53 protein-coding genes are annotated in these 57671 nt (G+C 67.0%); 28 read left to right on the forward strand and 25 right to left on the reverse strand.

The window, feature by feature from the left end; genetic code table 11:
• A partial coding sequence (locus JWN03_RS33910) for an MFS transporter (RefSeq protein ID WP_297623607.1) occupies positions 1 to 259 on the reverse strand: 259 nt, incomplete at its 3' end.
• Positions 260 to 389: 130 nt separating this feature from the next.
• On the opposite strand from JWN03_RS33910, the gene JWN03_RS33915 reads away from it, so the two are divergent.
• The 3 genes from JWN03_RS33915 (at position 390) to JWN03_RS33925 (ending at position 3091) form a co-directional block, all read left to right on the forward strand.
• Entirely contained in the window at positions 390 to 902 is a 513-nt protein-coding gene (locus JWN03_RS33915; protein WP_297623610.1) for a MarR family winged helix-turn-helix transcriptional regulator, read from the forward strand.
• A gap of 72 nt (positions 903 to 974) precedes the next feature.
• Entirely contained in the window at positions 975 to 1847 is an 873-nt protein-coding gene (locus tag JWN03_RS33920; protein ID WP_297623613.1) for a haloalkane dehalogenase, read from the forward strand.
• Positions 1848 to 2077: 230 nt separating this feature from the next.
• Positions 2078 to 3091, forward strand: a complete 1014-nt coding sequence (locus JWN03_RS33925; RefSeq protein WP_297623616.1) for an RNA polymerase sigma factor — start codon at positions 2078 to 2080, stop codon at positions 3089 to 3091.
• 260 nt (positions 3092 to 3351) lie between these two features.
• Here the strand turns inward: JWN03_RS33925 and JWN03_RS33930 are convergent, their stop codons facing one another.
• Entirely contained in the window at positions 3352 to 4248 is an 897-nt protein-coding gene (locus JWN03_RS33930) for an LLM class flavin-dependent oxidoreductase (protein ID WP_297623619.1), read from the reverse strand.
• A gap of 122 nt (positions 4249 to 4370) precedes the next feature.
• On the reverse strand, positions 4371 to 4856 hold the full coding sequence (locus JWN03_RS33935; protein WP_297623622.1) for a hypothetical protein: 486 nt from the start codon (positions 4854 to 4856) through the stop codon (positions 4371 to 4373).
• Positions 4857 to 4999: 143 nt separating this feature from the next.
• Here JWN03_RS33935 and JWN03_RS33940 point away from each other — a divergent pair, with 143 nt between their 5' ends.
• The 6 genes from JWN03_RS33940 to JWN03_RS33965 all read left to right on the forward strand — a co-directional run bounded on the left by JWN03_RS33940 (position 5000) and on the right by JWN03_RS33965 (position 11744).
• The gene (locus JWN03_RS33940; protein ID WP_297623715.1) at positions 5000 to 5716 is read left to right on the forward strand and encodes a DUF1707 SHOCT-like domain-containing protein; all 717 of its coding nucleotides are present in this window, start codon (positions 5000 to 5002) and stop codon (positions 5714 to 5716) included.
• Positions 5717 to 5947: 231 nt separating this feature from the next.
• Complete coding sequence (dnaK, locus tag JWN03_RS33945; RefSeq protein ID WP_297623624.1) at positions 5948 to 7786, forward strand: molecular chaperone DnaK; 1839 nt, start codon at positions 5948 to 5950, stop codon at positions 7784 to 7786.
• Positions 7783 to 8391: a nucleotide exchange factor GrpE gene (gene grpE, locus JWN03_RS33950; protein WP_297623627.1), complete on the forward strand. Its 609-nt coding sequence runs from the start codon at positions 7783 to 7785 to the stop codon at positions 8389 to 8391. Before dnaK ends, grpE begins: the two co-directional genes overlap by 4 nt.
• Before the next feature lie 84 nt (positions 8392 to 8475).
• Positions 8476 to 9657 (forward strand): molecular chaperone DnaJ, encoded by a 1182-nt coding sequence (gene dnaJ, locus JWN03_RS33955; RefSeq protein WP_297623630.1) that lies wholly within the window; start codon positions 8476 to 8478, stop codon positions 9655 to 9657.
• Positions 9657 to 10049, forward strand: coding sequence for a heat shock protein transcriptional repressor HspR (locus JWN03_RS33960; RefSeq protein WP_297623632.1), 393 nt, complete (start codon positions 9657 to 9659; stop codon positions 10047 to 10049). Before dnaJ ends, JWN03_RS33960 begins: the two co-directional genes overlap by 1 nt.
• A gap of 525 nt (positions 10050 to 10574) precedes the next feature.
• Positions 10575 to 11744, forward strand: coding sequence for a globin domain-containing protein (locus JWN03_RS33965; RefSeq protein ID WP_297623635.1), 1170 nt, complete (start codon positions 10575 to 10577; stop codon positions 11742 to 11744).
• A gap of 61 nt (positions 11745 to 11805) precedes the next feature.
• Here the strand turns inward: JWN03_RS33965 and JWN03_RS33970 are convergent, their stop codons facing one another.
• From JWN03_RS33970 to JWN03_RS33980, 3 genes are all read right to left on the reverse strand, one after another.
• A complete protein-coding gene (locus JWN03_RS33970; protein ID WP_297623638.1) occupies positions 11806 to 12591 on the reverse strand; it encodes an FAD-binding oxidoreductase in 786 nt (261 codons plus the stop codon).
• Positions 12592 to 12661: 70 nt separating this feature from the next.
• On the reverse strand, positions 12662 to 13822 hold the full coding sequence (locus JWN03_RS33975) for an FAD-binding oxidoreductase (RefSeq protein WP_297623641.1): 1161 nt from the start codon (positions 13820 to 13822) through the stop codon (positions 12662 to 12664).
• A 155-nt stretch (positions 13823 to 13977) separates the two neighbouring features.
• On the reverse strand, positions 13978 to 14955 hold the full coding sequence (locus JWN03_RS33980; protein WP_297623644.1) for an NADP-dependent oxidoreductase: 978 nt from the start codon (positions 14953 to 14955) through the stop codon (positions 13978 to 13980).
• Positions 14956 to 15218: 263 nt separating this feature from the next.
• Here JWN03_RS33980 and clpB point away from each other — a divergent pair, with 263 nt between their 5' ends.
• From clpB to JWN03_RS34015, 7 genes are all read left to right on the forward strand, one after another.
• The gene (gene clpB / locus JWN03_RS33985; protein WP_297623718.1) at positions 15219 to 17774 is read left to right on the forward strand and encodes an ATP-dependent chaperone ClpB; all 2556 of its coding nucleotides are present in this window, start codon (positions 15219 to 15221) and stop codon (positions 17772 to 17774) included.
• Positions 17775 to 18075: 301 nt separating this feature from the next.
• Entirely contained in the window at positions 18076 to 18945 is an 870-nt protein-coding gene (locus JWN03_RS33990) for a DUF5666 domain-containing protein (RefSeq protein WP_297623647.1), read from the forward strand.
• A gap of 59 nt (positions 18946 to 19004) precedes the next feature.
• Positions 19005 to 20120: a hypothetical protein gene (locus tag JWN03_RS45620; protein WP_366914510.1), complete on the forward strand. Its 1116-nt coding sequence runs from the start codon at positions 19005 to 19007 to the stop codon at positions 20118 to 20120.
• 190 nt (positions 20121 to 20310) lie between these two features.
• The gene (locus JWN03_RS34000) at positions 20311 to 21111 is read left to right on the forward strand and encodes an SDR family NAD(P)-dependent oxidoreductase (protein ID WP_297623650.1); all 801 of its coding nucleotides are present in this window, start codon (positions 20311 to 20313) and stop codon (positions 21109 to 21111) included.
• Positions 21112 to 21119: 8 nt separating this feature from the next.
• The gene (gene pyrE, locus JWN03_RS34005) at positions 21120 to 21665 is read left to right on the forward strand and encodes an orotate phosphoribosyltransferase (RefSeq protein ID WP_297623653.1); all 546 of its coding nucleotides are present in this window, start codon (positions 21120 to 21122) and stop codon (positions 21663 to 21665) included.
• 86 nt (positions 21666 to 21751) lie between these two features.
• Entirely contained in the window at positions 21752 to 22810 is a 1059-nt protein-coding gene (locus tag JWN03_RS34010) for a beta-ketoacyl-ACP synthase III (protein WP_297623656.1), read from the forward strand.
• A 14-nt stretch (positions 22811 to 22824) separates the two neighbouring features.
• Positions 22825 to 23511, forward strand: a complete 687-nt coding sequence (locus tag JWN03_RS34015) for a lysoplasmalogenase (protein ID WP_297623658.1) — start codon at positions 22825 to 22827, stop codon at positions 23509 to 23511.
• Between the two features lie 175 nt (positions 23512 to 23686).
• Here the strand turns inward: JWN03_RS34015 and JWN03_RS34020 are convergent, their stop codons facing one another.
• The 6 genes from JWN03_RS34020 to JWN03_RS34045 all read right to left on the reverse strand — a co-directional run bounded on the left by JWN03_RS34020 (position 23687) and on the right by JWN03_RS34045 (position 29648).
• Positions 23687 to 24808 (reverse strand): phosphotransferase enzyme family protein, encoded by a 1122-nt coding sequence (locus tag JWN03_RS34020; RefSeq protein ID WP_297623661.1) that lies wholly within the window; start codon positions 24806 to 24808, stop codon positions 23687 to 23689.
• The gene (locus tag JWN03_RS34025) at positions 24795 to 26150 is read right to left on the reverse strand and encodes a purine-cytosine permease family protein (RefSeq protein WP_297623662.1); all 1356 of its coding nucleotides are present in this window, start codon (positions 26148 to 26150) and stop codon (positions 24795 to 24797) included. Before JWN03_RS34025 ends, JWN03_RS34020 begins: the two co-directional genes overlap by 14 nt.
• A gap of 179 nt (positions 26151 to 26329) precedes the next feature.
• Positions 26330 to 26776 (reverse strand): hypothetical protein, encoded by a 447-nt coding sequence (locus JWN03_RS34030; RefSeq protein ID WP_297623663.1) that lies wholly within the window; start codon positions 26774 to 26776, stop codon positions 26330 to 26332.
• A 75-nt stretch (positions 26777 to 26851) separates the two neighbouring features.
• Complete coding sequence (locus JWN03_RS34035) at positions 26852 to 27430, reverse strand: Uma2 family endonuclease (protein ID WP_297623664.1); 579 nt, start codon at positions 27428 to 27430, stop codon at positions 26852 to 26854.
• Between the two features lie 79 nt (positions 27431 to 27509).
• The gene (locus JWN03_RS34040; RefSeq protein ID WP_297623665.1) at positions 27510 to 28184 is read right to left on the reverse strand and encodes a response regulator transcription factor; all 675 of its coding nucleotides are present in this window, start codon (positions 28182 to 28184) and stop codon (positions 27510 to 27512) included.
• 72 nt (positions 28185 to 28256) lie between these two features.
• Positions 28257 to 29648, reverse strand: a complete 1392-nt coding sequence (locus tag JWN03_RS34045) for a sensor histidine kinase (RefSeq protein ID WP_297623666.1) — start codon at positions 29646 to 29648, stop codon at positions 28257 to 28259.
• A 142-nt stretch (positions 29649 to 29790) separates the two neighbouring features.
• On the opposite strand from JWN03_RS34045, the gene JWN03_RS34050 reads away from it, so the two are divergent.
• The 3 genes from JWN03_RS34050 to JWN03_RS34060 are packed head-to-tail and all read left to right on the forward strand — an operon-like array spanning position 29791 to position 32018.
• Positions 29791 to 30114, forward strand: a complete 324-nt coding sequence (locus JWN03_RS34050) for a DUF4190 domain-containing protein (RefSeq protein ID WP_297623667.1) — start codon at positions 29791 to 29793, stop codon at positions 30112 to 30114.
• Positions 30115 to 30134: 20 nt separating this feature from the next.
• Positions 30135 to 30830 carry a TrmH family RNA methyltransferase gene (locus JWN03_RS34055; protein ID WP_297623668.1) on the forward strand — a complete coding sequence of 232 codons (696 nt, stop codon included), beginning with the start codon at positions 30135 to 30137 and terminating at the stop codon, positions 30828 to 30830.
• Positions 30831 to 30875: 45 nt separating this feature from the next.
• The gene (locus JWN03_RS34060) at positions 30876 to 32018 is read left to right on the forward strand and encodes a glycoside hydrolase family 76 protein (protein ID WP_297623669.1); all 1143 of its coding nucleotides are present in this window, start codon (positions 30876 to 30878) and stop codon (positions 32016 to 32018) included.
• Positions 32019 to 32066: 48 nt separating this feature from the next.
• Here JWN03_RS34060 and JWN03_RS34065 read toward each other — a convergent pair whose 3' ends face one another.
• Complete coding sequence (locus JWN03_RS34065) at positions 32067 to 32750, reverse strand: DedA family protein (RefSeq protein WP_297623721.1); 684 nt, start codon at positions 32748 to 32750, stop codon at positions 32067 to 32069.
• Between the two features lie 34 nt (positions 32751 to 32784).
• Positions 32785 to 33474 (reverse strand): DedA family protein, encoded by a 690-nt coding sequence (locus JWN03_RS34070; RefSeq protein WP_297623724.1) that lies wholly within the window; start codon positions 33472 to 33474, stop codon positions 32785 to 32787.
• 174 nt (positions 33475 to 33648) lie between these two features.
• Between JWN03_RS34070 and fbaA the strand changes: the two genes are divergently transcribed.
• The gene (gene fbaA / locus JWN03_RS34075; protein ID WP_297623670.1) at positions 33649 to 34686 is read left to right on the forward strand and encodes a class II fructose-bisphosphate aldolase; all 1038 of its coding nucleotides are present in this window, start codon (positions 33649 to 33651) and stop codon (positions 34684 to 34686) included.
• Between the two features lie 120 nt (positions 34687 to 34806).
• Positions 34807 to 35925, forward strand: coding sequence for a BTAD domain-containing putative transcriptional regulator (locus tag JWN03_RS34080; protein ID WP_297623671.1), 1119 nt, complete (start codon positions 34807 to 34809; stop codon positions 35923 to 35925).
• A 65-nt stretch (positions 35926 to 35990) separates the two neighbouring features.
• Here JWN03_RS34080 and JWN03_RS34085 read toward each other — a convergent pair whose 3' ends face one another.
• Positions 35991 to 36269 (reverse strand): hypothetical protein, encoded by a 279-nt coding sequence (locus JWN03_RS34085; protein ID WP_297623673.1) that lies wholly within the window; start codon positions 36267 to 36269, stop codon positions 35991 to 35993.
• Between the two features lie 177 nt (positions 36270 to 36446).
• Between JWN03_RS34085 and JWN03_RS34090 the strand changes: the two genes are divergently transcribed.
• Entirely contained in the window at positions 36447 to 37913 is a 1467-nt protein-coding gene (locus tag JWN03_RS34090) for a DUF4185 domain-containing protein (protein ID WP_297623675.1), read from the forward strand.
• Between the two features lie 155 nt (positions 37914 to 38068).
• Here JWN03_RS34090 and JWN03_RS34095 read toward each other — a convergent pair whose 3' ends face one another.
• A complete protein-coding gene (locus tag JWN03_RS34095) occupies positions 38069 to 39142 on the reverse strand; it encodes a fused (3R)-hydroxyacyl-ACP dehydratase subunits HadA/HadB (RefSeq protein WP_297623677.1) in 1074 nt (357 codons plus the stop codon).
• Positions 39143 to 39386: 244 nt separating this feature from the next.
• Complete coding sequence (locus JWN03_RS34100) at positions 39387 to 41945, reverse strand: Rv0361 family membrane protein (protein WP_297623680.1); 2559 nt, start codon at positions 41943 to 41945, stop codon at positions 39387 to 39389.
• Between the two features lie 81 nt (positions 41946 to 42026).
• On the opposite strand from JWN03_RS34100, the gene JWN03_RS34105 reads away from it, so the two are divergent.
• The gene (locus tag JWN03_RS34105; RefSeq protein WP_297623682.1) at positions 42027 to 42461 is read left to right on the forward strand and encodes a DUF3151 domain-containing protein; all 435 of its coding nucleotides are present in this window, start codon (positions 42027 to 42029) and stop codon (positions 42459 to 42461) included.
• Between the two features lie 61 nt (positions 42462 to 42522).
• Positions 42523 to 43617 (forward strand): FUSC family protein, encoded by a 1095-nt coding sequence (locus JWN03_RS34110; protein WP_297623727.1) that lies wholly within the window; start codon positions 42523 to 42525, stop codon positions 43615 to 43617.
• 3 nt (positions 43618 to 43620) lie between these two features.
• Here JWN03_RS34110 and JWN03_RS34115 read toward each other — a convergent pair whose 3' ends face one another.
• Both JWN03_RS34115 and JWN03_RS34120 read right to left on the reverse strand, forming a co-directional pair.
• Positions 43621 to 44403 carry a site-2 protease family protein gene (locus tag JWN03_RS34115; protein WP_297623684.1) on the reverse strand — a complete coding sequence of 261 codons (783 nt, stop codon included), beginning with the start codon at positions 44401 to 44403 and terminating at the stop codon, positions 43621 to 43623.
• A gap of 52 nt (positions 44404 to 44455) precedes the next feature.
• Positions 44456 to 45115 carry a hypothetical protein gene (locus tag JWN03_RS34120; RefSeq protein WP_297623686.1) on the reverse strand — a complete coding sequence of 220 codons (660 nt, stop codon included), beginning with the start codon at positions 45113 to 45115 and terminating at the stop codon, positions 44456 to 44458.
• Positions 45116 to 45478: 363 nt separating this feature from the next.
• Between JWN03_RS34120 and JWN03_RS34125 the strand changes: the two genes are divergently transcribed.
• Positions 45479 to 46768, forward strand: coding sequence for an adenylosuccinate synthase (locus tag JWN03_RS34125; protein ID WP_297623688.1), 1290 nt, complete (start codon positions 45479 to 45481; stop codon positions 46766 to 46768).
• A 370-nt stretch (positions 46769 to 47138) separates the two neighbouring features.
• Here the strand turns inward: JWN03_RS34125 and yczR are convergent, their stop codons facing one another.
• Entirely contained in the window at positions 47139 to 48638 is a 1500-nt protein-coding gene (gene yczR, locus JWN03_RS34130; protein WP_297623690.1) for a MocR-like transcription factor YczR, read from the reverse strand.
• 61 nt (positions 48639 to 48699) lie between these two features.
• Between yczR and JWN03_RS34135 the strand changes: the two genes are divergently transcribed.
• Positions 48700 to 49002, forward strand: coding sequence for a hypothetical protein (locus JWN03_RS34135; protein WP_297623692.1), 303 nt, complete (start codon positions 48700 to 48702; stop codon positions 49000 to 49002).
• A gap of 53 nt (positions 49003 to 49055) precedes the next feature.
• Complete coding sequence (locus JWN03_RS34140; protein ID WP_297623694.1) at positions 49056 to 49616, forward strand: methylated-DNA--[protein]-cysteine S-methyltransferase; 561 nt, start codon at positions 49056 to 49058, stop codon at positions 49614 to 49616.
• Positions 49617 to 49873: 257 nt separating this feature from the next.
• Here JWN03_RS34140 and JWN03_RS34145 read toward each other — a convergent pair whose 3' ends face one another.
• The 4 genes from JWN03_RS34145 to JWN03_RS34160 all read right to left on the reverse strand — a co-directional run bounded on the left by JWN03_RS34145 (position 49874) and on the right by JWN03_RS34160 (position 56086).
• Positions 49874 to 50908, reverse strand: a complete 1035-nt coding sequence (locus JWN03_RS34145; RefSeq protein WP_297623696.1) for a hypothetical protein — start codon at positions 50906 to 50908, stop codon at positions 49874 to 49876.
• 613 nt (positions 50909 to 51521) lie between these two features.
• Entirely contained in the window at positions 51522 to 52388 is an 867-nt protein-coding gene (locus tag JWN03_RS34150; protein WP_297623698.1) for a hypothetical protein, read from the reverse strand.
• A gap of 186 nt (positions 52389 to 52574) precedes the next feature.
• Positions 52575 to 55199 (reverse strand): helix-turn-helix transcriptional regulator, encoded by a 2625-nt coding sequence (locus JWN03_RS34155; RefSeq protein WP_297623701.1) that lies wholly within the window; start codon positions 55197 to 55199, stop codon positions 52575 to 52577.
• A 65-nt stretch (positions 55200 to 55264) separates the two neighbouring features.
• The gene (locus JWN03_RS34160; RefSeq protein WP_297623704.1) at positions 55265 to 56086 is read right to left on the reverse strand and encodes a helix-turn-helix transcriptional regulator; all 822 of its coding nucleotides are present in this window, start codon (positions 56084 to 56086) and stop codon (positions 55265 to 55267) included.
• Positions 56087 to 56187: 101 nt separating this feature from the next.
• Between JWN03_RS34160 and JWN03_RS34165 the strand changes: the two genes are divergently transcribed.
• The gene (locus tag JWN03_RS34165; RefSeq protein WP_297623707.1) at positions 56188 to 56730 is read left to right on the forward strand and encodes a YceI family protein; all 543 of its coding nucleotides are present in this window, start codon (positions 56188 to 56190) and stop codon (positions 56728 to 56730) included.
• A 110-nt stretch (positions 56731 to 56840) separates the two neighbouring features.
• On the opposite strand, the gene JWN03_RS34170 is transcribed toward JWN03_RS34165, so the two are convergent.
• Positions 56841 to 57503 (reverse strand): hypothetical protein, encoded by a 663-nt coding sequence (locus tag JWN03_RS34170; protein ID WP_297623710.1) that lies wholly within the window; start codon positions 57501 to 57503, stop codon positions 56841 to 56843.
• Positions 57504 to 57671: the final 168 nt, after the last annotated feature.

Raw genomic sequence — 57671 nt, forward strand, 5'->3', positions numbered from 1 at the left:
CGACCAGGAATACGCGCTTGCGGCCGAAGATGTCGCCGAGTCGGCCGCCGGTGATGAGCACTGCCGCGAAGGACAGCACATAGGCGGCGATGATCCATTCGATATCCGAATACGCGGCGCCCAGATCTTTCTGGATGCTCGGTACCGCGACATTCACGATGGTCACGTCGAGCAGGTCCATGAACCCGGCGGCCAGGACGACGGCGAAGGCGATCCACCGGCGTGGATCGAGTGTTGTGGGGATGGTGTCGGATTCCACGGCGAGCTCTCTTCGATTCGGTGGGGCGATTTCGATTCGGTGGGGTGCTGCGACCTCTCAAACTATGCACCTCAGGTGATTATCACGCAAGATGGCAATCATGATTGGTGCTCGCATGTAGAATTTCGATGTGACCGAAGCCGACCCGCGCCCCGTGCTGCTCGCCGATTCCATCCCCTTCGTGCTGTCGCAATTGGGTACGCAGGCCACCTTCCGGTTCACCGATCTGCTCACCCCGCTCGGCATCAAACCGCAGCAGTTCGGCATGCTGCGCATCCTCGAGGCCGCCGGTGGGCGCTCCCAGCAGCAGTTGTCCGAGGCGCTCGGCATCCACCGGAATGTGATGGTCGGACTGGTCGACGATCTGGAGAAGCGTGGGTTCGTCGAGCGCCGCAAACACCCGACCGACCGGCGCGCGCACGCCGTGTATCTGCTGCCCGCCGGTTACGAAATGCTCACGCGGGCAGCGGGAATCGCCGCCGCCCTGGATGCGGAAATCACCTCGGCGCTCGATGCCGGCGAGCGGGAGACACTGCTCGCACTGCTGCAGAAGACGGCTGCCGGAAGCGGGCTGCTGCCCGGGATTCATCCGGGATTCACCACCGATCGGGCCGCTGGTTCCGGATGTGACACGGGTCACTGACTCGGGCGGTCACAGCGGGGTGCCGCCGGTGTCCAACCAGGTGAAGGCAATTCACTCGAAAGGACAGCCCTCATGACCCGCATCGATGTACTCGACTCGTTCCTCAACTACAGCGACACCGGCACCGGTGACATCCCGGTGGTGTTCCTGCACGGCAACCCGACCTCGTCGTACATCTGGCGCAATGTGATCCCGTATGTCAGCGGCGAAACCCGGGTGCTGGCACCGGATCTCATCGGGATGGGCGCCTCCGGTAAGCCCGACAGCGACTACCGGTTCGTTGATCACGCCCGCTACCTCGACGCCTGGTTCGAGGCGCTCGGGCTGGAGCAGGTGATCATCGTCGGCCACGACTGGGGTGGTGCGCTCGGAATGGACTGGGCGGCAAGCCATCCCGGCCGAGTGCGCGGCATCGCCGTGGTGGAGACCTTCCTGCGTCCCATGCGCTGGTCGGAAATGCCGCCGCAGGGCGCGGAACTCTTCCGCCGCTTCCGCTCCCCGGAAGGGGAGGAGATGGTCCTGGAACGCAATATGTTCATCGAGTTCAACCTGCCCGCCTCCACCCACAACCTCACCCCGGAAGCCCTGGACACCTACCGCGCGCCCTACCCGACCCCGCAATCCCGCAAGCCGATGCTGGTGTGGCCGCGCGAATTCCCGCTCGACGGCGAACCCGCCGACGTGGTCGCGATCATCGAGAACTACGACCGCTGGATGGCCTCCACCCCGGAGGTGCCCAAGCTGGTCATGGCCGTCGAGAACGGCGTCGGCCTCGGTTCCCCGGAAACGATGGACTGGGCGGCGGCCACCTTCGCCGCCGCCGAGATCACGAATATCGGCCCCGCCGGGCACCACTGCCCGGAAGACCAGCCCGACGCCATCGGTGCCGCGGTCGCGGAATGGATTCAGCGCCACGCATTGACGGCGGCCCCAGCCATCGCCTGAACGCTGGTGACGAGAGGTTCGGAGTCGATCGCGGGTGCACTACACGCCGCGCTCTGCGATCGGCCCTGCCTCGCCCTACTGATCCCAGGACAGGCGGACTGCCCACTGGTCGTATCGCGCACCGCACAGCCCTGTCGAACCGCCTTGCGCCACGCCGCATCCGCGCCCAAGCTGGCGATATGGAGACCGAAGCCAGCGGCAGATCTTCCGCGGACACGCCTGAATCCCGAGTGGGAAACACCACGCGCGGCGTCGCACCGGACATCATGACGGAGGTCGAGGGGAGCTCCGGTGCAGCGGTCGACGGCCATGATTTCGGGGGCACGGCGGAGGTGGAGTCCGGGCCGGATGCGGCCGAGCGGGAGTTGGTGGCGCGGGCGGTCGGCGGAGATCGGGCGGCGATCTCCGAAGTGGTTCGGCTGCTGCAGGATCCGATCTACCGGCTGGCGCTGCGCATGGTGTGGCGGCCCGCCGATGCGGAGGATGCCAGCCAGGAGATCCTGCTGCGGGTGGTCGGCAAGCTCGGCACCTGGCGGGGTGAGGCCAAACTGCTCACCTGGGCGTACCGGATCGGGGTCAACTATCTGCTCAACCTGAAACGCCGGACGCCGCAGGAGCAGCAGCAGTTGAGCCTCGACGAATTCAGCGAAGGCTTGAAAGACGGTCTGGCCGAACAGGATTACCGCGGCCCCGAATCGAGTCTGCTCACCCACGAGGTGCGGCTCAATTGCAGCCAGGCCATGCTGCAATGCCTGGTCCGCGACGAACGCATCGCCTTCGTACTCTCCGAGATCTTCGAACTCAGCTCCGCCGAGGCGGCATGGATCTCCGGCACCACCGCCCCCGCTTACCGAAAGCGCCTGGAGCGAGCCAAGAAACGACTGGGCAACTTCCTCACCTCGACCTGCGGACTGGCGAATCCGCAGGCCTTCTGCCGCTGCTCACGCCGCGTAGAAAAGGCCGTCGACCTCGGCCGCATCACCCCACCCCGCCCCACCTTCGCCGCACATCCCCTCACCCCGGGCGGCCGAACCGTAGACAGCGCCGCCCGGCAACTGGCGCGCCCCCGCGCCGCAACACCGCCGACCGCCGGCCGCGCCGCCCAGGAAGTAGAACGCCAGATGGCGCAACTGCACGCCGCCGCCGCCATACTCGGCGCCCACCCGGATTACGCAGCCCCCCAAGCCAAAATGGACGCCATCACCACCATCCTCACCTCCGGCCGCTTCCCCCTCCTGGACTGACAATCCCCCTCGGTACCGGCCCCCTTAGTCCCCGGACCGCAACCGCACAGCCGTTATCCGAACCGCACACCCCTTAGTCCCCGGACCGCAACCGCGCAGCTGTTATCCGAACCGCACACCCCTTATATCCGTTGTGCCGCTGAGAAAAGATCTGTGCGATCGGACGGGCCTTGTGCGATCGGACGGGCTTTGTGCGGTCGGACTGGACCTGTGCGGTCGGGTGGGACCTGTGCGGTCCGGGCATCGCGGGGGAGTTCGGGTTAGGTCTGTGCGGTGAGTAGTTCGCGGGCTGCGGGGACTACTCGGCGGGCGAAGCGGTGGACCTGGTCCACGTCGAAGCCGGGGGGCCAGTAGATGAAGGTGTCGAAGCGGGCGTTCTTGTGCAGGGCGGCAATGATTTCCGCCCACTCCCGGGCGGAGCCTTGGATCGGGTCGTTGCCGCGGGGGCGGGGTTGGAGTTGCTGATCGCTGATGACGCCGGGGAGCGCCGCCATGCGGGTGATGGTTTGTGGATCGCGGTGTTCTGCGAGTGCGGCGGCGTCGATTCGGTCCTGCGCGGCCCGCCACCGCTCCCAGGGCAGCCAATTCGGAAGTGGCGCAACCCATCCGTCGGCAACCCGGCCCACCAGATCGAGGGCGTGCGGGCCCATGGCTCCGATCCAGATGCCGATCCGGTGCGCCGGCGCGGGCCCGCCCGCAATGCCCTGCACCGTGTATTCGTCGCCCTGGACCGACACCAGCCGCCCGGGTCTCCAGGCGGCGCGGATGATCTCGATCCCCTCCTCGAGAGCCCGCAGCGCCGCCCGCCCCTTCAGCGCAGGCCCACCCATGGCGACCACACCGTCCTCGAAAGCGCCCGCCCCGACCCCGAGCTCGAACCGCCCGCCGCTCAGCAGATCGAACGTGGCGGCCTGCTTGGCCAGCATGGAAGGCCGCCGCAGCGGCATATTCGCGACCCCCGGATACACGCTGATCCGCCTGGTCGCGCTCAAGCAGGCCCCCAGCACCGCGAAGGTATCCCCGAATTCCGCCGCATACGGGTGATCCTGGATCCCCACCAGATCCAGCCCCTCGTCCTCGGCGGCCTTCGCCATATCGAGGACGTCCTCCAGCGCCGCCGCGGTGGGCGGGATCGAGATGCCGAATCGGAATGCCATCCTGCCTCCTCCGGGTGCGACGCCAAGAGGATCTTCGACTGCGGAGGGGGCGATGTCCGGAATTCCCTGTTTGCCAGCGTGTCTTATAGCTATGGCACCTGGTAGAGGCGTAGTGGAACCGGCTAGGGAACCTGATAGAAGGTGGAGAAGGACGGTCCCTCGCCGATGAGGTAGTGGTTGTAGCCCTCGGCCGTCACGGAGACCTTTCCGGAACCGACGGGCAGGTCCAGGGAGATGGTCGGGCCGCCGTCCTTGGTCGCGTTCACCTGGGCGTAGGTCGGCAGTCGGCTGGCGGGCAGGTTGTCCCAGTTCAACGCCCAGTACATGACCGCGCCATTGCATCCGGCGGGATTGTCCGCTCCGGCCCCGTAGGTGCCCAGCGGTTGCAGATTCAGCGTGAGCACGCCCGGACGATCCGGGTTGTAGTCGACGGAGGTGCGGTAGTGCACCCCGCAGCTGCCGGTGATGGCATTGCCTTCCGACTGCGAGCCCGGGGGCTGCCAGGCGATCGGCGGTTCGTAGGCATTGGCGACACCGGCTCCGCTGAGAGCGAAGGCCGCGGCGGCCGCGCCGCTGATTCCGGCGGCGGTGAGAGTGCGAAGTTGCATTGATATCCCCTCGAGCAAATATGTAGCGAACATACTTTCACGGGGTATGTCCGCTTCGCCCAGCTGGGTGGGGAGTGGGCCGTTACCCTTCGGGGGTGAGTGCGAGGTCGTCCGATGCGTCGGGGTCTGCGAGCGCCGGGCGAATGCGGGCTCGGGATGTAGATCGCGTGGATGCGCGTGCGCGGTTGGACGCTGCTTATGAAGAAGGCCAGCTGGGGGCGGACGAGTACGACCAGCGGTCGCAGCGGGCGCAGGCCGCGCAGACGGTGGCGGAGCTCGGGCAGCTGGTGGGGGATCTGCAACCCGGGCGGACCGAGGTGCCGCCGACGGCCACACCGGCGAAACCGGCGGAGCTGAGCCGTTATCCGACCCGGACTCGGGCACGGGACAGTGATCGTGCGGCAACCGCCGCGCTCCTGGATGCGGGGCTCGCCGACGGTCAGCTGAACGAGGCCGATCACCGGGCGCTCACCGAACTCGCCGGGGAAGCCTCGACTTTGGGCGAGCTGGCGGATCTGACCTCGGATCTGCAGCGGCCGGACAATGCGCCCGCCGTGGTGCAGCCGCCGAAGACGCAGCGGCGCAAGGTATTCAGCTGGGCGGTGCTCGCGGCCTGCGCGGCAATGTTCGCGGCCGGATTCGTGGCGGTGGATCAGCCGCCGGATATTCCGGCAGGCGCGCCCGTAGCTCCGCTCGGCGTGGTCCAGCCGATTGCGATTCCGATGCCGAATCTTCTTACCGCGGAAGGCTTCACCGTCTTCCGCGACCTGGTCAGCATCTACGTCGAGAACGGCTCCAAAACCGCATACGTGCAGGTATCGCCCCAGGGCGAGCCGATCACGGTGCACCTCCCGCAGTAATCTCGACCCTGCACGAAAATTTTCTGCGCTCCCTGGAATAGATGTCATGAGTCGCCCGTTGGTGCTGTTCAGACAAGGTTGAGCGAAGCGGACTCAAGTTCAAGTTGCACCAGACGGACAACCGGTGCAGGATTGAGCCGACCACGCTCAGTGTTGCTGAGGATCCTGCCCCGATTCGGAGCAGGATCCCGCCGCTAGGACACATCGGTACGTCAATCAGGAGGAATCACCATGGCTCGTGCGGTCGGTATCGACCTCGGGACCACGAACTCGGTCATCGCCGTTCTCGAAGGCGGTGAGCCGGTAGTCGTCGCCAACTCGGAGGGCTCGCGTACGACCCCGTCGATCGTCGCTTTCGCGAAGAACGGCGAAGTTCTCGTGGGTCAGCCCGCGAAGAACCAGGCTGTCACCAACGTCGATCGCACGATTCGGTCCGTCAAGCGCCATATGGGCGAGGACTGGTCGGTGGAGATCGATGGCAAGAAGTACACCCCGCAGGAAATCTCCGCGCGCACGCTGATGAAGCTGAAGCGCGACGCCGAGGCCTACCTCGGTGAGGAGATCACCGACGCGGTCATCACCGTCCCCGCCTACTTCGAGGACGCGCAGCGCCAGGCCACCAAGGAAGCCGGCCAGATCGCGGGCCTCAACGTCCTGCGCATCGTCAACGAGCCCACCGCGGCCGCGCTGGCGTACGGCCTGGACAAGGGCGACAAGGAACAGTCCATCCTGGTCTTCGACCTCGGTGGCGGTACCTTCGACGTCTCCCTGCTCGACATCGGCGAGGGTGTCGTCGAGGTCCGTGCGACCTCCGGTGACAACCACCTCGGCGGCGACGACTGGGACGAGCGCGTTGTCACCTGGCTGGTCGACAAGTTCAAGGCGTCCTCGGGCATCGACCTGACCAAGGACAAGATGGCCCTGCAGCGCCTGCGCGAGGCCGCCGAGAAGGCCAAGATCGAACTGTCGTCCTCGCAGTCGACCTCGATCAACCTGCCCTACATCACGGTGGACGCGGACAAGAACCCGCTGTTTCTCGACGAGCAGCTGACCCGCGCGGAGTTCCAGAAGATCACCTCCGATCTGCTGGACCGCACCCGCAAGCCGTTCCAGTCGGTCATCAAGGACGCCGGCATCGCCGTCGCCGATATCGATCACGTTGTGCTCGTGGGTGGTTCGACCCGTATGCCCGCCGTCTCGGAGCTGGTCAAGGAACTGACCGGCGGCCGTGAGCCCAATAAGGGCGTGAACCCGGACGAGGTCGTCGCCGTCGGCGCCGCCCTGCAGGCCGGTGTGCTCAAGGGTGAGGTCAAGGACGTCCTGCTGCTCGATGTCACCCCGCTGTCGCTGGGTATCGAGACCAAGGGCGGCGTGATGACCAAGCTCATCGAGCGCAACACCACCATCCCGACCAAGCGGTCCGAGACCTTCACCACGGCCGATGACAATCAGCCGTCCGTGCAGATCCAGGTCTTCCAGGGTGAGCGCGAAATCGCTTCGCACAACAAGCTGCTCGGATCCTTCGAGCTGACCGGCATCCCGCCGGCTCCGCGTGGCGTGCCGCAGATCGAGGTCATCTTCGACATCGACGCCAATGGCATCGTGCACGTGACGGCCAAGGACAAGGGCACCGGCAAGGAGAACACGATCAAGATCCAGGACGGCTCCGGCCTGTCCAAGGAGGAGATCGATCGCATGGTCAAGGACGCCGAAGCGCACGCTTCGGAGGACAAGGCCCGTCGCGAAGAGGCCGAGACCCGCAACCAGGCCGAATCGCTGGTGCACCAGACCGAGAAGTTCATCAAGGACAACGAGGACAAGGTCCCGGCCGAGATCAAGACCAAGGTCGAGGCGGCCATCACCGACGCCAACAAGGCGCTCGAGGGCACCGATATCGCGGCCATCAAGACCGCGGTGGAGAAGCTCGCGACCGAGTCGCAGGCGCTGGGCCAGGCCATCTACGACGCCAGTGCCGCGGATCAGGCCGCCTCGAGCAATGGCTCGAGCGCGCCCGACGCCGATGACACCGTCGTCGACGCCGAGGTCGTCGAGGAGCCGGAGAAGAAGTGACGAACCCGAACCCGGAACAAGAACCGATCACGGTCTCGGGTGAGGGCGCGGAGGCCGCGGCGGAAGGATTCGCCGCGGCTTCGGCTGCGGATGATGTTGCCATGAGCGAGGATTCGCTCGCCGACACCATCACCGCCGAGCTCGCCGAGCGCACCAACGATCTGCAGCGGCTCACCGCCGAATACGCCAACTACCGCCGCCGCGTCGAACGGGACCGCAAGGCCACCATCGACAATGCCAAGGCGACGGTCGTCGGCGAACTGCTGGCCGTGCTCGACGATCTCGACCGCGCTCGCGCACACGGCGACCTGGACAATGGACCGCTCAAGTCGGTCGCGGACAAACTGGTCACCGCCCTGCAGAAGCAGGGCCTCGAGGACTTCGGTTCCGAGGGTGAGCCTTTCGACCCGACCCTGCACGAGGCCGTGCAGCACGAGGGCTCCGGGCACGACCCGGTGATCGGCATGGTCATGCGCAAGGGTTACCGCTTCGGCGACCGCGTCCTGCGTCATGCGCTGGTCGGGGTCACCGACGGGGTGGCCGATCTGAACGGCTCGGCCGCATCGGATTCGACGAACGCCGGCCCCGATGCCGCTGGCGCCTGACACACCGGTGGCCCCGCACGGGGCCACCACGTCGGTCCCGTACGGGATGGCGGCGTCGAGAAATCTGGAAGGAGGAGATGCCCGGTGAACCGGGAGTGGCTCGAAAAGGACTTCTACAAGGAGCTGGGTATCGCCTCCGGCGCGACCCAGGAAGAGATCAAGAAGGCGTACCGCAAGCACGCCCGCGAGCTGCATCCGGACAAGAACCCGGGTGACGCCAAGGCGGAGGAGCGATTCAAGGTCGTCAGCGAGGCGCATGCCGTGCTGTCCGATCCGGAGAAGCGCAAGGAGTACGACGAAGCGCGAAAGCTCTTCGCCAACGGCGGTTTCGGCCGCGGTGGCTTCTCGCCCGGCGGTGCCGGCTACGGCCAGCCCGGCGGATTCTCCGGCGACTTCAACCTGGGCGATATCTTCGGCGGTCAGACGGCCGGAGCGGGCGCGGGCGACGGTGGGCTGGGCGATCTACTCGGCGGACTGTTCAACCGCGGCGGCACTCGTACCTCGTCGCGCCCCAGGCGCGGCAGTGATGTGGAGACCGAGACGACGCTGGGCTTCCGCGAGGCCGCCCAGGGTGTGACCGTTCCGCTGCGCATGACCAGCCCGGCAGCCTGCACCACCTGCCACGGCAGCGGTGCGAAGCCGGGCACCAGCCCGCGAGTCTGCCCGCACTGCAACGGATCCGGCGTAGTCAGCCGGAACCAGGGTGCGTTCGGATTCAGCGAGCCGTGCGAGGACTGCCGGGGCACCGGGTCGATCATCGACGACCCGTGCGTCGACTGCCACGGCTCCGGCATCCAGAACCGGACCCGCACCATCACCGTGCGTATCCCCCCGGGGGTGCGTGATGGTCAGCGAATCCGGTTGGCGGGCCAGGGCGAAGCGGGTCTGCGAGGTGCGCCCCCGGGCGACCTCTACGTCGCCGTGCACGTCAGTCAGGACAAAGTCTTCGGCCGCAACGGCGATGACCTGACCCTGGTGCTGCCGGTCAGTTACAGCGAACTGGTGTTGGGGACAACGGTTTCCGTGCCCACGCTGGAGGGACGCGTCGGCGTCAAGGTGCCCCCGGGCACCGCCGACGGCCGCACCCTGCGCGTGCGCGGACGCGGTGTGCCCAAGCGCGACGGCGTCGCGGGCGATCTGCTCGTGACCGTCAAGGTCGCGATTCCGCAGAAACTGGACGACGAAGCCACCGAGGCGCTGCGGCGCTATGCGGAGGCGGAGAAGACCAGTGGTTTCGATCCGCGAGCCGGCTGGGCAGGTGCGTGATGAATCCCGATCCGAAACAGGCCGCCGAGGCTCAGTACTTCCTGATCTCGGTGGCTGCGCAGCTGGCGGGCATGCACGCCCAGACGCTGCGTACCTATGACCGTCTGGGTCTGGTATCGCCGCAACGTACTTCGGGCGGCGGCCGGCGCTACTCGGACCGGGATGTGGAGCTGCTCCGCGAGGTGCAGCGCCTGTCCCAGGACGAGGGCGTCAACCTGGCGGGCATCAAACGGATCATCGAACTCACCAACCAGGTCGAGCAGCTGCAGCAGCGGGTCGCCGAACTGGGTAATGAAGTGGACAGACTCCGGTCGGGTTACCGGCCGGATCTGAGTCCTCCACAGCGCAGTACGGCATTGGTTGTCTGGCAACCGCGCCATCGCCGCACGTAGTACGACAGCTCCGTCATACCGATGTTTTCGGCCGGGATCCACAGTGGGTCCCGGCCGAAAGGTCACCGGATGACGGAGCTTTTCTCTTTGTTGCGGGTGATGTGCTGCATTTCTTTGTTTGTGGGAGAAGTTGTGGATAAGTGTGGGGGAGAATTAAATACAGACCGGCCGGTTGTAAACTTCTGACGATTGCGAGTTTTGTCCTTATACCGCAACGTATTTCGGCAACCTTCAAGGTTGCGGGAGGATCGCTCCTTATCTGAGTCTTGCAAAACGAATGTCCCAGATTCGACGGGTGGAAACCCGTGTCCCACGGTGTTTCCCAGTTGAACAGTCTGTTTTCTAGCGGGTTTGCTTGTCCCACATTCGTTTTTGGGGAATTACAAGCACGTAGTTGAAACGTCTCGTTCCGTTGCTGGCAAACCTCGCCTACACTTGCTCAGCAACGGCTGCTGTCGAGTGTCCCGCAGCACTGCACTCACCGGCCCGGGCTGTGTTCGAGTGCGAAATGGGGTTGTGACACAAATGGATTCGCGGACCGTCGCATTGATTAGAACGACGTTCAAGTCGGTTGCTGCGGAAGACGGTGGCCCCGAAAAGCTCGCGCGTTCGTTCTACGCCATTCTCTTCACGGAGTATCCTCAAGTGCGGGACTTCTTCCCGGCCGCGCTGGACGCCCAGCGCGACAGGTTGGTGAAAGCGATCGCCTATGTGGTCGACCGGCTGGAGGAGCCGGACAAATTGCTCCCCTTCCTCGCCCAGCTCGGCCGCGACCACCGCAAATACGGTGTGGTGGCCGAACACTATGCGGCTGTGGGCAAATCCCTGAAGACGGCCATGCAGGCCTACGCCGGTACCGAGATGTGGACCGATGAGGTCGACAGTGCCTGGGACGAGGGTCTCGGCGTCATCGCCGGCACCATGATGGGTGCGGCCGAGAAGGAAAGCACCCCACCGGTCTGGACCGGCACCGTCATCGAACATCGTGAAGTGCTGCGCAACCTCGCCATCGTGCGACTCAAGCTGGATCAGCCCATGCAATACGCGGCCGGTCAGTACATGAGTGTGCAGATCCCCTCCCGCCCGCGGATGTGGCGGTATCTCTCCCCGGCCATCCCCGCCAATGCCGGTGGTGAGATCGAATTCCATATTCGCGGCGTCACCGGCGGCTGGGTCAGCCCGGCCATGGTCGGCCATACCAAGGTCGGCGAACAGTGGCTGATCGGCTCCTCGCTCGGTGGGCTCGGCGTACCGCGCAATACCCGCCGCAAAATGCTCATGGTCGCCTGCGGCACCGGAATCGCGCCGCTGCGTGCACAACTCATGGCCATGACGCAGCGCCGCTCCAATCCGAAGGTCGATCTGTTCGTGGGCGGTCACTACCCCTGCGACCTCTACGACCTCGAAATTCTCAGTCAGCTCGCCCTGGCCAATAAGTGGCTCACCGTCACCCCGGTCACCGAGAGTGATGAGAACCCCTGGTGGCAGCTCACCAATTCCAGTGAGCCCCAGGATCATCCGGGCCTGCAACCGCGCAGGGTCGGTCAAATCGGCAAAATAGTCGCCAGTTTCGGCTCCTGGGCCGATCGCGACGTGCAGATCGTCGGGTCGCCCTCCATGGTGCAGACCACCAAGTTCCGTCTCATGGCGGCGGGTACCTCGACCAGCAATATCCGCCACGACCCGCTGTTCTGACGCGGGCCCCAAGCCCCCGCGCCGCTGTCGGTCTTCGGGCAGCGGTGCGGGGCACCAACCCTCAAAAGCCTTCGTAGCGAATGGCTTCCGGAGCTGTGCCGGTGGCGACGAGCCGTTCGACGGCCGAATGCACGGCGCCGGCATTGCCGCACACCACAATGTGCTGATGGTCCAGCGGCGCGAAGCGGGTGACGATCTCCGCCAGAGTGCCGGGCAGCAGCTCCTCCGGCTCGAACCCGATATCCACGCGACAGGCTTCGTACCAGTGATCGGTCCAGTCCGGATTATCCTCGTCCAGGACCACGGGAAGCACTGTGAGCCAAGGTAGTTCATTGGCCATCAGGTGCAGCATATCGTCGGCGTACAGGTCGCGAGGGTATCTGCCGGCCACGAACAGATGCGTGCGCGGGGGCGCCTCGCGACGCGAAATATCCAGCAGCAGTGCGCGTAACGGGGCCAGGCCGACACTGTCGGCCAGCATGACCACCTCGGTGGCCGCCTCGTCCACGGCCAGCCAGCCCGCGGGGGCGCTGATGCGCCATTCGTCGCCGGTCCGGGTGTCCGAGACCAGGGAACCGCTGCACCAGCCGCCGGGGACGGTACGGATGTGGAATTCCAGCTTGCCGTCCAGCGAGGGTGGCAGTGCGGGATAGAGGCGGCGCACCATATTCGGGTGCTGCGGAGTGCGCACCTCCACCGATTGGCCGGGCGCGAAGGGCACGAATTCGCCGATCAGGCGAACCACCGCGAGGTCCTCGCGCAGGCGGTGCGCGCCGACCACCGTGGCAGTCCACTCGGCGGCCTCGCCGATCCTGATGGGGCCGGTATCGTCCGGGCCGAGGGTCACCGCATTCTCCTGATCATCCACAAACCTTGCACTGCAACCATATTCAACACCGACCGGCGGCCCGAGTGCGCTACACAGGATCGCAGTCGATGTTCGACTCCGGTGTACCCACCGCCAGCAGCGCCCGCTTGGTATCGGCGATCATGCGCGCCGAACCGGCGATCTGGATCTGCCGATCCGCCCAGGCGCCGAAACTGGCCACCACCGCGCCCAGGTTACCGATCAGCCGCCGGTGCATGCCGAACGGCGGATCGGCGGGAGCGTACGGATGCCACCACGGATTGGTTTCGTTCTCGCAGACCGGAATCACCGTCAACCACGGATTGCTCTGCGAGAGCTGCCACATGTTCTCGACGTCGTACAGATCGCACGGATAGCGCCCGCCCATGAACAGGTGCACCCGCGGATTGATACCGCGGCGGCCCATCTCGATCAGCTGCGCGCGAATCGGGGCGATACCGGTACCCGAGCTGATCATGAGCACATCGCGGCGACTGCGCAGATCCACATGCAGACCGCCCAGCGGGGAGGCGATCATCCACCGATCGCCGACCTTGGTCTCATTGATGATGGCCGGGCTCACCCAGCCGGTGCGCACCTTGCGCACGTGGAATTCGATCTCGCCGTACGGATTGGTGGGGATGGCGGGGGACAGGTACCGCCACATCTTCGGCCGCTGCGGAATCGCGACCGGCACGTACTGCCCCGCCTGATACGGGATCGGCGTATCCGATTGCAGCCGCACGATCGCCAGATCGTCCACCACTCGGCGGTGGCCGACTACCGTCGCCTCCCAATACGGTTGCGACTTATCGGAATTGGCTCCTATGGCCATCGACGCCGAGATCAGGATGGTGATGTCGCGCCACCCGGCCTCCAGCTGCCGACTCCAGTTCGCCACCCCGTTGTAGGAGCGGAACGCGGAGAGCAGCGCACGACCGGCAATGTCGTAATGCGCTGCTTCGACTCCATATTTGCGATGGTCGCGCGCGAGTTGTTCCAGGAAACGCTGTGCGCGGTCCCAGTCCTCCAGATTGTCGAGCACGTACTGAATGGCCGTCATCAGCCGCTTGGGCTGCATATCCATCGCCGTGGGGAACAGTTCCCGTAGGGCGGGGATCTCCGCGAAGAGGTGACCGTAGAACGCGCTGATAAGTCGTTCGGCGCCCTGAGGGGCTGCGACGACTGTCCGGAAGTTTGCGCGGACCAGCGCTGCTGAACGCGCATCCACGACGTCGAGCTTTCCTTTCCTTGCTACTACACCGGACGCACCTGGTTCCAGGCCGTCCTCCGCGTCAAGTATCCCTGAAAAAACGGTGGTCGCACTGATATAGCGGAGGCTGATCGATTTGACAGCCGCTGACCGGGGGAGACGGAACTCGCAGTTCAGATGACCAGCACCGTCTTGCCGCGTGCGCCCGTGGCGCCGATCACCTCCGGCGCCGCTTCCAGCGGAGGCGTGTTGTCGATGGGGACGACCAGATCGCCATTGCCCACATGGCGCAGCAGCTCCCGCAATTCTGTTGCGCCCCCGGTGGATTCGAAATTGCCGCCCGTGATGCCGCGCGCCTTCAGATCGTCCTCGTCGGCCGACCCGATGGTGGTGAGGGCGGTGCCGCCGGTTTTGACCAAGCTCGCATTGTCGGCGAAGACCGCAGGCGGGCTCACCAGATCGAACAGCACATCCACGCCGCCCGGGATGCTGGTGCGCACCGAATCTGCGACCGAGAGCTGCGAGTCCTCCGGGTGGGTCGGGGAGTCCGTGACCGTGATGCGGCCGTAGTCGACCACCTCGGTCGCGCCCAGCCGGATCATCCGATCGGTGTCGTCGGGGCGGGCGGTGGCAATGACATGCGCGCCCGCCAGGGCGGCCAATTGCACCAGGAACGAGCCGACGCCGCCGGCCGCGCCGACAATGAGCACGTGCTGGCCGGAGACGACCGCGGCGGACTTGATCAGATCCAAGGCGGTGAGGCCCGCGGTGGGCAGCGCGGCGGCCTGGATCGAGGTGATCTCGTCCGGGACCTTGGCGATGGTGCTCGCGCGCGGGACCACGATGTATTCGGCGAAGGTGCCGTGCCCGACCGGCGGGATGAGGAATTTGCCGACCACCCGGTCGCCGATCTCGAAATCGTCCACGCCCGCGCCCATGGCCGCCACCCGGCCCGCGCCGTCCACGCCCGGAATGAGCGGAAAGTCGTGTGGCAGTTTGCCATCCAGGAAGCCGTCGATTATGCGTTTGTCGAAGGGGTTGACGCCCGCGGCTTCCAGTTCGATCTTCAGCGTGCCGGGCCCGGCTTCGGGGGTGGGCATGTCCGTGGCCTCGGGACGGCCGCCGAATTCTCGTACCACGATCGCGCGCATTGCTGCTCCATTCGTCCGGGATATCCGAGCTTGCGGTGAGCGGGTGATGCGTCAACGAACCCGATCCATCGTAGGCAGGTCACCTCTGAGAACTTCGCGATTCAGGCCATTCGGTCTTGTTCGTGGCGCGTAGCGTGAACGAGGACCTTCGACACTGTTGTCAGCGCCGAAAATCCATCAGACTTGAGCGGAACAGACTCAACTCTTGTCGCGTTGGATCGAATAAGTGCTGAATCGAATAAGTGACTAGCAGGAAGGTGAACGTGGACTCGTTCAATCCCACCACCAAGACCCAGGCGGCGCTGACCGCCGCCCTGCAAGCGGCCTCGGCCGCGGGCAACCCGGAAATCCGTCCGGCGCACTTGCTGGTGGCGTTGCTGGATCAGACCGATGGCATCGCCGCACCCCTGTTGAAGGCCGTCGCAGTCGATCCGGCAACGGTTCGGCGCGAGGCCCAGGACGTTGTCGACCGGCTGCCCCGCGCATCCGGCGCGACCACGCAGCCGCAACTCGGCCGGGAGGCGCTCGCCGCCATCACGGCCGCCCAGCGGCTCGCTACCGAAATGGGCGACGAATACGTCTCCACCGAACACCTCATGGTCGGCCTCGCCGCCGGTGACTCCGACATCTCGCAACTGCTGCTGAAATACGGGGCCACCGCCGACGCCCTGCGCGACGCGTTCACCACCGTGCGCGGCAATACCCGTGTCACCACCGCTGATCCCGAGGGCAGCTACCAGGCGCTGGACAAGTACTCCACCGACCTGACCGCCGCCGCCCGCGAGGGCAAACTGGACCCGGTCATCGGGCGCGACACCGAGATTCGGCGCGTGGTGCAGGTGCTGTCGCGGCGCACCAAGAACAATCCGGTGCTCATCGGCGAACCCGGTGTGGGCAAGACCGCCATCGTGGAGGGCCTCGCGCAGCGCATCATCGCCGGCGATGTGCCGGAGTCGTTGCGCGGCAAGAAACTGGTATCGCTGGACCTCGGCGCCATGGTCGCCGGAGCGAAGTACCGCGGTGAATTCGAGGAGCGGCTCAAGGCCGTCCTGGAAGAGATCAAATCCAGTGCGGGACAGATCATCACCTTCATCGACGAGCTGCACACCATTGTGGGTGCGGGCGCGACCGGTGAATCCGCCATGGACGCGGGCAATATGATCAAGCCCATGCTCGCGCGCGGTGAGCTGCGGCTCGTCGGCGCGACCACGCTCGACGAATTCCGGCAGCACATCGAGAAGGATCCGGCCCTGGAACGCCGCTTCCAGCAGGTGTTCGTCGGCGAACCCTCGGTGGAGGACACCGTCGGCATTCTGCGCGGGCTCAAGGAGCGCTACGAGAACCATCACCACGTGCGCATCACCGACTCCGCGCTGGTCGCCGCGGCCACGCTGTCGGATCGCTACATCACCTCCCGGTTCCTGCCGGACAAGGCCATCGACCTGGTCGACGAGGCCTCGTCCCGGCTGCGCATGGAAATCGATTCGCGACCGGTGGAAATCGATCAGGTCGAGCGGGCGGTGCGGCGACTCGAGATCGAGGAGGTCGCACTCGCCAAGGAGACCGACGAGGCCTCCAAGCAACGCCTGGAGAAGCTGCGGTCCGAATTGGCCGACGACCGTGAGCAACTCAACCAATTGATGACCCGCTGGCAGAACGAGAAGCAGGCCATCGATTCGGTTAGCGGGCTCAAGGAGGAGCTGGAGGCACTGCGCGGGGAATCCGAGCGCGCCGAGCGCGACGGTGATCTCGGCAAGGCCGCCGAACTCCGCTACGGGCGAATCCCCAAGCTGGAGAAGGAACTTACCGAAGCCGAGGCGAAGGCCAAGGGCGCTTCCGACGGTGACGTCATGCTCAAGGAGGAGGTCGGGCCCGACGATATCGCCGAGGTGGTGTCCGCGTGGACCGGTATCCCCGTGGGCCGGATGATGGAGGGCGAGACCCAGAAGCTGCTCCGCATGGAGGACGAGCTGCGTCATCGGGTCATCGGTCAGGTCGAACCCGTGCAGGCCGTCTCCGACGCGGTGCGCCGGGCGCGGGCCGGTGTCGCCGACCCGAATCGGCCGACCGGATCGTTCCTGTTCGTCGGGCCCACCGGCGTCGGCAAGACCGAACTGGCAAAGGCCCTGGCCGACTTCCTGTTCGACGACGAACGCGCCATGATCCGCATCGATATGAGCGAGTACAGCGAGAAGCATTCGGTGGCTCGCCTGGTCGGTGCGCCGCCCGGATATGTCGGCTACGACCAGGGCGGTCAGCTGACCGAAGCGGTGCGGCGGCGGCCGTACTCGGTGGTGCTCTTCGACGAGATCGAGAAGGCGCACCCGGATGTCTTCGACATTCTGCTGCAGGTGCTCGACGAAGGCAGGCTCACCGACAGCCAGGGTCGCACGGTCGATTTCCGGAACACGATCCTCATCCTCACCTCCAACCTGGGTGCGGGTGGCTCGCACGAGATGGTGATGAATGCCGTGCGCGCGGCGTTCAAGCCGGAGTTCCTCAACCGGCTCGACGATGTGGTCATGTTCCACCCGCTCGACGAGGAGCAGCTGGAGGAGATCGTCGACATCCAGCTGAACCAGCTGCAGAAGCGGCTCGCCCAGCGCAGGCTCAATCTGGAGGTCTCCGATTCGGCCCGCTTCTGGCTCGCGGTCCGCGGCTACGACCCGGCCTACGGGGCGCGCCCGCTGCGCCGCCTCATCCAGCAGTCCATCGGCGACAGCCTCGCCAAGGAATTGCTGGCCGGCGAGGTCCAGGACGGTGACACCGTGAATGTCAACGTCACGCCCGACGGAGACTCCCTCATCGTCGGCCGCTGATTCGGCCTGCACAGCCCGTGGCCCCGAGGACACCAGTCCTCGGGGCCACGCCCTACCTCTCGAACGCCGAGCCCCCCAACAACATCCGCTCCAAGGTCGTGGCCCGCCCGGTTCTGGACTGAGCGGAGGGAGCGAAGCGGAGGAGCGGAGGGAGGGAAGAGCCGGGTAACAGGGCCACGACCCGCCCGGAGCGAAGCGGAGGGCAAATTGAACACAGCACCCGCCCGCCTGAAGCAGAGCCAGAAATTCACAGACCCCGAGTTCGCGGCTGTTGTGGGTTTTGCACCCTAGTCTGGAGGTCATGACTAGTCCGAGCGATCCGTGGTCGCGGCGGCCCGAACCTGAGCCGGTGGATGGTCCGACCGAGAAGGTCGGGTCCGCCGCCGAGCAGGTGGGGCAGCCTTCGGAAGTCTCGCCGACCGAATACTTCGCGCAGCAGCAGGGGCCGGAGGCCACCCGGGTGCTGCCACCGCACGACCCGCAGTGGGGTGGGTACGAGAGCGGCGGCGAGTATCCGCCGACGGCCGCCTATCCGCCGGTGTCCGGCTACGGGCCGACTCCGGGGAACACCGGAGGCATGGGCTACGGGCCGACCGCCCAGTACGCCGCGCCCGGGTATCCGGGCGGACCCGGTGGGCCCGGCGGCGGCTATCCACCGGCTGGGTTCCCACAGCAGCCGGGACCACCGCCACCGCCCTCGCGGACCAATCTCTGGATCGGCCTCGGCATTGCCGCGTTCGCGCTGGTAGCGCTGGTCGGCGTGGTCGTGGGAGTGCTACTGGCGCACAAGGATTCATCGGACAGCACCGCCTCGGCCACCACCTCGCGGATGAGCGGATTCGCGGTGCCGGGCTTCCCGGGCAACACCTCGGCGCAGCCGCTCCCGAGTGGTGTTCCGACCATCCCGGGTCTCGGCGATATCGACCAGCTCGGCGCGAATATGGGCACCATCGCGAGCAATGACGGCACCACCCTGACCATGACCTCACTGTCCGGCACTACGGTGACCGTGCACACCGATGAACGGACGCAGGTGATTTCGCTGAGCAGTACCAAGGTGGCGGATCTACCCGTGGGCGAGATGGTGATGGTTCAGGGCGACAAGAACGCCGACGGATCCGTTCAGGCCAAGATCATCATCAGCACGTCGCTGCCGGGTGGGCCTCGGTGATCGATATGGGTGCAGGCGTACCGGGCACACACCCGCCCGGCTGGATAGGGTAGGCGGCGATGACGGCTATATGGTTCGGGTTGGCGGCGATCGCGCTGGTGGGTGCGATCGTGCTGCTCTATTTCGATCGGCTGCAACGGCAGCGCACGGGACATGTGCGACAGGTCTGGGCGAAATCCCAGGGCTACACCTATGTCTCGGTGGAACCGGCGCTTGCCTCCACCTGGCGGCGCGGCGCGCTCGCCAAGCTCGGTTACCTGTCCGCGGTGGATGTGGTGTCCGGCAACCGCAAGGGCGAGAAGTTCGTGCTCTTCGATCTGGAGGATGCCGCCACCCTGGTCGCGGTGCGCCGGCAGATCGGCTCGGACATCGATATCGACCTGCGGTTGAAGACGGCCGCGCCGCCCAAGGACCACGATCTGGAACTCCTTGGCGCCATAGGTGATCGGGTCGTGTTCGCCACGAATCCGGATATCGCCAGGCATGCCGTGGATCAGCGCATGGTGGCGTTCATCGAATCGCTGCCCGATACCGTGCAGCAGCTGTGGAGTGAGGGCAACTGGACCCTCGGCATGCTGCATGTCGCCTCCGTGTCCAAGGACTGGGAGATGGCCATCGATGCGGTGCTGCGGCTGTCCGGGCTGCTGCATGTGCTGCCGCCGGTCATCAGCTCCGAGCGCGGTCGCGACGAACTGCCGGAACCCGGTCGCTCGCATCCGGTTCCGGAGGACGACGACTACGACGGTTACGACGAGGACGGCGATTACGCCCGCCCCGCGAGCCGCCCGGCGCGGGCCGGCCAGCCGGACGACGAGGACGAATACAGCCCGCTGCTGAACGATATCGCCGGCGAGGAGTCCGAGTCCGAAAACCGGCGTCCCGCACTGAAGGTCGTGCCGGACCCGCGGAATCGCCCGCGCCGCAACTGGCCGCCCGCACCCGAGGCGGAAGGCGAATGGTCGGACGAGGACGACGAGGGCAGGCCCCGCCGCCCGCCGGTCGGTGACGACGACTGGCACGATGCCGAATCCGGCGACTGGCACGAGGACGACTCCGAAGACCTCCGGGACGAAGAACCCGAAGAGGGCTGGCGCAAGGATCAGGGCCGCAGTGCGCCGCCCGGCGGCCCCTTCCATCCCGGCTTCCGGCCGTTCCAGGGACCCGCTCCCCGGTGAGTCGCCACGCCCCGGTCGACGGCCGGGGCGTTTTCGTGCGCACCTTCGTGCGTGTATTCGCCGCGCGGAGAGCCGCGAGGGACCACAATGGGTCCGCAGTCCCGGTCACCGCCGACCGTGCCCATGTCGTGCGAGTGACGGGTTGTCGATGACCGAGAGCTCTCCTGATGCTCATGTAGATGACGCCGCGATGAGCGCCGCGCGTTTGCCCGGTGCTCATCGCCCGGTGGCATTGGTCACCGGGCCGTCGTCCGGTATCGGCAAGGCGTACGCCCTGCGGCTCGCCGCCCTCGGCTACGACCTGGTGCTGGTGGCGCGCGACGAAGCGCGGCTGGCGACACTGGCTCACGATGTCGAGGTGCGGTTCGGGGCGCGCGCTCAGGTGCTGCCCGCCGATCTGGCGCTCGCGCAGGATCGGAATCGGGTGGCCGCCAGGCTGCGCGAGGGTGTCCAATTCCTGGTCAACAATGCGGGATTCGACATGTCCGGCGACTTCTGGACGCTCGAACCGGACGCCCTGCAGGCGCAATTGGATGTGAACGTCACCGCCGTCGTGCAATTGACCCGTGCGGCGGTGCCCGCCATGGTGCACGCCGCCGACGGCACGGTGGTGAATCTGTCCAGCATGGCCGGTCTGATACCCGGTAGGGGTTCGACCTATTCGGCCTCCAAGGCGTACGTCGTATCCTTCTCGCAAGGGCTGGCAGGCGGGCTGGCCGGGACCGGAGTCCGGGTGCAGGCATTGTGCCCGGGGTTCGTCCGCACCGAATTCCACGAACGGGCCGGAATCGATATGGGCTCGTTGCCACGACCGCTGTGGTTGACCGTGGACGAGGTGGTGGCGGGCTCACTGGCCGATCTGGAGAAGAACCGGGTGATCAGCGTGCCCGGTGCGCAGTACAAAGCGATCGCCGCGGTCGCCGGACTGATCCCGAGGTCCCTGGTGACCCGCCTCAATCGTGGCCTTTTCAACGCACGCGGAAGGACATAGACACAGCAATGCAGGTAACGACGACCGACCGGGACAGACTGGCCGAACTGGTGCGCGCACTCGCTGTCGTGCACGGCAAGGTCACCCTGTCCTCGGGCAAGGAAGCCGACTACTACGTGGACCTGCGGCGCGCCACCCTGCACCACGAGGCGGCGCCGCTCATCGGCAAACTGCTGCGTGAACTCGTGGCGGACTGGGACTTCGAAGCTGTCGGCGGGCTCACCATGGGTGCGGATCCGGTGGCGGCCGCGGTGCTGCACGCGCCGGGCCGGCCCGTCAATGCGTTCGTGGTCCGCAAGGCTGCCAAGACGCACGGCATGCAGCGGCAGATCGAGGGTCCCGACATCGTGGGCAAGCGTGTACTGGTGGTGGAGGACACCACGACCACCGGTAACTCGCCGGTCACCGCGGTGCGCGCACTGCGCGACGCCGGGGCCATTGTGGTCGGTGTGGCGACCGTGGTGGATCGGGAAACCGGGGCGGACGGCGTGATCGCCGCTGAAGGACTGGAGTATCGGTCCATTCTCGGACTGAAGGATCTGGCTCTGGGCTGAATCGGTGCCCTGGGTTAGCCTGGGTGCTGGTTTTCTGTCCGACAACGTTGTCGAACTGCTGTTGTGAAGGGTCGTGTGAGTCACCTGTGGTGAGCATTGCAATCAACAAGGGTCATCAGAATGTTGCGATGCTCGGCATCGGTGCCTATCGCCCCGAGCGGATCGTCAGCAACGCTGAGGTGTGCAAGGTGCTCGACTCCACTCCCGAGTGGATCTTCGACCGCACCGGCATCCACAACCGGCGTTGGATCAGTGGCGACGAGACGATTCGATCGATGTCGGTGGCGGCGGGCGAACGCGCGCTGAAGAACACCGGCATCGATCGGTCCAAGATCGGCGCCCTGGTGCTGTGCACCTCCAGCTGGCTCAAGCTCACCCCGCACGGTGCGCCGAGCATTGCCTCCGACCTGGGCATGAACGGCATTCCGGCCTTCGACCTCGTCTCCGGCTGCGGTGGCTTCTGCTACGGCCTCGGGGTGGCGACCGACATGATCCGCTCGGGCTCCGCCGAATACATCCTCGTCATCGGCGCCGAGACCATGACCGTCGGCCTGGATCCGACCGACCGCGGCACCGCCATGATCTTCGGCGACGGTGCGGGTGCGGTCGTGATCGGCCCGAGCGAAGAGAACGGCATCTCCCCGACGGTGTGGGGCAGCGACGGCGAGAATGCCGAAGCCATCTCCCAGGACGTCGACTTCCTGGCGTACATGAACAAGGCGCAGGCGCTGCAGGGCACCGACCCCGACGTCGAGCCCGTCGGCCGCATGTCGCTGCATATGGAGGGCCCCAAGGTTTTCCGCTGGGCCGCGGTCACGCTGCCGCGCGCGCTCTCCAGCGCCATCGAGCTGTCGGGGGTGGCCAAGGAGGACATCGAGGTGTTCGTCCCGCATCAGGCCAATGCCCGCATCAACGAGCTCATGCGCAAGAACCTCGGACTCCCGGACGATCTGCCCATGGCCAATGACATCGAGAACACCGGCAATACCTCGGCCGCCTCGGTGCCGCTGGCCATGGAGGAGATGCTGGTGACCGGTAAGGCCAAGGGCGGCCAGCTCGCGCTGCTGCTCGGTTTCGGCGCGGGCCTGTCCTACGCGGGCCAGGTCGCCGTGCTGCCCCCCGCCCCGGCCGAGCCCAGCTTCTGAACCGAGACCCGCTGATGCCCAGACCATTCCGGGCCGCCTTCGTCGGCGCCGCCGCTGTGACGGTGTTCGGCGCGGTCACCGGCCGCGACAAACTGCAGTGGGCCGCAAAGCCTTTGCTGATGCCGCTGCTGGCGGCGGACGTCGCCACCAATGACGACGGCCTCGACCCCGCCGACCGCGCGGTACTGCTCGGCGCCCTCGCCGCCGCGACGGTCGGCGACATCCTGCTCCTCGCACCGGACGACGATCGCCGATTGATCGCGGGCGCTTCATCTTTCGCGGTCATGCAGACCGGCTACTCCTGGCTGTGGTGGCGGCACGGCGCCCGCCCGCGCCCCCAGATCGCCGCCCCCCGCCTCGCCGCCTGGCTCGCCGCCGCCGCCCTCATGCGCGCCAAGGCTCCCGCAGTAGCCCTGCCCCTCACCGCCTACGGCGCCACCCTCGGCACGGCCGCCACCCTGGCCGGCGACCCGGCTCTCGCCCCCGGCACGAAAAACATTGCAGGCCTGAACATCCCAGGCCGCGACCCGCGCACCCGCCTCGCCCTCGGCGCCCTCCTCTTCACCATCTCCGACGGCCTCATAGTCCTACGCAAGATCTTCGCCCGCACCCCCCGCTCCCGCCACATCACCGAGGGCGTAATCCTCACCACCTACGCGGCAGCCCAATACCTCCTAGCCGACCCCCGCGCCCACCACTAAGAACCCTCCCCACCGAACAGCGCATGCCCGCACCGAACAGTGCCGATCATGGCTGTTCGGGTGGGACACAAGCTGTTCGGTGCGGAACAGCGTGTGTCCGTGCCGAACAGCGCGTGTTGGTGTCGAACAGCGCCGATCGGGGCTGTTCGGTTGGGATGGGGGCTGTTTGGTTGAATCAGCGTGCTGCGGGGCGGTGGCGGAGGTGGGTGAGGAGCGGCTCGCCGGCGGTGGACCACCATGCGGTGTGGCCGAGGAAGTAGTGGTTGTAGGCGATTTCGGCGTTGGCGGGGTTGCTGCCGGGGATTACGCTGAGGAAGTAGTCGATTTCGGAGAGTTCGTACTCTGCGTGGACCAGGGGGAGAAGGTCTGGGAGGGCGCGGGATTCGGTGCTTGTCAGGGGGCGGATCGACTCATAGCCGTTCAGGAACGCATCGACCTGTTCGACTTGAATGCGGGCGGGGCCGCCATTGCGGAGGGAGATCCAGTCGACGGCGCAGCGCTCTAGGGCGATCGCGACGTCGTGGATGGCGGTGGTGCGGTCGCAGAGGCCGAAATCTATGACGGTGGAGGGGGTCTCGTGCTGCCAGAGCAGGTTGGTGCCGTGCCAGTCATTGTGAGTCCATCTGGGGGATACACCGTCGAGGAGCGGGTAGAGGCGGGCATGGAACGGGAGATGGAGGCGCTCTACGTCGGCGCGCCAGTCACGTGTATCCAGGAAGGCCGTGAGGGCGGGGCGGGCCGCGGCCAGTTTCTCGATTGCCGTGATCGGGTCGGGGGCGGCGAAGACCGTGAAGCTCGCCAGGAGCGGGCGGGGCGGGCGCGGCGGAGCGTTGTATCCGATTGCGGCCAGGTGTAATCGGGCCAGCACGCGTCCGGCTGATTCGGCCTGCGCCCGGGATTGATAGGGCGACCAGGAGAATGTGCCCCGGTACAGATCGTCGCCGATGCCCAGTTCCTGTACCTCGTACGCGAATTCGCCCATTTCGCGGGTGAGCAGCACGCGCGGGATCGGAATTCCGTTCTCGCGCAGGTGATTCATGAAGCCGTGCTCTTCGGCGAGCGCCGTGGCGTCGCGCAGGGTGCGGGGCAGGCGCTTGATGATGACCGAGAGGCCGCTGGCGGTGCGGGCCTGTGCGGTGGCGGAAAGCGGTCGGGGACTGCGCCATTCGATGACGGCATCCGCGTCGAGGAGGGTGGTGATCTCCGGGCCGGTCAGTGGCGGCCAGTCGGGGCCGACCAGCGGATCCGACCCCATGCCGAAGACGCGGTCACCGTCCGCCCGATCAGGCGTCGGCATCGGACGGGGCCCTCCGGCGTTGCAGGACAACCAGAACCGCGGTCACCGCGGCGGCCACCAGCCAGGAGAACAGGGAGGCCGAGGACCACCAGCCGGGATGGAAGCCGATGCCGTCCTGCGCCTTGGTCCAGAAGTTCACCCACCAGTGGATCGAGCCCGGATTGCACAGCTGGTAGACCACGAATCCGCAGAGCCACGGCAGCAGCATGAGCGGCCGGGCGGGCGCGTTCTGGGCGAGATTCCATCCGTTTCGACCACTCCCGAAGAAGTAGTCGACGATGAGCACCGCGCTCAATGGAACGAAGACCGAGCCGATCAGGACAAGGAAGTTGCTGTAGCTGGTGAAGTCGTGCACGGGCAGCGCCAGCAGCGTGACGACCACGCCGATCCCGAGCGCCAGCAGTCGCCGGTCCACGCGAGGCAGCAGGTTCTGGATCGACATGGCTGTCGAGTACACATTTGCGAACGACTGATCGGATTCGCGCAGCACCAGTACCGCGAAGAAGGCCCAGCCCGCGGTGACGCCGAGGAACGTGTCGAAAATGTGCTCGCTATTTCCGCCCGCCTGCAGGATGGCGAGAATGCCGAGTAGATAGCACCAGAACTGCGCCACCGAGTAGCCGAGCACGGCCGCTCCAGCGGACGTGCGCGCCGAACGTGAGTGCCGGGTGTAGTCGGCGGCCAAGGGCACGAAGGACACCGATACCGCGAGGGCGCTATCCACGGCCGGGAAGAAGCCACTCCAGCTGGTATTCGGAAGTTCCGTAATCGGTTGCCGCAGTAGCTGAATCGTGAAATAGATCAACGCGATGCCGACTGCGACCGAAACGTATTTGCGCAGGATGTGCAGGACTCGCAGCGGCCAGATGGCCATAGCGGTGGAGAGCACACCGGCCGCGACGATGACCAGCCCGTGCGGGACGCGGTCATGGGTGAGCGACGAGACGCCCAGCGCGATGACGGTCAGTTCGAAGACGCCCCAGCCGACGCACTGGACGATATTGGCGACGGTCGGCACATAGGAGAGCTTGGTGCCGAACAGCCCGCGCAGAACCGCCATAGCGGGTGCGCCGGTCAGCGTGCCGACGGCGCCCGTGCCGGCGACCATGGCGATACCGGCCACCGTGCCGAGCAGCGTCGCCAGCAACGCGCCCGCGATCGGCAGCGGCGGGGCGTCTGGCCCGAGCGGGAACAGCACAATGGCCGCACCGCTGAATCCGATGAGGCTGACGCCGAGATTCAGCCAGAAGGCCGCCTGGTCACTGAAGCTGAGCGTGCGCGGCGGCTCGGTATCGAGCAGCAACGGCGCTTCCTGGCGGTCGGGCGGTGTAGCGGTGGTCATGACCAGTGATGCTACGGGGCGGGTCGGGCAAAACGGGCAGCTAGCTGTCCTGGTGCGCAGGCCACCGCCCGTCATCCCGCCATGGTTCGCCGGGGGGTCCCGCCATGGTTCGCTACGTCATCCCGGCATGCTTTCGGCCGGGATCCACACCGTCCCTCAGCGCCGCAACACGGTTGCTCTCACAGGCACAGCATGATGCGGTCGCGGTTGCGCGGATCGACGCGGATCGAAAGTATGCCGCCCACTGCGATTCTCGGCTGCACCACCGGTTCGACATCGAAGACGATGCTGCCGTGATAGGTCTCCGACCCCGGCACCACAAGTTCCAGATCGAGTGCGGTGAGCTCGGTGCAATGGTCGGTGCGACTGAGCGGGTGCACGCCCTCGATGGTCGCCCAGCCCTCCAGGCCGTGGCGTCGTAGCCGGCGATCCTGGCGAGTGGGCTGCTGCGCCAGCAGCATTCCGAGGCCGAGGAAGGTGCCGAACAGGCCGACCAGCACGATTATCTGCAGCGGCACGGTGCCGGGCGGAGTGAGCGGCTCCAACCAGGCCAGCCAGATACAGAGCGAGACGACATATGCCGCCGTCACAGCGAGCACAGTGCGAAAAATACGCGCGTGGTCCATCGAGACCCTCCAACCACGGCTTCCGGAACTCCAGGATAGTCCGGAATCTCCGTGCGGGTGGGGGATCGGGCGAGGTCAGGCCGGTGTGCGTAGCGCGGTGAGCGCATCCAGGTCGAGCGGGACGATGATGCCGTCGAGTTCGAGGGTCACCTGTCCTGAATACTCACCGGTCGGTTGGTAGCGGCCGTCGTGCAGCCGATGCGTGGACAGCCGCACCGACCCCTCGGTATCGAGCAGCCAGTAGTGCTCGATACCGCTCGCGGCGTACTCCGCGAACTTCATGACCCGATCGGTGCGCCGCGAGCCCGGCGACACGATCTCTATGGCCGCCAAGACATCCGGGGGCAGCACCCGGGCGGCATGCGCCGCGCCCGCCTCGCCGCCCACCACCAGCACGTCCGGTACTCGCACTGTCGCCGGATGTGCCTGTTCGATGACCAATTCGACGCGGGCCAGCGCGGCGACCCGCCGCGGTAGCGCGGGTTCCAATTGGGCCGCCAGCCGCCACACCGCCAGCTGATGCCGGGGCGGCTGCGGCGCCATCACCAGCACCCCGTCCACCAATTCGCGGCAGCGGCCGTGCTGCTCCTCGGGGAACTCCGACCACTCGGCCAGCGTCAATAGGTGATCAGGCCAGGACGCAACAGCTTTCATTGTTTCCGCCAGCGCTACCGCGGGACTCGACCGACGCATTCCGTCAGTCTTTCACGCTCGGCAACCCCACAGCGACGTTTCACCCCTTCAATCGCAGAACCGCCAGCACCCGCCGATGATGCAGATCCGACGGCGGCAACTCCAGCTTGGTGAAGATATTGCCGATGTGCTTCTCCACCGCCCGTTCGGTCACCGTGAGCGCCTGCGCCAGCGCGGAATTGGACAGGCCCTGGGCCATCAATTCCAGCACCTCCCGCTCGCGCGGCGTGAGCCGTGCCAGCGAATCCTGTTGCCGGGCCGCACCCATCAGCTGGCTCACCACCTCCGGATCGAGCGCGGTGCCGCCGGTCGCGACCCGCTGCAGGGCATCCACGAAATCACCGATATCGGCCACCCGGTCCTTGAGCAGATAGCCCACCCCGCCCGCGCCGGACGCGAGAAGTTCGGTGGCATAACGTGTTTCGATCCACTGCGAGAACACCAGTACGCCGGTGCCGGGATGCCCGCGGCGCAGCGCCAGCGCCGCGATCAGCCCCTCGTCGGTGAAACTGGGGGGCATGCGCACATCGACCACCGCCACGTCGGGCCGGTGTTCGGCGACCGCCGCCGCCAGCCCGTCCGCATCGCCGACCGCCGCCACCACGTCGTGGCCGCGTTCGGTGAGCAGCGAGGTCAGCCCGTCGCGCAGAATCGCATTGTCCTCGGCGATCACCACGCGCAGGTGATTCTGCGCGGGGCGGGCGGGTGCGCTCATGTCATTCTCCTGTCCGGGCTTTCGCATGGTGTTCGGCGGTCGCGGCGGTCCTGCCGAGCTACATCGGCGCATTCACTGGGGTCCGGCGACCGGCAACACCATGGTCACGACGGTCGGTCCGCTGACGGGGCTGTCCACGACGAGGGTGCCGTCCACCGAGCGGGCCCGGGCGGCCAGACCCGAAAGACCGCCCACCACAACGGCTTCCCCGGGCCCTTCGGCCGGTTGCAGGGCACCGCCCTGGCCGTTGTCGCGCACACTGACCATCAGCGTGTCCACGCCGGTCGGCAGGACCGCCACCCAGATGCGGTTCGCACCAGCGTGTTTCACTACATTGGTGAGCAGTTCGGCCACCGAGAAGTAGGCGATGGCCTCGATGGCGGGGCTGGGGCGCACCGGCAGCAACACCCGCAGTTCCACCGGTATCGAGCACCGGGCGGCCAAGGTTTCCAGGGCCGCTTCCAGGCCCAGATCCAGTGCGGGAGGGTGGATGCCGCGCACCAGTTCGCGCAGTTCGGTCAGCGCTTCCTTGGAACCGGTGCGGGCCTGCGCGATGAGTTCACCGGCGTCACCGCCCGTGGCCAGTCGCTCCTCGGCGCGGCCGAGCATCATGGCAATGCTGACCAGCCGCGCCTGGGTGCCGTCGTGCAGATTGCGTTCCAGCCGGCGCAGGGTGGCGGCGGAATCGTCGACGGCGGCCCGGCGGCTCTCCTGCAACTCGACCAGGCGCCGGTCGCGCGCGGTGGGCGTGAGCAGCCACTGCCCGAGCAGCCGGTGCAGCAGGCATACGGCGCGGATCAGCCACGGCAGCAGGAAGCAGCCCAGCACACCCAGTGCGGCGAAGGCGAGTACCCGCGGCCAGCTGTCGACGAAGTACTGGTTGAACTGCATGAGCGAATGGTGTTCCACCCCATTGGCATCCACATTCGTGGGATTGAACAGCGCCCACGGAATGGGGGAGAGCGCGAGGAATCCCGTCATGGCGATCACCATCAGCGTCAGGTAGCCGACCCCGATGCCGAGTACACCTTCGAAGGCCAGGAAAAGCACTGCGCGCCAAGAGGTTCGATCGGTGAATGCGCCGCGCAGCCAGCCCCAGATGCCGGGCCGGAAGGAGAACGGGGGCGGTTCGGTCAGCGGCGTATCCAGTAGGAGTGCGGACAGCACCCGGTAGATCCGGCCCCAGATCCGGCCACCGAGGATGACGCAGGCCATCAGCGGGATGCCGATCAAGACGATGAACGCGTACAGACTGCCCGCGAATCCGACAGACAGATAGACCGCACCGACACAGCCGAGCACGAAGGTGATGATCAGATAGGCGAATTCCTTCCAGGTGCGCGCCCGGAACGGTGTCACCAGGAAGGTGCGCAGCATGGCGCCCGGATCGGGGCGCGGCGGCGGCGCGGGTTCCGGATCGGGCATATCGAGCACGATAGTGGGGAAGGCTGCCGTATCGCTCATACCCTTATCGTGGCTGGCAGACGGTGCCGAGCACGAGCGAGCAGACCCGTCGATCAGGGGTGTAGGCAGCACGACCATCGGGCATTTTGTCGCTCTACGGCATAAATCGTCGTGGCGGGTCTCGGCGAAATACGATGTCGCTGTGAACTACCCGCCGCCTTACGGCTACCAGGGCTATCCCGCCTACGGTGCACCACGGCCAGACCATCCGCAGGCCACCACGATTCTGGTGCTGGGCATTCTGAGCCTGGTGTTCTGCCAGCTGCTCGGGCCGGTCGCGTGGATCATGGGCAGCAAGGCTCGCAAGGAGATCGAATACTCCGAAGGAATGCTCGGCGGGCGCGGCAATGTGATGGCCGGATACGTGTGCGGCATCATCGCCACCTGCATGCTCACCCTGGCGATCCTCATCTACGGCGGCATCATCCTGTTCGCCGTCCTCAACGCCCACAACAGCAGCTACTGAGCCGCCACTACGATGACGCGGTGAGTTCCGACCCCAGCTCCGATGACCCGATCGCTCCCGAGCTCGGCTCCGGTCCGACCGAATGGGGTGAGCATCCGCACGGTGTCGGGCCGTGGCGCGACGAATACGGCACCGAACCGCCGGACGATCCGCGCCTGGACCCGGAGTTGCTCGCGCACGGCGACCGCCGCAATGTGGTGGACGCCTACCGCTATTGGGCCCGCGAGGCCATCGTCGCCGATATCGACGGCCGCCGGCACCCCTTCCACGTGGCCATCGAGAACTTCGGCCACGATGCGAATATCGGCACGGTCGTGCGCACCGCCAATGCCTTCGGCGCGGCCGCCGTGCACATTGTCGGCCGTAAGCGCTGGAACCGCCGCGGCGCCATGGTCACCGACCGCTACCAGCACATCCACCATCACGCCGATACCACCGAACTGCTGAAGTTCGCCGCGGCGGCGGGCCTGACCGTGGTCGCGGTCGACAATGTCCCCGGCTCGGTGCCGCTGGAAACGGCTCGGCTGCCGCGCGATTGCCTGCTCCTGTTCGGCCAGGAGGGCCCGGGCGTCACCGATGCCGCGCGGGACGCCGCCGTCCTGACCGTCTCGATCGCGCAGTTCGGCTCCACCCGGAGCATCAATGCGGGCGTGGCCGCGGGCATCGCCATGCACGCCTGGATCAGGGAACATGCGGATCTGTCCCACGCCTGGTAACAAATCAGCCACGAAACCGGCCGTGCGGCTGGCACGATATGTCCTATGACTTCGCGGACCGGACGCAATATCGAGCCGACCGCTGCGCTCTGGGCGGAGCGTGCCGACCTGGCGGAGTCGGCGATCGTCTCGAGGCACCTGAGAACGCTGTGGGCGGTGCCCGGAACAGCGCTCGGGGTTGTCGGGTGGCCAGCGACAAAACGCGAACGTGGCTTCGCGAACTGGCACTACTGGTGGCAGGCGCATTTGATCGACTGTGCGGTGGATGCGGCCAATCGGGCGCCGACGCCGGCGCGGCAGCGCCGGATCTGGTCGATCGCGCACGGTATGCGGATGCGCAATCTCACCGGCTGGACCAATAACTATTACGACGATATGGCCTGGCTGACAATCTCTTTGGAGCGTGCCGAGCGCACCCAGCAGATCACCGAGGTGCGGGGTGCGCTGATCGCGCTGGACAAGGAGTTGTACACCGGGTTCGAGCCGGAGTTCGGTGCGGTGCCGTGGCGTAGGAACTCCGATTTCTTCAATACCCCCGCGAACGGTCCGGTCGGTATTGCGATGGCCCGGCTCGGCCGCTACGCCCGCGCCCAGGAGATCTCCGACTGGCTCGACAACACCCTGCGCGACAAGGAGACCGGCCTCATCTTCGACGGCGTGCACCTGCCGTCGGGTGAAGTCGAACGCCCCGTCTACAGCTACTGCCAGGGCGTGGTGCTCGGCCTGGAAACCGAACTCGCCGTGCACACCGGGGAGCCCCGGCATGTCGAGCGCGCCGTGCGCCTGCTCGCCGCGATCGAAGAGCATATGGTCGGCGGCGGGGTGGTCATCGGCGGCGGCGGCGGGGACGGCGGCCTGTTCAACGGCATTCTCGTGCGCTACCTGGCGCTCATGGCGGTGATGCTGCCCGGCGAGGACCGCGCGCAGGTCACCGCGCGCCGCACCGCGGCCGCTATCGTGCGCAATTCCGCGACGGCCGCCTGGGAGAACCGCCTGGAGGTGGAGGGCGAGCCGCTCTTCGGCCCGGACTGGCGGTTGCCCGCGCGACTACCCGCGGTATCGGGTGCGGGCCGCTTCGAAGGGGGCTCGGTCTCCGCCTCGCGCACCCCCGAACGCGATCTGTCGGTTCAGCTTTCGGGCTGGAAGCTCATGGAAGCGGCGCACACCGTCTCCGCCGCCGGACTCTGACGCTAACCCCCGTCATCCCGGCATGCTTTCGGCCGGGATCCACCTGCGTCAGCCGTTCTTGCTCCGCGGCTCGGGCGGCACGGTTTCGCATTCGCTGTCGAGGTCGAAATCCTCGATGGGCCGCGACATTTCGGCCCGGTACTGGCGCACACCGACCAGGGTGCCCAGAATCAGGCCGACCACGAGCGTCCCGATCACGGCGGGCATCAGCCAGGACACCTGCTCCAGGAAGCTGCCCGCGTAGTAGCCGATCAGTAGCAGCACCGGCGCCCAGATGATCGCGCCGATGGTGGAGGCGATCGTGTACTTGCGGTGATCCATATCCGCGGCCCCGGCGACCATGGGGCACAACGTGCGAACCCACGGGATCCAGCGCGCCACCAGCACAGCCAGGAACCCGTGCCGGTGTAGTAGTTCGGCCACCCGCCCGAGGTTGCGGGTGTTGATGTATTTGCCGTTCTTGCGCGCTACCAGGTGATGCCCGGTGCGCTGTCCGACCACATAGCCGACCTGATTGCCCGCGATGGCGGCGATCATGGTTCCGATAGCCAGCGCCCAGATATGCAATTGGCCGCTGGCCTGCGAGGCCATGACGACGCCGGCCGTGATGAGCATGGAATCCCCGGGCAGGAACAGCCCGATGATGAACGCGCACTCCAGGAAAACGAAGGTGAGGACAACAGTCCACACCAGCACCGGCCCGGCCGTCTCGAGCGGTCCGAAGCCGCTCATGGCGAGGGTTAGTGGGGTGGTCGACACCGATGGCTCAGTGGGTCGGCTCGTTCGACGTGGCGGCCAGCTCCGGTGCGGCGCCACGATTGCGCAGGCTCTTCACCACGGTGGCGATGCCCGGCAGGATCGAGACGAGCACGATGAGCAGGAAGATGGCCTCGACGTTCTTACGGATGAATTCGACATTGCCCAGGAAGTAGCCGAGCACGGTGACGCCGCCACCCCAGAGGACCGCGCCGACGATGTCGTAGGTGACGAACTTGCGGTAGTCCATCTTCGAGACACCGGCCAGCACCGGCATGAACGTGCGCACGATGGGCACGAAGCGGGCCAGGATGATGGTCTTCGGGCCGTGCTTCTCGAAGAATTCGTGTGTCTCGGTGACATATCGCTTCTTGAAGAACCGACTGTCTTCCTTCTGGAACAGCGCGGGCCCGATAGCTCGGCCGATCCAGTACCCGGATTGATCGCCGAGGAAGGCGACCAGGATGACCGAGGGCAGCAGCACCCACAGACTGACCGGGTGCGGCGTCTGCGCGGACAGCAGACCGCCAGTGAACAGCAGCGAATCGCCGGGCAGGATCGGGAACAGTAAGCCTGTCTCGATGAAAACAATCACCAAGATCGCCGGGAGCACCGCGTGCTTCATCCATGTATCCGTCAAGAGATGCATGGGGTCGAGAATCGCGGGCAGGGCGACGTTGGTCGTCACGGCATCCGACAAGGCCAGCAAGGTCACGGCGACCACCCTACCGGTGAATGCGGTCTGCCACAGAATGTCGCACAGCGTGCTCTCAGGTGGTTCGCTTCCAGGGCACCGCTTATGGCGAAACACGACTGCCCTAGGGTGTCGCCTGACAGAATTTGTTGTACACAGCACACCACTACGGAGGTCATTGTGCCCATCGCGACTCCGGAGATCTACGCCGAGATGATTGCTCGGGCCAAGGAGAACTCCTTCGCGTTCCCCGCGATCAACTGCACCTCGTCCGAGACGATCAATGCCGCGATCAAGGGTTTCGCCGACGCGGGCAGTGACGGCATCATCCAGTTCTCCACCGGCGGCGCCGAATTCGGTTCCGGCCTGGGTGTGAAGAGCATGGTGACCGGCGCGGTCGCGCTCGCCGAGTTCGCGCACGTGATCGCGGCTGAGTACGACGTCACCATCGCGCTGCACACCGACCACTGCCCGAAGGACAAGCTGGACACCTTCGTCCGCCCGCTGCTTGCCATTTCGGCCGAGCGCGTGAAGGCCGGGCAGAACCCGCTTTTCCAGTCGCACATGTGGGACGGCTCGGCGATCCCGATCGACGAGAACCTGGAGATCGCGAAGGAGCTGCTCAAGCAGTGCCACGCGGCCAACATCATTCTCGAGGTCGAGATCGGTGTTGTCGGCGGTGAGGAGGACGGCGTAGAGGCCGAGATCAACGAGAAGCTCTACACCTCCCCCGAGGACTTCCGGAAGACCATCGACGCGCTGGGTGCGGGCGAGAACGGCAAGTACCTGCTCGCCGCCACCTTCGGCAATGTGCACGGTGTGTACAAGCCTGGCAATGTGGTGCTCAAGCCCGAGGTGCTGGCCGAGGGCCAGCGCGTTGCCGCCGCCAAGCTGGGCCTGGGCCCCGACGCGCAGCCGTTCGACTTCGTCTTCCACGGCGGCAGCGGCTCGCTGAAGTCGGAGATCGACGATGCGCTGCGCTTCGGCGTGGTGAAGATGAACGTCGACACCGACGCCCAGTACGCCTTCACCCGCCCGATCGCCGGTCACATGCTCAGCAACTACGACGGCGTGCTGAAGATCGACGGTGAGGTCGGCAACAAGAAGGTCTACGACCCGCGCAGCTACCTCAAGAAGGCGGAGTCTTCCATGGCCGCACGCGTTTTGGAGGCCGCCAACGACCTGAAGTCGGCCGGGCGCTCCATCAGCGCCAAGTAAGGTTGAACCCCGAGCCGGAGAAAACTCCGGCCAGGTGAGCAGAGCGTGCCGCGGTAGCCGTTCGGTGCAGAGCCGAAAAGGCCGCCGCGGTGGTTCGCTTGTTATACGAGGTGCAGCGCAATGACTCTGGATGTGCGGGTCCTCGGGCCTGTGCAAGTGCTGGTCGGCGGCCGCCCAGTGCTGGTCGGCGGCCCCAAGCCGCGCGCACTGCTGGCGGCGTTGACGGTGAACCGGCGGCGGGCGGTGTCCTCACAGGCACTGGCCGATATCGTCTGGAACGACGAACCGCCGGACTCCTATCAGGCCAGCCTGCAGGTGTTCGTTTCGAATATCCGGAAGACGCTCCGCAATGCGGGCATCGATCCGGCCGCTGTGCTGCGTACCGAATCTTCCGGGTACCGGCTCGAAATCCCCGATGAGAACTGCGATATCGGGCGTTTCGAGAGCATTCGCCGGTCCGGTACCGAGGCCGCCAATGCGGGCGATCACGAGGGCGCGGCGCGGCTGTACGCGGCGGCGCTGGCCGAGTGGACCGGGCGCGCGCTGGACGATCTGCCGGGGCTGTCCTTCGCCGAAAGTTTCGCCACCGCAATGGATGAGGAGCGGCTGCTGGTCGCCTCCGCCCGGGTCGATGCCGAAATAGCCTGCGGGCGAGCCTCATCGGTGGTCGGCGAGTTGGTGTCGATGACCAATGCGCATCCACTGCGGGAACCGCTGTGGGCGCAGCTGATCACGGCGCTGTACCTATCCGGCCGGCAGGCCGACGCGCTGGAGGCCTGCCGCCGGGTGCGCGGTGTGCTCTCCGACGAACTCGGTATCGATCCGGGTCCGGCGCTGGTGGCGCTGGAACAGCAGGTGCTGCGGCAGGAACCCTTGCTGACCGGGCAGATCGCCGAGGTCGAGCGCTTGGCCAAGGCCATGACCGAGACTGTCACCGAAATGCCGCGGGCGGTGCGGGCGGGGCAATTGCTCACCGCGGAGGGCCGGGTTCTTCCCATTGCCGTGGGCGGCATGAAGATCGGCCGCATGACCGACAACGATCTGGTGCTGGACGACCCCAAGGCCAGTCGCTACCACGCGCACATCACGCCCAGCCGGGCCGGATTGCTCATCAAGGATCTGCATTCGGCGAACGGTGTGTACATCAACGAGGCGGCCATCGAGAGTGCCGCGGTGCTCGCCGACGGTGATGCCATCCGGATCGGCGCTACTGTCTTCATCTTTCAAGCCACACGCTGACCTCGCCCCTGTCATCCCGGCGTGCCCCACCCTGTCATCCCGGCGTGCTTTCGGCCGGGATCCACTCAGGCGGCGCCGGCCTTGGTCAGCAGATCCACCGTTGCCCGGAGCGCCTGCCGGTCTTCCATATCGGGTGGCCGGTAGCCGCCGCTCACGGTTACGGTGATGGTGTCGCCCGCGCGTAGCCGTAGGTCGTCGAGGCACAGTGGCAGCATGCCGACGAAGAGCCGGCGCTCCTTGCAGGTCAAGATGATGTGCGAGGTATGGCAGCTGGTGAGCTGAGCGAGTTCCTCGGCCAGTTCCACGCTGATCGGCCCGGTCAGGGTTACGTCCTCCACGTACACGACCCCACTGTATTACGCTGCTGCCCAGTTGGTTTCGGTTCGTGTTTATCCGTGTGGTCATCCGGTCGATATCGATTCGGTGGATCTTGGGCGAGTGCCGGTGGTTCGCCGGCGGCGGCAGGTAGGGTCTGCTGCCGGATGTGTCCGGAGGGCCCGAAATGGCGAGAGGTTGTGTGCATGGCCGAGCGGCTACTGGCCGCGGTGGGAGCGGTGGTGTTCGGGGCAGGTGTTTTGGTGTCCGCGAACCCGTCGATCGCCGTGGCTGCTCCGGCGGAACCCGGTGCGGTAGCGACGATTCCCGGTATCGGGGCGTGCCACACCGACCCGAAACCGGCGCATGAGTCGCTGGTGCCCAAAACCGTCGAGGTGCCGGTGTCGTATCCGGTTGTCACCGTGGACCCCGGGCCGGCGGTGGAGAGCACCAAGCGGGTCAAGATGGAGCTACCCACCGATCCGTGCATCAATCCGTGCCCGGATCTCACCGATCAGCCGGCGCCGCCGCCCGGTCCGGGTGAGCAGCTGGGGATTCCGCGGCTCATCATTCATCCGCAGCCGTTCAATTTCGCCTTCCCCAACCCGAATCCGCCCGCGGTGCCGCCCGGTCCCGATCCGGTGTTTCCGAGCATCGAGGCCGCGGCGCAGTCCCCGGCCCGGCCCGCGCCCCAGGTGTCGGACGTGCGCGAGGTCGCCAAGCTGACCGGGGCCGATTCGGTCAATCGCACCGATAAGCGCTGGCAGGTGCAGGGCACCGACCTGGGCATCATGTGGGAGAGCGCGCCCGGGGAGGTCGCCGTCGCCTTCGGTGACACCGTGGGCCGCGACTTCCATCCGCCGGGCGGTATGGGCGAGGACTGGCGCAGTAATCTGCTGGCCTTCAGCACCAATCGCAATCTCGCCGACGGCGTCGTCTTCGACCGCATGGTCACCGACGACCGCTGCCACGCCAGCGAACTGCTGAGCAGCCGCAAAATGGACAATATCGAGATCACCACCATCCCGACGTCGGGCTTCGCCATCGGTGATCGGCAGTACCTGAGCTACATGTCCATTCGCACCTGGAACAGCATTCCGGGCACCTGGTACACCAACTACGGTGGCATCGCCTACTCCGACGATCACGGCGAAACCTGGACCAAGGACCCACACGCCAAGTGGGACAATATCTTCGGCGTCTCCAACTTCCAGGTGGCGGCCATGGTGCCGCAGGGCGATTTCGTCTACATGTTCGGCACGCCCAATACCCGGCTCGGGTCGGTCGGGCTGGCCCGGGTGCCCAAGGATCAGGTCCTCAACACCACCGCCTACCAGTACTGGCGGGACGGTCAGTGGACGCCGGTCGGCGGATACGCCGCTGCCACACCGATTGTCGACGCACCCGCCGGTGAACTGTCGGTCCGCTACGACGCGGATCGCAAGATCTGGCAGATGAGCTACCTCGATACCGCCAAGGCGTCTCTTGTTGTCCGGGAATCGGATTCACCCCAGGGCGTCTGGTCGCCCAGCACCCCCACCGTGAGCGCCCTCCAATTCCCGGAGCTCTACGGCGGTTTCATCCACCCCTGGTCCACCGGCAAAGACCTGTACTTCACCATGTCGACCTGGAGCGACTACAACGTGTACCTGATGCACGCCACCCTCGGCTGAGGGCGAAGGACAGCAGGCGGGCGGCGCAGTATGCGCCGCCCACCGCTTTCTCAACCGTGACAACTGATTTCGTAAGTTCGGGGTAACTCCCCGGGTACGTCCAAAATAGTTTCGGCACCCAACCGCCGGCACGCGTGCTCGGCGGTCAGCGGCTCTCAGCCGTGCGCTGAAGGTTCGGGGAGGCGGAGGCGTATGTCGGCGACGGCGCGGCCGAAGAGCTTCTTGCCGTCCGCGGTCGCACCGAGAACGATGGTGGCGGAACCGGTTTCGGCGTTCATCGACTTCACCTTGCCGGTGAATTCCACGAACGTGGGGGCCGTCTGCTCGACCGGGACGAAGCCGGAGAAGCGCACGCTGAACTTGGTGAGTGCGGCCGGATCGCCCAGCCAGGACACCAGGTAACTCGCGGTCAGGCCCATGGTGAGCATGCCGTGCGCCACCACGGTCGGCAGGCCGACCAGGCGAGCGGCGGTGTCGCTGAAGTGAATCGGGTTGGGGTCGCCCGAAACGCCGGCGTAGTTCACCAGATCGCCACGGGTGACGGGCATCTTGACGGCCGGCAGTTCGGTCCCGGCCACCAGGGTCGCGGCGGTGTGCGTGGTGTGCACCGGGCGGGCCGGTGCGGGGGCACGGAAGTCGGTGACCTCCTCCGGCGCGAGCAGGATGAGCCCGGTCGGGTCGGTGGCGCCGGAGTCGTCGGGGACGTGGCCGTGCATGACCACGCCGATCACCGTCTCCGCGCTCGCCGGATCGATCTCCACACCGCGGCGGGCCACGATGGTGGTGGTCGCCACCAGCACCGGCAGTGCGTCGGCGTCGGTCAGCGTCACCTTGACGGTGATGAAGTCGTTGTCGCCGTAGGAGCGGATCTGCTCGATGCCCACATCTACCGACAGCAGGTCACCGGCCAGGATCGGGCGCTGGTACTCGAAGGTCTGATCGGTCTGCAGGAACTGCGACACGTCGTACTCGGTGAGCACGGTGCCGATCAGCGCGCGCGTGGTGGCGGCGCCGATCACCGATGAGAAGGTCGGCGAGGCGATCAGCCCGGCGTAACCGATTGCGAGCGCATCGTCTTCCCGGTGGTGGGCGGGGTGATCATTACGGACGGCGCGCGCGAATTCGCGGACCTTCTCGCGGCCCACGTCATAGTGATCGCGGACGCGGAAGTGCCGTCCGACCAGATCGGCGGCGGTGGTGGCGGCAATCGCCTCGGCCGTCTCCGGCATGGTGTTCAGCTCCCTGCAAAGTTCGAAACCTGGTGGGCCGACGGCAGATCGGTGTCAGCGCAGCACTGCGGCCGAAGCCGTTGAGGCGCTGACATGCCGTGAAGGCCGACCCAGACAATCCGCGCTATATTACCGGCGAGTTGGTCTGCTGACCAGGTGTTTGTGATGTTCGTCGCGGGCAGGTGCGCGAATATGTCACCCGCTCACAGGGAACATCTGCAGGTCGGTGTGGAGCGTTAGCAGATCAGTGTGGAGTGTTGGCTGGATCGCATACTTTCCAGCCGTCGGACGTGTGCTGCAGGTCGAAGGTGCGCGCCGACGTTTTTGCCGGATCGGCCTCGGTATAGACCGTGGCCTGCGCGATCGCGGAATCTCCGGTGATCTTGATCGCGTCCACGCTCTTCACCACCGGAATGCTCTTCTGCTCCTTCGACGTTCGGTACACACCGGCGAACTGATCCGCCGAAATATTCTGGTAGAAGTCGTGTTGCGTACCGCAGGTGATACCGCGCAGCTTGTCCAGATCGCCGGCCGCCAGCCCCGCCGTGTACGTCGAAATAGCACTCGTGACCTGGGTGTCCGGCGAATTGTCCGACGAGCTCTTCATCACCCCGACGACCACGCCGATCACGATGAGCACCGCCACGACCGCCGCGGCGATAATCCAGACCCGCTTGTTGGACTTGCCACTCGTCGCCGCAGGCTCGGCCCCCGCCTCACCGGCGGCAGGCACCCGCTGCGGCGCGGCAATGGTCCGGGACCCGTCCTGTCCTGGCCCCTGAACGCCGCCGGGGCCTTGCTGGCCGCCACCGGGACTCTGAGGGCCGCCCTGTGCGCCACCGGGGCCCTGCTGAACACCTTGTGCACCACCGGGACCCGAGCTTCCGCCCGGACCCTGCTGACCGCCCGGACCCTGCTGACCGCCCGGACCCTGAGGCCCGCCGGAACCCTGCGGCCCACTGAGGTTTTGGGGACTGCCGACACCCCGAGGAGCACCCGGACCCTGCTGACCGCCCGGACCTCGAGGTGCGCCGGGTCCTTGAGGTCCGTTCGGACCCTGCGGCCCACCGGGACCCTGAGGTCCACCCGGGCCCTGCGGCGCGCCCGCCCCGACTCGCTGCGGGCCCGGCGGTACGGCGCGCGGGCCGCGAATCGGATGTGCGGGCATGGTCGGCTGCATATCGGCGGGCGAAGGCGCACTGGCAGGCTGCCGCGGCGCGTTCGGCGGCCGCGGCGGCGAAGGCCGCGTCTCCTCGACGCCCCCCACCTGCTCGGGCGCATTCCCCCGCGGCCCGACATTCCGCGGCCCCGCATTCATTCGCGGCGACGCCGGCGGCTTGCTGACGGCCCGCCCCTGCGGCCCCGAAACCCGGATCTTCTCGGTGGCCTGATCTCCCTTGACGATCGGCAGCAGCGTAGTGGCGTCTTCGGACCCCGCCGGAACCTTCTGAATAGCAACGGTTTCGGAATCCGCCGCGCCCGAATCCGCACCGTCCCCGGCCTTTCCGGCCGCCTTCGCTGCGTCGTCCGAGTCCGGAGTCCCGGCCTGTCCCTTGCCGTCCTTCGTCCCGTCACCAGCTCCGGTCGCGGCAGCGCTCGACCCCGCCGCACCACTCTGCGTGTCAGCATCGGCGGAAACCGCCGGTCGAGCAGCATCGCCTGATCCGTCGTCGGCCTTCTGCTTCGGGGCATCACTCGACGCATCCGCAGAACCGCGCCCGCCGGCCCCGGCGGCTGCCGCGCCGGCCGCAGCTGCGCTACCGGCCTGTCCCGCGCCAGCACCCGGCTTCTCGGCTGCGTCACCTGCCTGGCTTGCTGCGCTATCTGCTTGTCCGGCTGCGCTCTTCGCCTGTGCGGCCGCGCCACCGCCCTGCCCTGCCGCGCCCCGCGCCGATCCGGCGGCAGCGTCCTGGCGTGGGACAACCTTGAACTGCGTGGTCACATCCGCTGACGGAGCGGGGTTTCCGGGCCCTGCCGGCGTAGCCGACCGCCCCACCTGCTGCGCCCCGAACACCTGCGGAGCACCACCTTGCGCGGCCGAACCACCTTGCGCGGCCGAACCTCCTTGCGCGGCCGAGCCACCTTGCGCGGCCGAGCCACCTTGCGCGGCCGAGCCACCTTGCGCGGCCGAGCCACCTTGCGCGGCCGAGCCACCTTGCGCGGCCGAGCCACCTTGCGCGGCCGAGCCACGCTGCGGGATCGAACCACCCTGCGCGGCACGGCCGCTCTGCGCGCCGGGATCACCCTGTGCAGGACCACCTTGCGAGCTCGGACCACCTTGCGAGGCAGGACCATTCGCCGCCGCCGGGTTGACACCCTGCGGGGCGGAACCGCGCTGCGGGATCGAACCACCTTGGGCAGAGTCACTCTGGAGGGCCGAGCCACCCTGCGAGCCCGGGCCGCCCTGCGGCGTCGGACCACTCGCGGACGCGGGGTTGCCACCCTGCGGGGCCGAACCACCTTGCGCGGCGGGCCTACCCGGTGCGGCGGGGTTGCCGCCCTGCGTACCGGGGCCGCTGGGCGGGGTGGCGCCGGCGCGGGGCGTGGTGGGGATACGGGTGGTGGGCCCTGCGGCCGGTTCGTACTTGATGGTGGCGAAGTTGGGTTTGCCCGCCGAGGTCGGGGGCAGGGGGGAGGGTGCGACGCCGCGGCGGATGATTTCGGTGGCGGCGGTCTGTGACGGGTCCGACGATGCGGCCGGTTGACCGGCGGGCGCCTGCGGAGTGTCCTGGCCGGCGCCCGTGCCGGGGGCTGCCGGGCGGGCAGGGTCCTGTGGCTGTTGGTCGTCGTTCGAGTCGGACACGCGCTACCCCTCGCTTCGGCGGAACTGTGATTCGACGGTCAGCCTACTGAGCATTTCGATGGTCGGTGCAGAATGATCGGCATGACGTCCTTCGGTGATCTGCTCGGACCGCAGCCGGTACTCCTTCCGGAAAACTCGGATGCGGAGGAAGCGCTGCTGGAGAATCAAGATCCGGTGCTGGTCGCAGCGGCGCATCCGACGGCCTCCATTGCCTGGGCGTACCTCGCCGAGGCCGCTCTCATCGCCGGCGCCGGCGAGGTGAATGCCGACACGCTCGCGGCCTACGCCTTCGCTCGCACCGGCTACCACCGCGGCCTGGACCTGTTGCGCCGCAATGGCTGGAAGGGCTTCGGCCCGGTGCCGTGGAGCCACGAACCCAACCAGGGTTTCCTGCGTGCCGTCGCGGTGCTGGCCAAGGCCGCCCGCACCATCGGCGAGAACGACGAATACGCCCGCTGCCTGGACCTGCTCGAGGATTGCGACCCGCGGGCCGCGGCCGAACTCGGGCTCGACTGACACTTTGACCAGTGGCCTGGGCACCACCTTCGACGCCGCCAAGGACAGCGGTGTCGCGCGCATGCGCATCGCTGCCGCCAGGGTCCGCTCCTCGTTGTTGCCGATCGTGCAGTGCGCGGTCGGTGCGGGGCTGGCCTGGTTCATCGCACATAAGGTGATCGGCCATCCGCAGCCGTTCTTCGCACCCATGGCCGCCATGATCTCCATCGGTGTGTCCTTCGGTGCGCGCCTGCGCCGGGCGGTCGAGCTGATCGTCGGTGTGTCCGTCGGCATCGGCATCGGCGACCTGTTCGTCTCCCGTTTCGGGACCGGCGTCTGGCAGATCTCGCTGCTGGTGATCTTCGCCATGTGCGCGGCCGTGTTCCTGGACGGCGGCCCGGTCATCACCATGCAGGCGGCGTCCTCGGCGGTGCTGGTGGCCACCCTGATTCCGCCGCACAGCGGGGCCTCGCATTTCCGCATCGTGGACGCCTTGGTCGGCGGCATGGTCGGCATCGTGGTGGTGGCGGCGATTCCGCTGCATCCGGTGCGCCGGGCCAGACAGCAGGCGGCCGACATTCTCGGCGTCATGGGCAAGGCGCTCACCGATGCCGCGGACGGCCTGCTGGAACACGACGCCGACAAGATCAAGGCGGCACTGGAAGCGGTGCGCGGCACGCAAACTCGCCTCGACACACTGCGCAGCACCCTCGCGGGCGGCCGGGAGATCAGCAGAATCTCACCGCTGTACTGGAATTCGCGCGCCCGCCTGGAGCGCATTCAAGACACTGCGGACCCGATCGACAATGCCGTCCGTAATACCCGCGTATTGCTGCGCCGCGCACTGTCTCTGGTGCGTGACGACGAAGTCCTGAACCCGAGTCTGACCCTCGAGGTGGAACAGCTCGGGAAGGCCGTGGAGGTGGTCCGCGAGATGGTGCTCGCCGATCCCGGCGAACAACCCGATGCCGCGGAGGCCACCCGAGTCCTGCGTTCGGTCGCCAAGGGCGCAACCAAGGACATGGTCGAGGGCGCGGGCATTTCCGCGCACGTGGTGTTCGCCCAGATCCGTTCGATCCTGGTCGATCTCATGCAGGTGTGCGGTATGCGCAGGCTCTCGTCCATCGCCATGCTGCCGCCGACCGTGCCGAATCCCTATGTGACGCCGATCGATTGAGCCTCAGGTCCAGAAGCGAGTGAGCGATCCGCCCCAGCTCGACCAGATCGAGGGCACGCCCGACAGGCCGAACAGTGCGCGAATGCCGTCGAAGAACGCGATATTGATCTGCGGCACGAACAACAGCGCCACCAGGATCAAGATTCCGTACGGCTTGATCTGATCCATGGACCGCCGCGTCTGATAGCTCAGCGACGGCTCCAGAATGCCGTAACCGTCCGTTCCCGGCACCGGGATCAGATTCAGCACGGTCGCCATGATCTGCAGGAACGCAAGGTAACTCAGCCCGAACCAGAACGCCGGATGCGACGACGAACTGCCCCAGAGCTTCACGATGACCAGCAGCACGATCGCGCACGTGGCGTTGACCGCCGGACCCGCACCGCTCACCGTCCGCTGCGTCCGCGCGTTGAAGGCCCCCGAATTCACGTACACCGCACCACCCGGCAGCGCGAACCCGCCGATGGCGATGAACAGGATCGGCAGCCCGATCGACAGCAGCGGATGGCTGTATTTCAGCGGGTTGAGCGTGAGATACCCGCGCAATTCCACATCCCGGTCGCCGGCCCGCCACGCCACATACGCGTGCGCGAACTCGTGCAGGCAGAGCGAGACGATCCAGCCCGCCACCACCATCACGAAGACGCCGAATTGGGCTTGGTGCGAGAGCAGATCGGAAATCCACGCCACCACGCCGCCCGCCACGGCGACGGCGATGACCAGCAGGAAGATCGGGCTCGGCCGCACGGCCCCCGGGGTTCGGCCGAGCGCGCGGGGAGAGCTCATCGGACTCCTTGTATGAGACCCCGGTTCGCAGCGGTGCGCCACCGGGAGAAGGTCAGCGGACCAGCAACCACGGTTCGTGGTGCCGATAGAAAGTGGAGCGCCGCACCGGCTTATCGGTGGTGATGCCGTCGCGGGTGACGATGGCGCCGCGGGTGCCGAGCTGCATGGCCCGGCCTTCCACCCAGCGCTTCTTCCGCAATCCGCGGTGCACGCTCGAGTGCAGGCCGGGCAGCTCCAGTGTGGGGGAAACCAGCAGGGCGGCGACTTTTCCGGTGAAGAGCCGCGTGTCGTCCACGTACGCTTCGCCTTCCAGCTTCCCGCCGTCCTCACCGACGAGAGTGGCGCGGCCGATGAGCACCTTGCCGGTGTCGTCGCGAATCAGCGGGGTTTCCTGCGGCTTGCCGTCGAGCGCGCGTTTGGCGGCGGCGCTGCCGGTGCCGGTCTCGTAGGCGCGGGAGCCGTAGGTGCGGTCGACGGGCACGTAGCCGATCTCGACGCCGAGCCGCTCGGTGCGCATCAGGTGGGTCAGGACCGCGGCCAGGCCGGCGTCCTCACCGAGCACGATCAAGCGGGGGAGACTGTCGGCGGCCATGACGGGCAGCAGCTCGTCCAGCAGCGTGGTATCCGGAATGGCCGACGTCTGGGTGAGGGGAAGGGCAGCGAGAGCGATCGGTACCGGTGCGCCGTCGCAGCGGAGAACATGGGTACTCAACTGCCGTACACCCTCCTCTGACCTGACAACACGATCCCCTCGCTGCAACTCTCGCGGACCCCCGGCCGGTCCGCCTCCGGTTGTCTCACCATAGTCCTGTTGAAGTGCCATCGCCCCGCCCGCTCAGCGCGCATCCCCCCATGTTCGCGGCCCGTCTCGTTCTGGACTGAGTGGAGCGGGGGAGCGAAGCGGAGGAGCGGAGGGAGGGAAGAACGAGACTCCCAGGGCCGCGAACCCGCCGTAGCGAAGCGGAGGCAGAAGATACAGAGCCATCTATTAGACTGTGCGTCCGGCCACCGCCTTCTGACGGCGGGTAGCTGCAGCATCACCGGTGCTGCGCGTCGAACCCGTAGGAGACTCCTAATGCCGGCAATCGTGCTGATCGGCGCCCAGTGGGGCGACGAGGGCAAGGGCAAAGCGACCGACCTGCTCGGTGGCCGCGTCCAGTGGGTAGTGCGGTACCAGGGCGGTAATAACGCGGGTCACACCGTGGTGCTGCCCAATGGCGACAACTTCGCCCTGCACCTGATTCCCTCCGGCATCCTCACCCCGGGTGTGACCAACGTCATCGGCAATGGTGTGGTGGTCGATCCGGGCGTGTTGCTCGATGAACTCGCGGGCCTGGAACAGCGCGGTGTGGACACCTCCCGCCTGCTGCTGTCGGCCGACGCGCACCTGATCATGCCGTACCACGTGGCCATCGATAAGGTCACCGAACGCTTCCTCGGCAATAAGAAGATCGGCACCACCGGCCGCGGCATCGGCCCCTGCTACCAGGACAAGGTCGCCCGCGTCGGCGTCCGGGTGGCCGACGTGCTGGACGAGAAGATCCTCACCCAGAAGGTCGAAGCCGCACTGGAATTCAAGAACCAGGTGCTGGTGAAGATCTACAACCGCCGCGCGCTGGACCCGCAGCAGGTGGTCGACGAGGTGCTCGAGAAGGCCGAAGGTTTCAAGCACCGCATCTCCGATACCCGCCTGCTGCTGAACCAGGCCATCGAGGCCGGCGAGATCGTGCTGCTGGAAGGCTCGCAGGGCACCCTGCTCGACGTCGACCACGGCACCTACCCGTACGTGACCTCCTCCAACCCGACCTCGGGTGGCGCGGCGGTCGGTTCGGGCATCGGCCCCAACAAGATCGAGACCGTCCTCGGCATCCTGAAGGCGTACACCACCCGCGTCGGCTCCGGCCCCTTCCCGACCGAACTCTTCGACGAGTCCGGCGTGTACCTGGCTAAGACCGGCGGCGAGGTCGGCGTCACCACCGGCCGCGCCCGCCGCACCGGCTGGTTCGACGCCGTGATCGCCCGCTACGCCACCCGCGTCAACGGCATCACCGACTACTTCCTCACCAAGCTCGACGTCCTCTCCAGCCTGGACACCATCCCGATCTGCGTGGCCTACGACGTCGACGGCGAGCGCGTCGAGCAAATGCCCACCACCCAAACCGATTTCCACCACGCCAAGCCCATCTACGAAGAAATGCCCGGCTGGTGGGAAGACATCTCCGGCTGCCGCACCTTCGAAGACCTACCCCCCAACGCCCAGGCCTACGTCCTGCGCCTGGAAGAACTCTCCGGCGCCCGCATGTCCTGCATCGGCGTAGGCCCCGGCCGCGACCAGACCATCGTCCGCCACGACATCCTGAGCTGACCACCCCCAGAACGCTTTTCGCCCCCGCCGCGTGAAAACGCCGCGGGGGCGACCCATTTCAAGGCGCTACCCTCCCGATCGGACCTAGAGAAGCACCATCCGACGACCGCACAGCCCGTGTCGAAACCGAACAGCCCTGACAAGTGCTGTTCCGCCAATACGCGGGCTGCGCGGTTTGACGGATGCTCGAAAACGCAACCACAGCCAGTCATCCCGCCGGAACGTAAGGACAGTTACTGGGCCGGAAGAGACAGCCGGGTACGGCAGGCGACGTGCCCAGCACTGCGTCTTTTTCGCACTTCATTTCGAGGCAATGCCTTCTCGGACCGCCCACCTCGCCCACCACGGCCGCCAATGAGCGAAGACCTGGTCAGTAGCAGGTCATCGGGGTCAGGGGCTCTATGGCGTGGGGGGTTAGGGAGTTGTAGGCGGCTGCCAGGCATTTGACGCCGATTCGGATGTCGGCTTCCTCGTGGGTGAAGGGGAGGCGGAGGAAGCGTTCGAAGGCGCCTTGGACGCCGAAGCGGGGGCCGGCGGCGAGGAGGACGCCGTGGTTGGGGGCGGTGGCGGCCAGGGCGGTGGAGACGGGGGCGGGGAGTTGGGCCCAGAGGGACATGCCGCCGGCACCGGGGGAGACGCGCCAGTCTGGGAGGTCCTCGGCGAGGGCGTCCAGGAGGGTGGCGCGGCGGGAACGCAGCTGTTGCCTTCGGACGGTGAGGATTTCGTCGGCGTGCTGGAGCAGGTGGACGGTTGCCAGCTGGTCCATGACCGGGGTGCCGAGGTCCATGGTGGAGCGGGTGCCGAGCAGTTTGGTGATGAGGGATTGGTTGGCGCGGACCCAGCCGACACGCAGGCCGCCCCAGAAGGATTTCGAGGCCGAGCCGATGGTCACGATCTCCGAGCCGCGCGCGAATGCTGCTACGGGCGGCATGATTTCGTCATCGGTGAGGTGCAGGTCCACCATGGATTCGTCGACGATCACCGTCATACGGGTTTCGCGGGCGATGGCGGCCAGCTCGGCGCGGCCCTCGGCGGAAAGCAGCAGGCCGGTGGGATTGTGGTAATCCGGCACCAGATACGCGATGCTTGCCGCGGTTTGCCTTGCCGCACTGCGGATTCCGTCGAGATCCCAGCCGTCCGGGCGCAGCGGCACCGGCACCGGGCGGGCGCCCACATCGCGAATGGCCTCGATGGCATTGGGGTAACTGGGGTGATCGATGAGCACTCGCTCCGCCGGGGTGGTGAGCACATTCAGCAGCAGCCGCAACCCGTGCTGCGCGCCGAGGGTGACCAGGATCTGATCGGGATCGGTGGGCAGCCCGCGCTCTGTGTACCGCCGGGCCAGCGCCTCCCGCAGCATGAGCATGCCGACCGGGTCCATGCCGTGCGTGCCTAGATACGTCGGAAGTCCCTGCAGCGCAGTGGTGTACGCATCCATCATCTCCACCGGCGCGGACATGGCGGCATAGGTCATATCGATAGTCGGCAGCTCCGGCTGCGCCATCATGGCGAGCAGACTGCGCGCCGGTTTGGTGCCGTCGTGCACCACCGTCGGCGGCAGCGCCACCGTGCTGCGCGAGCCCTGCCTGCTGATCAGATAACCGTGCTCGCGCAGCAGTGAGTACGCGGAGGTGACGGTGGTGCGGCTGACGCGCAGGCTGGTGGCCAGATCACGTTCGCTGGGCAGCGCGACGCCGAGCGGCGCCCGCCCGTCGTGAATGAGCAGCCGGACGCTTTCGGCCAGTGCCACATAGGCGGGCCGGGTCGTGCGCCTGCTGTTGTCGGCTGCCGGGGCGGCGCCGGGTTCGTCGTGCCGCCACCGGCCCAGGTCGCGGGTAAGGCTGGCCGCGCCGATCACTCGTATCGCCATAAAGGCCAGTATCCGGGTACTGGATATTTTCTTCAAGTCCAGAACCGGCCACCATGGGGTGATGATCGTTATGCTCGCCTCCTTGCTGGTAGTCGCAGCTTTCGCCGGGATCGTCTACCGGTTCGCTCCCAAGCCGGACGAGCGCTGGGGCGTGCTGCTGGAGCGCTACCGCCCGCATGCACCGATGTCAGACTGGTCGGTCGCGGAATACGACGGGGCACGGCAATACTCCGACCTCTCCGCTGCGGCCGCGCATCAGGATGCGCTCGAACCCGAACGTCCGGTACGCCGCGCTCGCCGCCGCGCCTCGGCCCGTCCCGATCTTGCGAACATCCCCTGCCGTGGCGAATCAGTCCAGTTCTAGAGAACTGGCCTTTATCAACTGGACTTGTCGGTGCCTCGGTGCACACTGGCTCTATGTCGCAACCGGACCGCCCGCTCGCCTCGGCGGCGCTCTTCGACACCGCGATCGGCACCTGTGCCATCGCCTGGAGCGTCGCCGGAGTGCTGCGCTTCGCCCTCCCCGAGCCAGATCCAGCGGCCACCCTCGCGTACGTGCTGCGCCGTCACCGCACTTTCGACGTCCGGGAAGCCGCACCCACTCCTGAAATCGCCGCGGTTATCGAGAAGATCCGCGCCCATCTCGCCGGAGACCTCGACGACATGCACTGGATCCCCTTGGACACCAGTCCTTTCAACGATTTCGACCGCGCCGTCTACTCGGTCGCCCGCGCCATCGACCCCGGCCACACCCTGAGCTACGGCGAGATCGCGCACCGCATCGGAGCCCCCGGCGGCGCCCAGGCGGTAGGCCAATCCCTGGGCCGCAACCCCATTCCCCTGATCATCCCGTGCCACCGAGTCCTGGCCGCCGACCACGCCCTGCACGGTTTCTCCGCCCCCGGCGGCCTGACCACCAAACAGCGGCTCCTGGAAATCGAGCGCACCCCGGGCTTCGGCGAACCCACCCTCTTCTGATCCCTCCGAACACCCGGCGGGCCGCATTGAACAGGTGGCAATCCTGTTCTCCCCGTTTGCTTCATCGGCATACTGTTCCTGCTGATCAACTATGCCCGGAAAATCAGCGCCGTGTAGCCGCCGCGAGATTCATCGAGAGGGCTCTGGTTGCGCCAACACGCCGGAGCTGCCCTCCACCAGAGCCCGATGATCATGAAAGAGCGCCCGCCCCATACGGTTTCGTATGATGCGGGCGCTGTTGTATTGCGCGGGCGTTGTTAGAAGGCACCGCCGAGGAAGCCGCCGACTGCGCCACCCGCGACACCACCGGCAACACCGCCGACCACTGCTGCCGGAATGCCGACGATCGCGGCTCCTGCCGCTCCACCGACACCCGCGCCGATCAAAGCGCCGCCGATCGCACCGCCAGGAACATCGATGGGCGCTGTCCACGGCAGGACGGTCGCGCCGATCACACCGAGACCGGCCCCGACGCCTGCTCCGATGGCTGCACCGACAACCGCGCCCGGTACAGCGCCTGCGATCGCGCCCGGCACGCCGAGGCCGATGGCACCGGCCGTTGCGCCGGTTGCGACACCGGCGAGGGTGCCGGCGGCGATGCGGTCGGAGCGGGTCGGGTTGATGCCGATGGAGTTGAAGCCGGTGGCGAGGGCTGCCTCGGCGGTGGCGGCGGTGGTGTTGACCGGGTTCAGGATGGTGTCGGGGAGTTGATCCGGTGCGGCGGTGGTGAAGTCGCCCAGGCGCAGGGTGCGGGGCGGGGGTGCGATGGGGGCTACCGGGGTGACCACGGTGGGGGCGTGCAGTTGCTGCCAGTTGATGGCGGGGGCTGCTTCGGGCTGGGGGATCGCGCGGAAGTTCGGCGGGACAGCGTAATTCGCGCCGGCGGTCACGCCCGGTGAGGCGGGCTGGGGCACGGTTGTGACGCCGGGCTGGATCGGTCCGGGGCGCGATTCCAGGCGGTCGGGATTGACGGCGGGTGCGGCCACGCCGGGCTGCGCCGAGCGAGGATTGGCGAATTGGGGTGCGAACGCACCGTTTCCGGGTGCCGACGCTGCGCCTCCGCCGGGCGAATTTGCCGCGTCGGGTGACTGCGCCGTACCAGGAGACTGCGCCGTGCCGGGCGACTGCAAGGTGCTCGACGGCCCGGCGGCACCACTCGCGCTACTCGAGGGCGCAGTGCTCTGTGGTTCGGTGGCGCTGGAACACGCCACCGCGAGAGCAAGCGGAAGCGTGCCGACGATCAAGGCGCGACGTGCCGCGCCGGTCTTCTTTTCGAGTTGCCGACGGGTCACGCCGGATCACCACCCTCATCAGGAATAGATCTACTGGTAAACATGCAATTGCTTCTGCGCCAATTGATTTCACGCAGATCGAGGGAGCTGCCGAAACCGCCCAATCGAAGACCGCCGATACGGCTCCGCCCCACCCGATGGTGCGCGCACCCGATCGCCGCTGTAGTCAGGTCCGAAACCTCGCACCCTCTCGCTTGCGCGTGTCGGGATCTTCCGGCCACCGCCATCGGTGCGAATCCCTATGCGTCGCCGCTGACCTCGAAGTGGCTGGTGGACTCGGACCCGAAACTCATGCCGCAGCTCCCGATCTGTGCTCTCCGGGCCAGGTCCGATAACGCACACGCCGCCGGCGCGAATCCCCGTGCGCCGCCGCAGTGATGGGGATCAGAGCCAAAACCTCACCCGCCACCGGTCGCAGAGCGGACCCGCCGATAGCTGCGATCCGAAGGCCGGGGCCGAAGCGCATGTGCCGGGCAATCCCGAGACAGTGCCTGGGCTGTGCCGAGCACGGTGGAGCCGGAAGATCCGGTGCTGGGCCCATAGTCGGGTCCTGCTCAGAGGTTCGCTCCGGCTCGGTAGTTGCGGTGACTTCATCGGTAACTCCGGGACATGGTCAGAACGCGCCGCCGAGGAAGCCGCCGGCTGCGCCGCCCGCAACACCGCCGAGGACTGCGGCCGGGACGCCGATGACGACGGCACCCAGGCCCGCGCCCACGGCTGCGCCGACACCGGCACCGATGAGCGCACCGCCGCCGATGATCGGCACGGCGGCCGGTGCGGCGATGGCCGCGCCGAGCCCGCCGGTCGGAACGCCCGCGGCGACCGCGGTACCGGCAACGATTGCGACGCCGATGCCCGCGCCGATACCGGCACCGACACCCGCGCCGATGAGGCCGCCGCCGACCGCACCGCCGATGGCGGACGGAATCCCGACGATGGCCGCGCCGAGGACTGCGCCGCCCGCGGTGGCGGCGGCGATCTTGTCGGAGCGCGACGGGTTGATGCCGACGGACTGCAGGCCGGTGGAGATGACCGCTTCGGTCTGCGCGGCGGCATCATTGACCGGGTTGAGGATTTCGTCCGGCAGCTCGTCCGGCGCCGGGGTGACGAATTCGCCGATGCGTACGGTGCGCGGCGGGGGAGCGATCGGCTCGACCGGTGTGATCGGCTCGGGGGCGTGCAGTTCCTGCCAGTTGATGGCCGGGGCCGGGTCGGTCTCGACCGGGATGGGCCGGTGGTTCTCCGGCACGGCGTACTCGGCCTGCGGGGCCGGGGGAGTGACAGTGGTGCCGGGCTGGCGGGGCGAGAGGGCGTGCTCGGAGCCGGGCGAGGACGCGCCGGGGTCGGTGACACCCGGCTGCGGGATGGCCTGAGCAATACCCGCGCAGGCGATGGCGACGGCCAGCGGCAGGGCGCCGAGGACAGGCCGGAAGGCATGTCGTGCGACGCCGCTGTTCATTTCTCGATGCCGACGACTCACGTCGAAACACCACCCTCATCAGATTGGAACTGTCCCCCGGAGACCGGACTCGGTCGCCTCGCGGGGATGGTAGCTGATGAGAAACCAGTAATTCCAGATCGGAATCAATCGATCCGATCGATGACGTCACGCGGCGAGACAAATCCCACAAACGCTGGTAGGAGCCTTTTGGGAAGGCTGTGCTGATCAGCTTTCGAATTTGCCGACAGATGACCCGCCGCGCATGAGATCGGCCAGCGCCTCCCGATCGGTGACGTCGAGCTTGATACAGGCGCGGTAGAGGTGGCCTTCCACGGTGCGTACCGACACGGTGAGCCGATCGGCGATCTGCCGGTTGGACAGTCCCGCGGCAACCAGATTCGCGATTTCACGTTCCCGCGAAGTGAGCGGCAACGGCTGCGCGGACTGCCGCAGGGCGGGCGTACTGGCCCCACCACACGCGGCGGCGAGCCGGTTGGCGGTCGCCGCGGATTCCAGCAGACGGCGGCGATCACCCGAGCGCTCGTGTGCGGAGGCCGCCTGCGCGGCGGCATCGGCCGCCGACAGCAGCACCCCGATTTCCTCGAATTCAGCTGCGGCAGTGTCCAACCCGGCGCCATCGTGCGCCGCGACGGCCACCGCGTGCCGGGACTGGACCTGCACCAGCCGGCCGTCCACCCGAGCGGCCAGATCCGCGAGTCGGCCCGCCACCGAATGATCACCGAAGCGAGCCGCGGTATGCAGCGCCATAGCTTCGATGGCGTGCTGATGTGAGCGCGCCGCCGCATCGGCCGCACCGAGCGCCAGCCGCACGGCAGGAGTTGCGATGCCCTCGGCAGCGGCCTGCCATGCCTTGGCGATCTCCAGCATCGGTTCGTATACGGCACTGTGCCGCCCACCGCGTTCGATGGCGGCGGCAATGGATTCCGCCGCGTCGGTGGCACGCCCCACCGCCGAATACGCTTCGGCCAGACGGAGTCTCGCGGGAAACATCCAGGCTGCCGCGCCCTCGGTGGTGAGCGCGGCGAGCGCCTGTTCGAGATTGTCGATGCCCTGCGGGAACCTGCCCTGCGCGACATCGACGGTGCCCTGCAGAATCTTCGTCATCCCCCATGCCAGGTACTGGCCGGGCGAAGAATAAGTGTAAGGGCTACTGGCACAACGCCTTGCGGCATCCAGATCCCCGGTGAAGGTGAGCGCCAGCACTTCCGCGTGCGCGGACATGAACCGATTCAGCCCGTCGATATGCGATTCGATGGCATGCCCGCGCTCCGCATACTGCCGGGCGGCATCACCACGTCCCATGAGCGCCAGGGCGAGTCCGCCGCCGAAGGCCGCCCACCAGACCGCCCACGGCGGCGCGTCATCGGCGGCCATGACGGGTTCGGCCAGCGCGAAGGCCTCGTCGAGCTTGTTCTCATTGACCGCGCACGCGGAAGCGAGTCCGTCCAGTGTTGCCACGATCTTGGGATGCTTCGCCCGCCGGCGCACCGAGTCCAGCACTTCGTCCGCGCGATCGGCATCGCCCATGGACCACAATAGATTCGAGACGCGAGTACTGCCCCAGCGCGCCAGCTGCACCTCGGTCAATTGGTCCGGATCGAAGACCGCGAGGGTGCGTTCGGCCTCGATGCGATGCCCCTGCCACAGCAGTGCCCGTGCCAGCAGATCGGCGGCCTCGACACCGCCGCGCCGCTCCACCGCCGCCCGCGCGAACCTTTCTCCCAGTGGGAGATTCGCCAACCCGATGGCGTCGGCCGCAGCGGCCTCGAACAGTTCGAGATCAGCGGATTTGTCACTGTCCAAAGCCAATTCGGCGAGCCGGATGCGGTCGGGCGCGGAATGGATGGGCCGTTCCCGCAGTGACGTGTACAGCCGCCCGCGCAGTCGCCGTGCCGAGGCGATGCCGAGCCGCCGCCGGATCACCTCGCCGAACAGTGGATGGTTGTACCGCACCAGCAGCTGCCGGCCGTTCTCGACAATCCTTATGACACCGCGTGATTCGGCAGTCTCCACGGCTTCCTCGCCCGCGAGTTCGGCGAGCACATCCAGGTCGATCGGCTCGCAGAAGGTGAGCAGTTCCAACACCCGCAGCACCGGTTCGGGCAGCTGTTCCACCCGATCCTCCAGTAGCGCAGCCAATTCCGAGGTGACGGCGGCCCGCCCGCGCAACTGCCACACCCCCTTGACCTGCCGCAGCGTGCCCGCTTCGAGCGCGCCCTCGACCAGATGCCGCAGGAACAGCGCGTTCCCGCCGGAGGATTCCCACATGAGATTGGCGGTGAAGCCCTCCAACTGCCCGCCGAGCATGTTCTCCACCAGCTCCACGCTCTGCCGCTGACTGAACGGCGACAGATCGATGCGCAGCAGATGCCCGTCCTTCCACAGCGAGGTCACCGCATCCGGCACCGGCACCCCGCTGCGCACGGTGGCCACAATGTGCGCGGCCTTGTCGATGGCGAGCTGCAGCAGCAGGGTGGCGGACAGCTGATCGAGCAGGTGGGCGTCGTCGACGCCGATAATGGTGTGCCCGTCCGCAAGCAGCGCCTCCCGCGCGGCCGCCATGAAGGTCACCGGATCGTGGGCGGTGTACACGCCGACCATATGGGCGAATACGCCGAGCGGAATACTGCGCGCGGATTCGGTCCCGGCGACCCAGCGAATGTTCCCGGCAGAGCCGTTCACAGTGGTCGTGGCCAGCCGGGCCAGCGTGGTTTTGCCGACCCCCGCGTCACCGGTGAGGACCGCTCCGACGAAATCATTGCCGGTCAGCGCGGACGTAATCGTTTCGAGCTCGTTCTCGCGTTCGACCATCGGCCAATTCCGAGCCATAGGTCAACTGTAGTTCGCCCGCCCTTCGTGAGCGGGGGGAACGAACGGGCCCACGATACGGAGACCTATTCGTTGACCAGCCGCAATCCGGGCGCCTGCGCCTTGCGGCGATCGACCAGCCACACCTGAATGCTCAGGTCGGCGGCCGGGTCGAGGGTTTCGATTTCCACCTCGACATGTCCGCGCAGTGGATGCTCGATGAGCAGCACCCGGGTGCGATAGTCCATAACCCGGTGTTCTCGCCAGCGGCGATCGAATTCCGGATAGCGCTGCAAGGCGGTGATCCGGGCCTCGAGGCTGCGGTCGTCGGTGAACCGGGTCTGCGCACTGCGCAGCGTGGAAACGGCGATATCGGCGGCATCCGCCCAATTGCTGAAATAACGCTGGGCGTCGGGGTGCGCGAAGAGATAGTTCGCGAAATTGCCGCCCGCGGATTCATCGAACAGGCCGAGAGGTTCGGCGAAATCGCGCCAGGACGGATTCCAGGCCAGCAGATCCATCCAGCGCCCGAGTACGAAGGCGGGTGTCGGGTGCATGGCGTCGATGACCGCGCGCAGCGTCTCGGAGACCTGTTCGCGGGCTTGGCCACTGGTGGGGCAGGTCTCCTTGAGCTCCATACCCATGGCGAGCCTGCCGAAGTGGTGTCGTTCGACTTCATTGAGCCGCAGGGCATCCGCGAGCGCGCCCAGGACCGAGGTGGAGGGATTGGTATCCCGGCCCTGCTCGAGCCGGGCCAGGTAGTCTGCGCTCACGCCGGCCAGTGCGGCGACCTCCTCGCGACGCAGTCCGGGGGTGCGGCGTCGCCGGCCTACGGGCAGGCCGACCTCTTCGGGCTGCAGTTGTGCGCGCCGTGCGATGAGGAACTCGGCGAATTCAGATCGGGACACTCCTCCATGGTGCCCTGTCCTGGTCTCGTTAGCCCCGCCCTGCCAATGCCAGGATAACGAGAGTGTGGATAACCGGACTGAAGTCCGGTTAGACTTCCGGCATGACGACTTCTGAGCAGACCGTGATTGCCCCCGGCTCCTGGACCCTGGACGCGAACCACTCCTCGGTCAACTTCACCGCCCGCCACCTGGGAATTTCCAAGGTCCGCGGCCGTTTCAACAAGTTCGAGACCAGCTTTGTCGCCGACGAAGCCGGCAAGGCCGTCATCGAGGCCACCATCTACCTCGACTCCTTCGATACCGGCAACGAGCAGCGTGACGGCCACGTCCGCAGCGCCGACATCCTCGACACCGCGAACCTGAGCACGCTGCACTTCAAGGTCACCGAGCCGGTCACCGTTGCCGCCGAGTTCGAGGTCACTGGCGAGGTCACCCTCGGCAATGTGACCAAGCCCGTCACCCTCGACGTCGAATGGGGCGGCGTCCAGGTCTTCCCCGGCGACCAGAAGCAGCACGCCGGCTTCACCGCCACCGGCGTCATCAAGCGCAGCGAATTCAATATCGCCGTCGGCCTCCCCACCGCCATGCTGGGCGACAAGATCGCCATCGAGCTCGACATCCAGCTCGTCGAGCCGTCCGCCTGATCCTTCCGGCGTAAACAACGAAATGCCAAGCGGCGGCACCCGATTCGGGTGCCGCCGCTGGATTCTGCCCGGGTGCTGTCGCCTGCCCGGTGGTGACTATGGGGTGGTGACTACGGGGTGACCCCGGCCGCACCGGCTCCGGCGCCGACCGCCGCGCCGATGCCCGCGCCCACCGCTGCGGCAGGCAGGCCCAGCGCGGCCGCGCCGAGCGCACCACCGGCAACCGCGCCCAGTGCCGCGCCGGCGGCAATGCCACCGGCCGCACCGGCGGCCTCGGCGGCCAGCCCGGCCACGAACACCGGCCCATCGATGGTGCACCAGGTGGTGATGCAGCCGACGGCGGCAGCGGTCAGCGCCGCGACGGCGGGTGCGCCGATGCCGACGAGGAATCCGGCGCCGGCACCGACCACACCACCGGCGACCGCACCGCCCGCACCGCCGATGATGCCCGCGGGGATACCGGCGGCGAGGGCGCCGATACCCGCGCCGGCCAGCGCGGCATTGCCGACCTTCACCGGATCCGGGCCGGCTGCGTCGATCGGCGCGGCCGGGACCGGCTCGGCGATCGGCGCGATTGCGGCCGGCTGCACCTGGGCCGGTGCGACGGCTTCCGGCTGGGTCGCGGCCGGTGCGGTCACCGCGGCGGGCGCGATCATCGGCTGGTCGATGGGTGCGGCCTGCGAGAGCCCGGCGCATATGACTGCGACCGCGACGGGCATGGAGAGAACGGCCGCGGTGCGACCGGCGAGCAGCGTCGAACGACGTGAGAACAAAATTACCCCCGAGTAAGTTTTGCAGAGGGCTTCGACGCTATCGGTTGGCAATCTGGATACTCAAGCTAAATGTCGGATTCGGTGCTGTGACCTACACCGAATGTTGTTCCCATTCATGTGAATCGGCTATTGATCTGCGCGCCCGTCGCGTGGGTACAGCACAGCGGC

Source organism: Nocardia sp., assembly GCF_025465275.1.
In the GTDB taxonomy this organism is placed as follows: domain Bacteria; phylum Actinomycetota; class Actinomycetes; order Mycobacteriales; family Mycobacteriaceae; genus Nocardia.

Bases quoted from the DNA above. Each gene is read 5' to 3' on its own strand.
- JWN03_RS34045 (WP_297623666.1), bottom strand. From the start codon at position 29,648: ATGAGCGATACGGCAGCCTTCCCCACTATCGTGCTCGATATGCCCGAT.
- JWN03_RS33920 (WP_297623613.1), top strand. From the start codon at position 975: ATGACCCGCATCGATGTACTCGACTCGTTCCTCAACTACAGCGACACC.
- JWN03_RS34035 (WP_297623664.1), bottom strand. From the start codon at position 27,430: ATGAAAGCTGTTGCGTCCTGGCCTGATCACCTATTGACGCTGGCCGAG.
- JWN03_RS34115 (WP_297623684.1), bottom strand. From the start codon at position 44,403: ATGAGCTCTCCCCGCGCGCTCGGCCGAACCCCGGGGGCCGTGCGGCCG.
- JWN03_RS34125 (WP_297623688.1), top strand. From the start codon at position 45,479: ATGCCGGCAATCGTGCTGATCGGCGCCCAGTGGGGCGACGAGGGCAAG.
- JWN03_RS34025 (WP_297623662.1), bottom strand. From the start codon at position 26,150: ATGACCACCGCTACACCGCCCGACCGCCAGGAAGCGCCGTTGCTGCTC.
- JWN03_RS34105 (WP_297623682.1), top strand. From the start codon at position 42,027: ATGACGTCCTTCGGTGATCTGCTCGGACCGCAGCCGGTACTCCTTCCG.
- JWN03_RS34015 (WP_297623658.1), top strand. From the start codon at position 22,825: ATGCCCAGACCATTCCGGGCCGCCTTCGTCGGCGCCGCCGCTGTGACG.
- JWN03_RS34095 (WP_297623677.1), bottom strand. From the start codon at position 39,142: ATGCCGGAGACGGCCGAGGCGATTGCCGCCACCACCGCCGCCGATCTG.
- JWN03_RS33940 (WP_297623715.1), top strand. From the start codon at position 5,000: ATGCGGGCTCGGGATGTAGATCGCGTGGATGCGCGTGCGCGGTTGGAC.
- JWN03_RS34060 (WP_297623669.1), top strand. From the start codon at position 30,876: ATGACTTCGCGGACCGGACGCAATATCGAGCCGACCGCTGCGCTCTGG.
- JWN03_RS33990 (WP_297623647.1), top strand. From the start codon at position 18,076: ATGACTAGTCCGAGCGATCCGTGGTCGCGGCGGCCCGAACCTGAGCCG.
- JWN03_RS33980 (WP_297623644.1), bottom strand. From the start codon at position 14,955: ATGCGCGCGATCGTGGTACGAGAATTCGGCGGCCGTCCCGAGGCCACG.
- yczR (WP_297623690.1), bottom strand. From the start codon at position 48,638: ATGGCGATACGAGTGATCGGCGCGGCCAGCCTTACCCGCGACCTGGGC.
- pyrE (WP_297623653.1), top strand. From the start codon at position 21,120: ATGCAGGTAACGACGACCGACCGGGACAGACTGGCCGAACTGGTGCGC.
- JWN03_RS34030 (WP_297623663.1), bottom strand. From the start codon at position 26,776: ATGGACCACGCGCGTATTTTTCGCACTGTGCTCGCTGTGACGGCGGCA.
- JWN03_RS34080 (WP_297623671.1), top strand. From the start codon at position 34,807: ATGACTCTGGATGTGCGGGTCCTCGGGCCTGTGCAAGTGCTGGTCGGC.
- JWN03_RS34165 (WP_297623707.1), top strand. From the start codon at position 56,188: ATGACGACTTCTGAGCAGACCGTGATTGCCCCCGGCTCCTGGACCCTG.
- JWN03_RS33960 (WP_297623632.1), top strand. From the start codon at position 9,657: ATGAATCCCGATCCGAAACAGGCCGCCGAGGCTCAGTACTTCCTGATC.
- JWN03_RS33935 (WP_297623622.1), bottom strand. From the start codon at position 4,856: ATGCAACTTCGCACTCTCACCGCCGCCGGAATCAGCGGCGCGGCCGCC.
- JWN03_RS34020 (WP_297623661.1), bottom strand. From the start codon at position 24,808: ATGCCGACGCCTGATCGGGCGGACGGTGACCGCGTCTTCGGCATGGGG.
- JWN03_RS34110 (WP_297623727.1), top strand. From the start codon at position 42,523: ATGCGCATCGCTGCCGCCAGGGTCCGCTCCTCGTTGTTGCCGATCGTG.
- dnaK (WP_297623624.1), top strand. From the start codon at position 5,948: ATGGCTCGTGCGGTCGGTATCGACCTCGGGACCACGAACTCGGTCATC.
- JWN03_RS34040 (WP_297623665.1), bottom strand. From the start codon at position 28,184: ATGAGCGCACCCGCCCGCCCCGCGCAGAATCACCTGCGCGTGGTGATC.
- JWN03_RS33930 (WP_297623619.1), bottom strand. From the start codon at position 4,248: ATGGCATTCCGATTCGGCATCTCGATCCCGCCCACCGCGGCGGCGCTG.
- JWN03_RS34140 (WP_297623694.1), top strand. From the start codon at position 49,056: ATGTCGCAACCGGACCGCCCGCTCGCCTCGGCGGCGCTCTTCGACACC.
- JWN03_RS34090 (WP_297623675.1), top strand. From the start codon at position 36,447: ATGGCCGAGCGGCTACTGGCCGCGGTGGGAGCGGTGGTGTTCGGGGCA.
- JWN03_RS34065 (WP_297623721.1), bottom strand. From the start codon at position 32,750: ATGAGCGGCTTCGGACCGCTCGAGACGGCCGGGCCGGTGCTGGTGTGG.
- JWN03_RS34000 (WP_297623650.1), top strand. From the start codon at position 20,311: ATGAGCGCCGCGCGTTTGCCCGGTGCTCATCGCCCGGTGGCATTGGTC.
- JWN03_RS33965 (WP_297623635.1), top strand. From the start codon at position 10,575: ATGGATTCGCGGACCGTCGCATTGATTAGAACGACGTTCAAGTCGGTT.
- JWN03_RS34135 (WP_297623692.1), top strand. From the start codon at position 48,700: ATGATCGTTATGCTCGCCTCCTTGCTGGTAGTCGCAGCTTTCGCCGGG.
- JWN03_RS34155 (WP_297623701.1), bottom strand. From the start codon at position 55,199: ATGGCTCGGAATTGGCCGATGGTCGAACGCGAGAACGAGCTCGAAACG.
- JWN03_RS45620 (WP_366914510.1), top strand. From the start codon at position 19,005: ATGACGGCTATATGGTTCGGGTTGGCGGCGATCGCGCTGGTGGGTGCG.